Consider the following 44778-nt stretch of genomic DNA (forward strand, 5'->3'; position numbering starts at 1 on the left):
CTTGAACATCTTGATGGGGCTCTCTGCTGTACGCCCATTGGTCTGGCAATACTTCTCCAAAAGTTCCTCATGTATAAAACTGAAATCGATAAGATCGTTGATTTTGCGAAGTAGATTGTCTTTTGGAACAATGATATCGTACAATCCCGAATAGGAACTGAACTGAATTTTTTGTTGGGTAGAAAGCATCCTGATGTCCGTTAAAGCCTACTTTAAGATACGAAAAAAGGAGCAGAAAACTGTTGTTTTCCACTCCTTTTTTTAGCCCATTCTAAAAGAGGACTTTTTCAGTGCCCTCATAATCTTTCTGCGCCTTTTTTTTGAATGATACCTATCAATCAATATTTGCGGTTTCATCAGAGGGAACATCCTTTACTTTAAGGCTCAATTTGTCGATTCTATGTCCATCCATGTCTAATACTTCAAACTCAAGATTCTTGTAGACAACTTTTTCTCCTTCTTCTGGTATATGATCTAGCAGAAGAAATACCAATCCCGCTACGGTTGTTAGGTTTCCGATTTCATCTTCATCGTCTTCCGTAAGATCAAGATTGAACATTTCGATGAAATCATCCAATTGGAAACTGCCATCAATAACAAAAGTTCCATCTTCACGCTTACGGATTGTTTTCTTTTCTTCCGTTTCGGGTGAATCAAATCCTCCGACTAAGGATGCTACGATATCTGTCATGGTAATAATCCCTTGCGGGCTGCCATACTCGTCAACCACCACTGCCTGTAATACTTTAGCAGATTTTAAAGTCTGCAAAACATTATAAGCATAGGTGTTTTCATTTACAAATGGAATTGGAGTCACTAATTTTGTTAAATCCATTTCTCGTGTTGTCAAGTACTCCTTAAACAAGGTTTTCACATGGACAACTCCAATCACATGGTCAAAATTTCCATTACAAACCGGATATTCAGTATGTTCATCTTTTATAATACAAGCTTTGTTTTCTTCAAAGCTATCTTGAATATCCAAATAAGTGATTTTACTTCTGTGGACCATCAGATTGATAGCTTTTTTATCTCCCAAGCTAAGTACGCGATCCACCATATCATGTTCTATGCCTTCAATAGCTCCACTGTCTACCCCTTCATCCACCAAGGCTTTGATTTCTTCTTCTGTCACCGCATTTTGGTTGACCTTGATATTAAAGAGTTTGACAATGAATTCGGTTGACACACTCAATAACCAAACAAAGGGTTTCACAATCTTGCTCAACACATTCATTGGTAATGCTATAAATGAAGCATATTTTTCAGGAATTGCCATTCCAATTCTTTTGGGAACTAATTCCCCGATGACTAATGAGAGGTAAGTGATCATCAAAACCACCAATATAACTGATATTTGACTGCTGTAAGGAGCCAAGGTTTCTATTTTATTAAGTTTTTCTGCAATATAAGTTGAAATGGAACCGCCTGAGAAAAAACCTGTCAAAATACCAATCAACGTAATTCCAATTTGTACAGTTGATAGGAAGTTATTTGGATTTTCTTTAAGTTCTAATGCTGTTTTTGCACCGTTGTTTTTCGCACTAGCAGCCTGCAAACGTGCTTTTCGGCTAGATACAATGGCAATTTCAGATGCGGAGAGGATTCCGTTTAATACAATTAGTATGAGAATTATTATTATTTCCGTGACCATATAGGGTGTTAATCGCTAAAGATGTTCCAAATTACGAAATATTCTTGTCAAAACTTGATTTAAATTGTTTTTAAAGCAATGTTATATCTTGAATTAATAAAACTGTTGGCATGTTGAATAGTTTTAAATCATGCAACCGTTTGATTAAAAATAATATTTTATTTATTGATTTTGATTATAGATATTGCATTACTTACATAGTATTTTTGAATGAAAAGTGAAGTAATGTCAACCAAGAAAACTGAAAACAGCATCAGATCGGCGCAAAATTTTAAACTAGAAGGGCAAATTTTAGACTCTATTCCATTTGGTTCAGGGCATATCAATGATACTTTCAAGATTACTACGGACAGCACCAATTATAATCTATACCTACTCCAAAGGATCAATCACCATATTTTTCAAGATGTTCACGGATTGATGAACAATATTGAAATGGTTTGCAACCATTTAAAGGAAAAATTGGCACACCTTGGAGATAAAGAAGTGCAGAAAAGAACCATGACCATTGTACAAACGCACGATAATAAAAACTATTATCAAGATGATCATGGTGATTATTGGCGTGTATTTCATTTAATTCCAGATACCAGGAGCTATGATATCCTGGAAACTCAAGAACAAGCATTTTCAGGAGGAATGGCTTTCGGTCAGTTTCAAAAGCAATTAAGTGACCTTGACCCCAAGAAAATCGTGGAGATTCTTCCTAACTTCCATAATATTGAGTTCAGATTGAATAATTTGCGTGATGCCATCACAAAAGATCCAGTTAACCGTGTAATTGAAGTTCAGGATTTGTTGGACTATATTTTTGAAAGAGAAGATAAGATGCGGACCATATTGGAATTGGGCAGAGCAAACAAATTACCACTGAGAATTACCCATAATGACACTAAATTCAACAATGTTCTGTTAGACAAAGATGATAATGTACAATGCGTTATTGATTTAGATACTGTAATGCCAGGATATGTTGCCTACGATTTTGGTGATGCAATTCGCACGATTATCAATTCTGCCGCTGAAGATGAAGCTGATGTTTCCAAAATAGTCCTGAATATTCCATTGTTCCAATCGTTTACAGCTGGCTATTTATCAGAGGCTAAAGATTTCCTTACAGAAACTGAAGTTGAATCATTGATACCTGCTGTACACCTTTTGCCTTATATGCAAGCAGTTAGATTTTTGACAGACTATATCAATGGCGATACTTATTACAAAGTAGCCTATCCCGAACACAATCTAGTTAGAACTAAAGCACAATTAAAATTAGTTCATGAATTAGAAGTAAATAATGAAAAATTAACTGATATATTAGCAGAGAACTTGATGTCTAACTAATATGAAAAGACGAACTGTTAAGAAATTAGACTTTACCGGCATTGAATTGGACTATTCGAATTTAGCCAATGAATTAAATGAGTTGGATTGGAATGCAATTGACGAAGCTCCCTGGAAAGCGGAATACCCATACACTCCGCAAGCCAAATTTCAAATTGCCTATGATCAAAATGGTATTTATCTGCATTATGATATTGATGAAGAATTCGTAAAAGGAGAATTTATCCGTCCTAATGAAAACATTTGGGAAGATAGTTGCGTTGAGTTTTTTGTTTCTTTTGATGGTCGAAAAACTTATTATAACTTGGAATTCAATGTATTGGGCACCGGTTTGATTGGATATGGCACTGCTGAAAAATCTAGTCGTAATAGATTAAGTGCTGAGGAGATTTTGACCGTTGATGCAATTTCACAAATAAAAACGGTGAATGGCAGAAAAAATTGGAAACAAATATTGATCATTCCTTTCTCCTTGTTTGGATTGACAATTGCAGATATTGAAGGAAAAACCATTGCAGCAAATTTCTATAAATGTGGAGATGGGCTTCCAAACCCTCATTTCCTTGCTTGGAATAATATTGAAAATTCAAAACCGAATTTCCATTTGCCGGAATTTTTTGGTGAAATAATTTTTTAAAAATATCGTCAGGATGATTTGAGGATCATCCTGCCGAAATACATACATTTACCCATTACTATAAGGGGCAATTACAATGATTTTTCTACCCAGCTTTGAAAAGCTTTGATAAAATCTTTTAGAAACTTCTGAGTATCTTCTTTAGTTAATTTTCCAGAATCATCGAAGTTAGCGGCTACATTGCCAATATATGCTTCAGGTTGAGCCATTGCTGGTACATTGATAAAAACTAGAGACTGCCTTAAAATATGATTTGCTCCAAATCCACCAATTGCACCGATAGATGAACTGATAACAGCACCTGGTTTTCCATTCCAAACATTTTTACCGTATGGCCTAGAAGCGACATCCACAGCATTCTTTAATACTGCAGGTACACTTCTGTTATATTCAGGTGTGACAAATAATACTGCGTCCAATCCTGAAACTGTCTTTCTGAAATCTACAAACTCTGCAGGAGGGTTCCCGTTGTCCAAATCCTCATTATAAAAGGGAAGTTGTCCAATCTCTATGATTTCAAAATCGTACCCTTCCGGAGCAATTGAAACTAGGTAGTTGGCTATTTTACGGTTAAAAGATTCTTTCCTTAAGCTTCCTACAAATATTCCTACTTTTTTATTTGCCATAATTATACTTTCTTTTTTTGGATAACAATTTACTTCACAAAAAGTTATTTAGATATTGATAATTGTTTAATTTCATATTCTATCGGTGGCACTATGAAAAACGAATTTGCAGAGGTATGGTTTTATAATCAAGGATGGCAAGCACATGAGTTCCAACAGAAATGTTGGGAAGCTTTGGCGAATGGTGAATCTGGAATATTGAATGCACCTACAGGTTATGGTAAAACCTTTGCTATTTGGTTTGGTGTTTTAGCACAATATTATGCCAAGGAAGCTATGCAAGAGAAAAAAAACAAAAAGAAAACCTTGCATACACTCTGGATAACACCTTTAAGAGCGTTATCAAAAGAGATTTATAAAGCAACTTCTCAAGTTTCCCAAGACTTGGACCTGGATTATGAAATAGAGTTAAGAACAGGTGACACAACCGTAGCCAACAGACAAAGACAAAGAAAGAACCCTCCACAAGCTTTGATTACCACCCCCGAGAGTGTCCATCTTATTTTAGCAACAAAAGAAGGTCAAGATTATTTCAAAAATCTTGAATTTATCATCATAGATGAATGGCACGAGTTATTAGGATCGAAACGTGGAGTATTAATTGAATTGGCATTGAGCCGACTAAAAGCGATTAACCCTAACCTCAAGATTTGGGGAATTTCTGCAACCATTGGAAACTTAGAAGAAGCGAAAGATATTCTTTTAGGACCAGGCACCAAAGGATCTTTGATAAAGGCTGATATTCATAAAAAAATTGACATTCAAACAGTTTTTCCTGACAATTTGGAAAAATTCCCCTGGGCTGGACATTTGGGAATCAGACTTTTAGATAAAGTCGTTGACATCGTCAACCAATATAAAACAACCCTTATTTTTACAAATACACGATCACAAGCTGAAATCTGGTACCAACAGATAATCACATATTACCCTGAATTTGCTGGGTTATTGGCTATTCATCATGGTTCATTGAGTGATGAAGTTAGGACTTGGGTGGAGGAAGCTTTACATGAAGGAAGGTTAAAAGCAGTCGTATGTACCAGTAGCTTAGATTTAGGAGTCGATTTCAGACCTGTTGATTGTGTGCTTCAGGTAGGATCTCCCAAAGGGATTGCCAGATTTTTGCAACGAGCAGGAAGATCCGGTCATAGACCCGATGCTACATCCATAATCTATTATGTTCCTACAAATTCCTTGGAGATAATCGAGGGTGATTCCTTAAAATTTGCTGTCAAGGAAAAAATCGTAGAAAGCAGAATCCCTTATGTTCGTTCATTTGATGTTTTAATACAATACTTGATGACTTTAGCTGTCGGAGATGGTTTTTATGCAGACGATATATTACAGGAAGTAGCTCAAACGCATTGTTTTGAATCAATTACTCAAGAAGAATTTGATCAATGCATGGCGCTCTTGATTCATGGTGGTTCTACTTTACAAGCTTACGATGATTTTCATCGCCTAGTATTGATAGATGGCAAATATAAAGTTACTTCACGGAAATTGGCAATGCGGCATCGATTGTCCATCGGCGCAATTGTTTCCGACCTAATGATGCGTGTTAAATTCCGGTCTGGAAAGTATCTAGGTTCGATTGAGGAGTCATTTATTTCAAAGCTGAATATTGGGGATGTTTTTTGGTTTTCAGGCAGACAATTGGAGCTTGTCCAAATCATGGCTAACGATGCTATCGTAAAACCTTCGGAAAAGAAAAAAGGAGTCGTTCCGTCGTGGATGGGAGGTAGGTTTGCCATTTCTCCAGATTTGGGTATTGCAATTCGACATAGTTTCAAAAGCATCCATAAAACTCAAGGAATTTCTCCTGAAATCAAGTTTTTGAAACCCCTATTCAAAGAGCAGGAGTCACTTTCTGCATTACCTAAGGAAGATGAATTACTGGTTGAATATATTCAGACCAAATATGGCTATCATCTATTCCTATATCCATTTGAAGGGAAACTGGTTCACGAGGGCATGGCTCAAGTATTAGCCTATCGATTGAGCTTAATTAAACCCACTACTTTTTCAATAGCAACCAATGAATATGGCATCGAATTGTTGTCGGAAACAGAATATCCAATCGACGAAAAATTGCTGAAACAATTATTCAGTCCGCAACACCTGCATCAGGATATCAATTCTGGAATCAATGTACAAGAAATGGCTCGACGAAGATTTCGTGATATCGCCGGAATTGCAGGTCTAATATTTCAGGGATTTCCAGGAAAACAAATGAAAAGCAAACATCTACAAGCAAATGCAGGTTTGTTTTTTTCGGTTTTCTCAGAATATGATCCAGGTAACTTACTACTTCGAGAAGCATATGATGAGGTCTTTGATTTTCAGTTAGAAGAGGGAAGGATGCAAATCGCATTTGAAAGAATCTCCAAGCATAAGATTATTTTTTCCAAACCCAATAAATTAACTCCCTTCGCATTCCCTATCTTTGCAGAATCTTTCCGCGAAAGATATTCAAATGAAGATTGGCAAAGTCGCCTCGAAAAATTAAAGATGCAATTGTTGGATGGCTAAAAGGATAGAATTAAATGGGTTGGAGCTTTATTTGTTGCCTCAAAAGGTAATTTATATTCCCAAGTATTTTATGCTGATTATTTCAGATTGGCATTTGGGAAAATTAACCCATTTCCGAAAGGAAGGTCTATTTGTTCCTGCACCAGATATTGAAGAAGAATTCCTCAGACTCAGCACGCTAATCAAGGAATTGGATGTTAAAGAAATCGTATTCCTAGGCGATCTTTTTCATTCGGAATGGAATTCCGATTGGGAAAAATTAAAGTCTTATGTCAATTCGATAGGGAATCAATCCATAAAATGTACCTTGACCAAAGGGAACCATGATATCCTTACAGAAAATCATTTCTACAATATGAACCTCCGTTTGATCGAAGAAGTAGTATTGTCTGAAGGTATCGTCCTTTCGCATGAACCAATTGTCGGATTACCTGATTATATGTACAATATCGTTGGACATATCCATCCAGGATGTTTAATTGATGCCGGAGCAAGACAATCTTTTAAATTGCCATGCTTTTATTTGAAAGATAAAGTGCTTACAATGCCAGCATTCGGTAAATTCACAGGCCTTTATTTAGTCAAAAAAGAATATAATTCGAATATTTATGTCGTTATAAATGATGCTGTTGTAAGCATTTAAATATTTATTTTTCCTGCTGTAGAAAAGAATTTTAGTTTTATATTAGAGTATTGAAAATGCTAAAGCGATTTATCATTTTTGATACTAACCAACTAAAACTTAAAAGAATGTCCATTAACTACAGTTTAATAGCCATATTTTTCCTGCTCACGAGTTGCATCTCTACAAAACCAGATACCGCCTCCAGCAAAGATTTTGTTTGGACCCTAGGTGGATTTGAAAGGCCAAAAGGGAAAAACCCAATTATAGAGCCGGAATCTACAAATACATTTATGGATCCTATGAATGATTCATTGGTTCGTTGGGAGGAGAATGATACCTTCAATCCAGGTGCTGTGGTTAAAGACGGTAAAGTATATGTTTTATATCGTGCTGAAGATAAATTCGGAATTGGAATCGGCTTTAGAACCTCGCGGTTGGGATTGGCAGAGAGTAAGGACGGTATCCATTTTACAAGAAGGAAAGAACCCGTTTTATTTCCTGGTGATGACTCACAGAAGGAATTTGAATGGCCAGGAGGAATTGAAGACCCTAGACTAGCAGTAACAGAAGATGGCACCTATGTTGTATTCTATACGCAGTGGAACCGAAAAATCCCCAGACTTGGCGTAGCGACTTCCAGAGATCTGGTCACATGGGAAAAGCATGGACCAATTTTCAGGAATGCAAAATTTCAAAAAGTTTTCAATGAACCCCATAAATCAGCCTCTATCGTTACGAAGTTGAAAGATGATAAGCTTGTAATTTCAAAAGTTGGCGGAAAATATTTTATGTATTGGGGTGAACACGGGGTATCAGGAGCAACCTCTACTGATTTAATCAACTGGGAACCAGTGTTAAATGAAAAGGGAGAATTAGCGAAATTTATTATTCCAAGGGAAGGCTATTTCGATTCTGCCTTAACTGAGTGCGGTCCTCCAGCAATTATCACTGATAAAGGAATTTTATTACTTTACAACGGGAAAAACCATGATGATAAATTAATCGCCGATCCAAGATTTAATATCGGAACCTATAGTGCTGGTCAAGTTTTATTTTCCAAAAATGACCCAACAGAAGTTCTTCAGCGATTGGATGTGCCATTCTTAAGACCCATGGAAGCATTTGAAAAATCCGGCCAATATAAGGATGGAACGGTTTTTATCCAAGGATTGACTTATTATCAAAAGAAATGGTTTTTATACTATGGCTGTGCCGATTCAAAAGTTGCAGTTGCGATTTATGATCCAACAAAATTAGTAGATTTCGACCCAATCCCTGAGGAGAAATAATTTAAAATTATCAATCAACCTACGAACTATGAGTAAGATTTGGAAATATGTTTTTATCGCCTCCTTGGGTGGCTTTTTATTCGGTTTTGAAACCGCTGTAATCTCTGGAGCAGAACGGATTATCCAGGAACTTTGGGATTTAAATTCCTTTTGGCATGGATTTACGGTTTCAATTTCCTTAATAGGAACCATTTTTGGCGCAATTGGAGCTGCTAAACCAGCCCAAAAATATGGCAGAAAACGTGTTCTCCAAGTTGTAGCAGTCATGTACCTACTGTCGGCTATTGGTTGTGGCCTTTCCTTTAATTGGTATATGTTTTTATTTTTCAGACTGTTGGGAGGTATTTCTGTAGGAGTGAGTTCAGTAGTTGGGCCATTGTATATCGCTGAAATCGCACCAGCCAAGGTTCGTGGCAGAATGACTGGCATGTTCCAGATTATGATTGTTAGTGGTATTTTCATTGCTTTTTTGACCAATTATCTATTCGCAAATTTTGGAGATGATGCTTGGCGCTATATGCTGGGGATAATGGCAATCCCTTCATTGCTGTTTTTAATCCTGTTAAATACAATCCCATTTTCCCCACGTTGGTTATGGTTGACCGGTAAAAAAGAAGAAGCCAAAGTTGTTTTTGAAAGCTTAGGACAATCAACCACTGAATTAAACTCATTGGATTCCCAAGATCAAAAAGAAGAACCATTATTCCAGTCAAAATATCGAAAACCGATTATTTATGCTGTTTTATTGGCAGTTTTTAATCAGTTGACAGGAATCAATGCTATTCTTTACTATGCACCAAGGATATTTGAAATGGCAGGTTTTAGCCGTGAACTGGCATTTCTGCAACCCATATTTATAGGAGGTACCAATCTATTGTTTACATTAATAGGAATGAGTATTATCGATAAATATGGGCGTAAGAAGCTATTGTTGAGCGGAGCGGTCGGAATGTTCATATTTTTGATCTTAGCGGCATTTGGCCTTAAATCAGGAGCTTCGGATTTCCTATTGTATTATATCATTGGTTTTATAGCCTGTTTTGCATTGTCGCAAGGAGCCGTTATCTGGGTATTTATTTCAGAGATATTCCCAAATGCTGTACGAGCACAAGGCACATCCTTGGGCAGTACGACCCATTGGGTCATGGCAGCCTTGGTGTCATGGGTGTTCCCAATAATCGTAGAGAATATCGCCGGTGGCGGATTTTATATCTTCTTGTTCTATGCGATTATGGTTGTCGTGTCATTCTTCTTTATCATGTCGATGCCAGAAACAAAAGGAAAATCATTGGAACAAATACAAGAGGAATTGAAGTAAATTAATTCTTCCCAGTCCTCATATATTTTTCACTTGCCTCAAGATCATTCATAATATGTTTGATCTTTCGGTTTTGATAATAAGCAATGTATTCATCCTTTGATTTAAATTTAGCGTCAGGATTATTTTCATAACTCAATATCGTATCTAACACCATTGGAGCAAGTTGGTTTTGCTCGTCAGATTTCAAAAAATCTTTCATTTCCTCTTTATCATGACCAAAAATCAGCTCAACATCGAGATGATAAACATTACCATAACTAAACTTGGCATCAAAAAGTTGATAGACATCCTCAAAATCCATGTATTTATAAAGCAAGAACGCATTGACATCTAATGCGTAGTAGGATAATTCGTATTCCTGTGTTTTGATTTCTTCATCCAACAGCCATTTGATCAGTGGTTTGTCGTTAATAGAGCTTTCATTGAAAAGTTCTAGAATCAACAATGCACGATTCCAAGCATTGACATCATAACTCCATTTTCCATCTGGAGTGGGTTTTATTTCTGTCTTAAAACTATCCAAAAGCGATGTATCTTGGGTATTTCTAAAATCCTCAATGATTTTTCGTAGTTCTTTATTTGGTAATTCAAGGTTACTCATATATGTTTTTCTTAATTCAGGTAAATTATTTTAATGCTACTGTTCATCCACAATAGATTTTCCTTTGGATAGATCTCCGGAAGTCCATTGCCAGGATTCATGCAATCTTATTTTTCCATTATCCAATATTTCAGGTATAGATTCACAGGTTCCAGTCATTATTTCACCTTGTATATTAACCTGATGATATTTCATATCAATGGTACCATACTCACTTACTAATCCTAAGAGGTGACCATACTTAATCGAACCGCCAAAATATTCAGCAAAAACTATATTACCAATCTGTTTGTAATGAAATTCAGTTTCAGAACTTGTTTCACCATTTTCAGAATTGCTCACTGTCCTAAAAATTCTATTGTGATAGTTGACCATTAACATATAATCAGATATTTAATAGCAAGTTAATCATTCTAATGCCAACTACCTATTTGGCATCAATATTGAATTAAAATAAATCAAATTATATAAACATTAATATATTCTATGAAAAATTTAATTTATGTACTTGTGTTATTTACGTTATCCTTTACTTCTTGTGCTAAAGATGAATTTGAAGGCGATAAAGAAGAAATCAATATTGTAGGTACGAAATGGGAGGGAAGCGGTATTGTTGGTGGTGCTGAAAACACTATAATTAGGTTCGAATTTCTTGAAGGTGGAAAAATGAAAGGTTTTTATGACCCTAATGATTGGGACGGTACTTACAACTTCAATGTAGAAACCAATAGAGGCGTAATCAATGAATTGGGTGAAATAGAAATGGATTTTGAGATTATTGGAAATACCCTGAAGTTTGAAATTGATCCTGGAAAATGGATTGAGTTAACTAAAAAATAGATCAGAATGGACCAGAATGGACCAGAATGGACCAGAATGGACCAGAATTAGAGAATTAACAGAATTATAGGGCAGACGAGAGATTGCCCTATTTTAATTACAATTTTTATAAGTATCCTTATAATTTTGACATTCACATTTACCCAGGCTTTGTCTGTGTACTTATTGCCCAATAATTTCCTGCATGGTCATAAAATGAACCTCTAGTATCTGAATCTCCTTCTTTGTTTATAGGTTTTTCGATCAACTCACATCCCAAATCAAGTGCTATATCCATGGTTTCAAAAACATTAGGTACATACATATGTAGCATCGTTTTTTGAGCAGGATAATCTTTAGTACTATCACTCAACATAATTATTGAATCGTCTAGCTTTAATTCAATATGCCCAATTTTTCCATCTCCGCGATCGTATCTCCGAAGAACTTTAGCATCGAAAATTTTAATTAAAATATCAACAAGTTTTTCAGCATTATCTGCAATTAGGTAGGGTGAAAGTGAATTATAGTTTTCTGGTTTATAAGAATTCATAATATTTTAAAATTTAGTTAGCTGATTCATGAATGGTGTTAAAAAACTTAAAATCAATAGGATATGATTATTTAAATTTAGATTCTTCAATTCGTTTTTTCATTTCTTTTCTGAATAAAACACTTTCTTGGAAATGTTTTTTTCTCAGGAATTCAAGGAAATAAGCTGTTAATGCTCCTCCAAATACAGCTATTCCGATTTCGGACAATACATCCAATATGATTCGGTCAACAAACTCGCCCAATTCATTGTCTTGGAATAAGTAACGCATAAGCCGAACACCAATTGTTAGTACCAATCCTAATACGAAGAAATATTGCAGGAACTTGGTTTGGAAGTATGATTGGTTTATGATTGCGTCGAGTTCATTGGGGTTATTTTTGTAATACTCTACCATTTCATCAGTAATTATAACTTTCCCATGTTTAAGTGCTGACTCAAGGATTTTATCTTCAATGTTCATATGACTAATTTTGATGTATTAGATTTATAAGGATTAAAGAATATTTAATACGAAAAGTTTTAATATATCTGCTTATTTAACCATTTATAATAAAAAAAACACCCTATTAAAAAATAATCATACTCATTTTCAGGCTAATAAAAATAAGGTTTTGGAAGGAGTTTAAAAATTTCTACTTTTGTCGCGGAGAGTTGGCAGAGTGGTCGAATGCGGCGGTCTTGAAAACCGTTAACTGTCACAGGTTCGGGGGTTCGAATCCCTCACTCTCCGCCAAACAAATCAAAGCCCGACGTCAGTCGGGTTTTGTTGTTTCTGGGGTTTTGCCAAACTTGTTTGAGCAAAACATCCAGAAACAACAAAACAGAGAGCGGAGCGAACGGCTTTGATTTGTTTGAAGCCAACCCCAAAAAGGGATGGTTCAGGGTAGGAGTGCGGGGATGGAGCGGCTGAACCAATCCCGTAGATCTTCATTTAGTATAAGGTATTGGGAATTTAGTATTTAGACTTCGTCCGCTTTTCAATACTTCCCTGATTTCATCCTTTTATTCCCATCGTCCATCTCATTTAGATATTTCTATCCTTTACATCCAGTAACAACAAAACAGAGAGCGGAGCGAACGGCTTTGATTTGTTTGAAGCCAACCCCAAAAAGGGATGGTTCAGGGTAGGAGTGCGGGGATGGAGCGGCTGAACCAATCCCGTAGATCTTCATTTAGTATAAGGTATTGGGAATTTAGTATTTAGACTTTGTCTGTGTTTCATTAGTCCCCTGATTTCATCCTTTTATTCATATCATCCATCTCATCTAGACATTTCTATCCTTTACATCCAGAAACAACAAAACAGAGAGCGGAGCGAACGGTTTTGATTTGTTTGAAGCCAACCTATTTCTTGAATTAAAAAAGAAACTTGCATTTACACCCAATACACAACTCTTTACCCTACCTTTTAGTTTTGTTAAAAAGCATTAAAAATCCTTTTCCATTTATTTATTCCTGATTTATTGTCGAATTTAGCATAAAGTGATCGAGCATGAAGAAATACCTTATTCTATTTATATCCATTATCAATATTGCCTTTGCACAGAAATTGTCTTTTGACACAAAATTTTATGATGCTGAGGACAAGTGGGTTGTATTTGACAAAAAAGATAAACAGAACACCTATGCTTTGGGATTTATATATTTTGACCCACAGTTTGGTTATACCTTTGATTATGCTGGTGAACTAGAATTTAAAAACAATAAATTCGAAAGGCTTCCAAGGTTGGATACTACTACGATTAAAAATAGGCTGGACATTAATACATTTCCAGTAGCAATCCTTCCTGACGAGAAGGTGAAAGAATTTAAGTTAGACCCACAACCTGAATGGCTCAAGAACTATAAGTTGGAAAACAGTGATTTTATAGAGAACAGGATTCGCAGGGCTTCCTTAATGAATGGTGCTGGGGCGAGTGAAAAAGCATTGAAGATTTTGCAACAGGCTTATATTGAAGATCCCCATTATCCTGGGCTGGAATTTGAATTAGGATATGCTTATAATGCAATTGGCAGTTTTTATAAAGCGGTAATCGTGTTGAATAAAGCGATTGAAAATGATCCTATAAATTTTTGGTATTATCGGGAATTGGGATTTTCCTTAAAACATCTCAACAACCTTCCTGAAGCAGAAAAAGCATATAGAAAAGCCATCAGTCTGACAGCTGACAAGGATCATATCGCTGAGGTTGCTATCAATATGGCCCAAAGTTATTTTCATACTAAGGATAAGGTCAATTTTGATGCTTGGCGCAAGATTGTAGTCGAGAATGCAGAACCTGACTCACAATTTATGGCCTATATTCAATATTTTGATGAAAATTGGCATAAACCTAAATAAAGAGAAAAGATTTTTATGAAAGATCAACTAGAAAAACTGAGGTATCCAATTGGGAAATTCTCAAAGCCTGAGATAATTACAGATGAAATTATTAAGTCATGGATAAATACCATTGCTAAATTTCCGGAGTATTTAAAAAATGAGGTCAATAAACTATCGGTGAAAGATCTTGAGTTAACTTATAGACCCGACGGTTGGACGATTCGGCAATTGATCCATCATTGCGCCGATAGTCACATGAACAGTTTTATTCGATTTAAATTAGCCTTGACCGAAGAGACTCCTATAATTAAGCCATATAAGGAAGACCTATGGTCTAATCTGGCAGATAGTGAGATGCCAATAGAAAGTTCGATCAAGATTCTAGAGGGGTTGCATGCGAGATGGGCTTTTTTACTTTCTAATTTAAAGGGAGAGGAACTTAAAAGAGAATTTATCAATCCAGAATCGAATAAAAGGTTAGATATAGAAACTGCCATAGGTATTTATGCTTGGCATTGTAACCATCATCTAGCGCATGTGATTAATGCAAAGAAGGTTTAGTCGGGTTTGCTGGCTCCGCCAGCCACTTGTGTTAGCGGCTAAAAATAATTAAATTTAAATAATCAAAATAAACAAATTAATGGAACAGATATCTCTATTTAAAAGTGCGAGTCAAGCGATTGATTCATTGGATAATGGTGCGGAGTATTACAATATTTTCACAAAAGCGGATGATGATTTGATATCTCAGTCTGAGGTTTCCAAAGTGGCAGGAGTGAGGCTTCCAAAACAAAAAGCTGTTCTATTTTTAAAATTGGCAATGTCCGGATTGACCGAACGTGAGCAGCAGGAAATAGAAGGTAGATTTGATGACAGACTGTCTGAGAACTTTACCAAATATAATCCAGAATTTGTGGAATCTGTTCAAGCTGTAGAAGCATTAAATCCCGGTACCGGAGTAATTATCACTGGAACTCCGAGAAAAATTGAAGGGGAAGGAGTTGTTTCAGGTTATATTTCAATTCCTGTTATTGATGTTTTTACCCTCATTCCAATCAGCGAAACATATATTGTTTACGAAATTAAGGATGAAGCCACTGGAAACAGGGTTTTGGTAGCACATGATAAAGATGCTGGCTTATTACCTGAAACTAAAATGAAAATTGCAGGCGTTGTCAAACAATTTCAATTAGCACAGGAAGATGACAGCGAGTTTGAAAAATTTATTGAAGTAGATTATTTTGTTGAAACTTTATAATAATCAAAGGGCTGCAAAAAAATGCAGCCCTTCTTTTTTCATAGGTACTATATATTATGCAAGTTTGTTAATCTATTAAATCAAATTCTGCCTCCTGAACATCTCTAGAGTTTGTTCCAATAAATACTTTGAATTTTCCAGGTTCAGAAATAAATTCCAATTGCTGATTAAAAAATTTTAAATCTTCTTCAGATATAGTAAAAACTATGTCCTTAGATTTACCTTTTTCAATAAATACTTTCTGAAATCCTTTGAGTTCTTTAATTGGTCTGGTTTGAGAACCAACCAGATCTTGAAGATAAAGCTGGATAACTTCCTCACCATCATAATTTGCATTATTCCTTACATTCACGGATATTTTCAGTTTATCGGCTTTTGTTATGCTATTCTTATCTAGTGTCAAGTTCGAATAGGTAAAGTTTGTATAACTTAAACCATATCCAAAAGGATAAAGCGGTTCATTGCTCACATCGAGATAATTTGATCTGAACTTTTGGAACCAAGCATCTTTCGCTAATGGCCTACCTGTATTTTTCTGACTATAATAAATTGGTAATTGACCTACATTTTGCGGAAATGTTGCCGGTAATTTTCCAGAAGGGTTTACATCTCCAAATAATACATCAGCTACAGCTTTACCAGTTTCGGTTCCTCCAAACCATACATTAAGAATTGCTGGAACATTTTCATTTTCCCAAGTTAGGGTAAGTGGCCTTCCGGCAAAAAGTACTAATACAACAGGTTTTCCTGTTTTCAAAAGTGCTTGTAAAAGTTGTTTTTGACTTTCTGGAATATTCAAATCGGTGCGGCTAGAACTTTCACCACTCATTTCCGAACTTTCACCTAATGCAGCAATAATCACATCAGCATCTTTCGCTGTATTAATAGCTTCATCAATAATCTGCTGAGGGTCTCGGTCATCTCTAGGGATAGTGCGACCAAACATAGTTGAACGCTCTTGTAATGCAGCATCATCTGTCAAGTTAGATCCTAGGTGGGTAACAATTTTCACCTTATTTCCCAAAGCTGATTTCATGCCATCTACCAAAGACATAGTGTTTGCCAAATCAGCACTTACACTCCATGTTCCCGGCATATTGGCTCCTGTATTTGCCAATGGACCAATAACAGCTACTGTTCCCTGTTTTTTTAATGGTAAAGTTTGATTATCATTTTTTAAGAGAACAAATGATTTACCAGCAGCTTCCCTTGCTAATTTTAAGTGTTCTGGAGTTAAAATCTCATTTTTAGCGCGTTCGTCACTGCAATATTTAAATGGATCATCAAATAAACCAAGTCTGTATTTAGCCTCAAGAACATAACTACATGCTCTGTCTATTTCTTCTTGAGTTACCTTTCCTTCATCCAAGGATTTTTTTAATGTCGTCAGAAAGCCTTCACCAACCATATCCATATCGACACCCGCTTTTAAGGAAAGTTCAGATACTTTCTGAAGGTCACCTAGGCCATGATCAATCAATTCATTGACAGCAGTATAATCTGTTACAACTAAACCATTAAATTTCCAATCATCCCTTAAAAGATCTGTCAGAAGCCAATGATTTGCTGTGGCAGGGATGCCATTAATATCATTGAAAGAAGTCATTATGGACATTGCACCTGCATCTAAAGCTGCTTTATAAGGTGGAAGATATTCATTGTACATTCTATGTAGGCTCATATCCGTGGTATGATAATCCCTACCTGCTTCTGCAGCACCATATAAGGCAAAATGTTTTACGCATGCCATTAAGGTATTGTTCTTGCTCAAATCATCACCTTGATAACCAATAACCATTTCTCGAGCAATTCTGGAGCTTAAGTAAGTGTCTTCTCCCGAACCTTCAGATATTCTTCCCCACCTTGCATCTCTGGAGATGTCAACCATAGGAGAGAAGGTCCAGTTCAGTCCATCTGCAGATGCTTCAATTGCAGCTACCCTTGCTGTTTTCTGGATCAATGGCATATCCCAAGTAGCAGCCAGTCCTAATGGAATCGGAAAAATAGTTTTATATCCATGGATAACGTCCATCCCAAATATAATCGGAATCTTTAACCTTGAATTATTAACTGCTAATTCTTGAGCTTTTCTGATTTTGGAAGGCGTGGTCACACTGAATATCCCACCAATATTTCCAGCTTTTATTTTTGACTCAACATCTGTTGACACAACTGATCCTGTGGTAGCTTCACCCGCAGTGACCAGATTCAACTGACCAATTTTTTCTTCTACAGTCATTTTACTCATTAAGTCATTGATGAATTGATTCATCTTCTGATTTTCTTGAGCATGACCTAAATTACTGCTTATTACTGCTGCTATGCAGAGTATATTTTTTAATAATTTCATTTATGATCAATTTTAACCCTTATTTCAAATTGGGGCTTTGAAATCCTAATTTTTTGAGACCATCTTGAATTTCTGGAGCTTGCATAAAAAGGTTCCAAATCAACCCTGACCTGTAGTTTTCCATCATGACAACAATAGGACCTTGGTCTATTGCCAAATAACGTTGAGGATACCAATTTTCTGTTTCACTGAAAGCATCATAAAATCCATATTTTCCCCATACTTTGTCTCCCAAATGATTAAATAGATACCTTGCAAATGAAAGGCTTTCCTTTGGTGTATAAGGGATGGATGATAATGCAGCTGTAGGGCTAATTACTGATTTGTCATTGTCGGGGTGATGTGCATCATAACCCGTGATGGAATATGAAGCAGTAAGTCCCCAAGCTTTATCAGCTCCATAGCCTTTAAATTTCCTTGGGTTTTCCTCTGCATAGGCAATATTAATCCTCGCATGGTTTTCAACTACTTGACCATAATCAACATATTGATCTTTTAATCCTATAGGATTTAATCCCAAGAAGGAATAATGTGCCCAAAATAATGGACCAACTTGGCCTTCTTTGGCATTATGCTTTATCCCGATTGGGATTTCGAATTTTTTTAGATCTGATTTTATCTTACCATTTCTTGCCCATCCTTGATTGTATACTGCTGTATCAATAGGGTGAGTAGGAGAAGATGCAGCTAAAACATAGGTAATCAAACATTCATCATAACCTTGAATAGGGTGATTCATACCAAAATCATGGGTTGGACTCCAATGCCAAAGTAATACGTTCTTTCCATTGGTGTAATGATTCCAATCAATTCCTTTCCACAATTCATCTGCTTTTTTGGCAACTTCTTTCTGTGTTTCTGAACCATTTTTAAAATATTCTCTTACAACAATTAAAGACTGAGTAAGGAATGCTGTTTCTACTAAATCACCGCCATTGTCCTTGTCGCTGAATGCTTTTACCTTTCCAGTATCTCCAAAATACCAGTGTGACCAAGCCCCTTTAAATCGAGGTATTTTAGCTAAGTAGTCCATGATATGGTTCAGTCTCTCTTCACCTTCTTTCTTAGTAATATAGCCTCTCTCCATGCCAACTACCAATCCCATGATTCCGAATCCGCTACCACCAGTAGTCACGACATTTTGATCATTTTGTGGGTACTCTCCGTCAATATGGATTCTTTCCCTAGCAAGTCCCGATGTTGGTTCTGCGCCTTCCCAAAAATATTGGAAGGTTTGTTGCTGAATTTTATTCATCAAGGAGTCATTGGAAAGTGATATGCTATCAGCTGAGATACTGTCTTTCTTGTTTTCTGTTTTTTGGGTGTTCTGACAGGCTTGAAGACCTGCCACGCTTAATAATAAACCGATAGTTAGTGTACGTATTTTCATTTTGTATTATATATGGGGTGAAGTAAAGCCGAGTTTTTTTAATCCATTTTTAATTTCTGGGCTTTTCATTAGCAGATTCCAAATCAATTGGCTTCTATGATTTTCAATGGCAATAATTATTGGTCCTTGATCAATTGCAATATAGCTTTCTGCAAACCATGGTTCATGTAAGGAAAAGCCATCTTTGAATCCATATTTCCCCCAAAGTTTGTCTCCTAATTTATAATAGAAAAATTCCAGTGCTTCTTTTGATTGTTTAGGAGTAAAAGCCATGGATGATAATGCAGCAGTTGGCGCAATAACGCCTATGTCATTATTCGGAGATTGAGCACCATATCCATTTGGTATATCACCTGCAGTAAGTCCCCAATTATTATTGCCATATCCATAGTACCCTTTTGGATTTGATATACAATAAGCTCTATTGATAAGTGTCTGGTTCTTTACTTGCAATTCATAATCTGCATAAGCATCTTTTAATCCTGTAGGATTTATTCCCAAGAAACTATATTGTGCGGTAAACAAAGGACCACCATTATCAGGTCCCAATGGTAGAACATAATTAAAGAAGCTCTTTCCATTTTTTATGCTACCATTTTTGGCCCAACCTTCATCATATACTGATTTTTCAATAGCATGATTTGTTGCACCTGCCGCCAGAACATAAGTTATCAATGATTCATTCCAACCTTGGATTTTAAGATTCATATCCCACGCATGGCTAGGGCTCCAATGCCAATAAAGTGCTTTTTGGCCATTTTGGAAGAAACTCCATTCGACGGCATTGAAAAGATTATTGATATCAGTACTTAGATTCGGGTCTTGATAATATTCCCTTGCGGCAATTAATCCTTGGAACAAAAGTGAAGTTTCCACTAGGTCGGCACCATTGTCCTTTTCACTGAATGGCTGTGTTTTACCAGTTCCACCATTATACCAATGTGAAAAAGCACCATGATACTTGTCTGCGGATTTCAGAAAGGCGACTATTTTTTTTGTTCGCTCCAAGCCTTCATTTTTGCTGATAAAATTTCGATTTGCACCAACAATTATTGCCATTATCCCGAATCCCGTTCCTCCAATAGTTACGGTTTCATTAGAAGTGCTTCTTTCCCGGATCATTCCGGAAGTGGGATGAGCAAAATCCCAGAAATAGGCAAATGTCTGTTTTTGAACTAGGGTTAAAAGCTCATCTTCAGATATCCTCTTGAATTTGTCAGATTGGTCAATTGCGGTATTAAAAGAGAAATTATATTGCATTTTTAAAGTACTATTAGAAGTACTTTTTAAGGTGTTTTTTACTAATATCTCATATTTTGATAAGGGAGATAAATTAGCATTCGGTTTGATTGTTACTTTCTTTCCAGCATCAATTAATTTTATTGTAGCAGGAATTGTAGATTTATCAGCATTCAATATTTGAATGTTGTTAGCAAGATCTTGATCTGCAATCGTTTCATCAAAAGTTATTATAAATTCAGGTGCCAACTCTATTCCTTTGGGATTAGCTGTAAGTGCATTATTTCCAATTGCAACTGAATTTACAGCAAATCCATCATTAGGAGTAGGAGAAGGGTCATTGGATTTGGAACATCCCAAAAACAGTAAACTAATAATAAAAATGAAAGAGATCTTCATGTGTTCAAATTTTCTTATTGAAAAGGGAAGACCAGAAGATCTTCCCTCTAATTGTATGAAAAATTACCAGCCAGTATTTTGAATCATATCAGGCGTTTGAATAATCTGATTATCTGGAATTGGGAACAGATAATGTTTTGCTTGAAACGGTTTTCCTGCGGCTTTCATTGCAGCTTCAGCCTGCTTTGTTCTTACCAGGTCAAACCAACGGTCATGCTCCATAGCTAATTCCAATCGACGTTCTTTCCAGATCGCTTGTCTGATTGCTGCTTGTCCTGATGCTGTTGAATTTGGCAATTTCACCCTCGATCTAATTGCATTCAGCGCTGTAAGTGCTTCAGCGGTATTCCCGAGTTCATTCGCAGCCTCTGCTTTGATCAGATAAACCTCTCCTAAGCGTAGGTACCTAAGGTTTTTATCTGTATCCCCAGCTCCACCATTCGCAGATGAATAGGCCTTTTCATTGTACATTTCATTTTCTGTATTTCCAATTTCTCGGCCATCATACATGGTTTCATTTCTGAAAATAATGGTTGCATCTCTTCTGATAGCATCATTTTCTGAATTAAAAGCATCTAATAGATTTTTTGAAGGGGTATTGAATCCCCAACCAATACCAGCGGCACCTCCACGAGGTCCTTGGGTTTGAGAATATTGCTGAATACCATGTGCAATAGACGAACCTCTTGCTTGTACCTCAAAGATTGATTCAGATCCATTTTCACCTGCCAATCTCCATATTTTCTCATAATTTGGTTCAAGTGCATATTCACCAGAACTAATTACTGCCTGCGCCATATCATAGGCTTGTTGCCATTCACCTTGATAAAGATGAACTTTTGCCAATAAACCTTGTGCCGAACCTTTTGTAGCTCGACCTAGATCCTTTGCGGCGTATTTGGATTTTTCAGGCAGATTATCAATCGCGAATTTAAGGTCGGCTTCAATGTAATCATATACCTCACTTGCCGGAACTCTTTTGATTAAATCTTGTTCTTGAATAGGAATATCACCCCAACCTCTTACTAACCAAAAATAATTGAGAGCTCTCAGAAATCTTGCTTCTGCTATATATCTGTTCTTTAAATTCTCATCAGTCAAACCATATTCTTCAGTAAATTGAATTGAATTGGTTGCACGTCCGATTGATTTATACCATTGTTCCCACAATGCAGCAAAAGAACCAGCTGTTGATGTAAAGGTTAAATTGTCAAGAATGTCTTTATCACCACCAGTATCAGTAGGTGAGGACCCTTTATCCGAATTGTCAGAAATGATTTCTGTAATTCCCAAAAAAGAAAATCCATAATTCCAATCAGTAAACATTCCGTATACCCCGTTCACCAACACCTCTGGTGAAAAATTTTCTTCACTATCTCCTGCTTCAATAATTTCTCTAGATGGAACATCTAAAAAATCTTTTGAACAACCAGTTATCATAAAACCAGCTGCCATAAGAAGTGCTATATTTATATTTTTAAATTTCATGTTATTTCGTAATTAAAGATTAAAACTGCACATTGATACCAAATAGGAAATTTCTTGTTGTTGGATAAGCGGAAAGCTCGATTCCTGAAGTCAAGGCTGGATCTCCATCACTTGCTATCTCAGGGGAGAACCCAGTGTATTTGGTGAACATAAATGGATTTTGAGCAGTAACATATAATCGCATATTAGAAGTAGAGTTATACAGTTTTTTAAAGGTATATCCTAATGTGATATTATTGATCCTGAAATAATTACCAGACTCTAGATAATAACTAGATGCATAAGAATCTCTGTCTGCACCTGGATTTGTATTAGATTTATTTTCTTTTGTCCAGCGGTTGTTAAATGTATCCTCGGTAATGTTTTCACCACCATTAATCCTAGTTCCTTTTAACGCATTATAGATTTTATTGCCCGCAACACCATAACCTGATAAAGAGAAGTCAATCGCTTTATAATTGATTCCAATATTCACCCCATAAGTAGAGGTCGGCATATACGATCCAAAGAATACTTTATCTCTATTGTCGATCACACCATCGCCATTTTGATCTTTATATTTTAAATGACCTGGCCTTGGTGAGCCATATTTTACTCCTGATTCAATTTCTGCTGTATTTTGCCATACACCATCAGCTTCCCACATCCACCAACCATAGATAGGCTGTCCAGCTTTGATTTGTTTTGTAATTTGTCCATTAGATAAACTACCACCGATAGCTCCATCGTAGGCTGGTTGCACATCGATTAACTCATTGTGATTATAGGCATAATTAACACCAATATTGTAGTTGAAATCCTCAGAAATAGAATTTTTCCAACTCAAAACTGCTTCAAATCCATTGTTTCTAACTTTTCCGCCATGATCGTAAAAATTGTTGGCAAAAGCAGAGTTTAAAATAGGCTGTACATTCATTAATACATTGGTATTTAATTTATTGTAATAATCGAATGAACCAGATAATTTTCTGTCAAACATCTCAAAATCTAATCCTACACCTGTTTCATGAGTTTTTTCCCATTTCAATGGTATGGCTGGGCTACCAAATGCAGCACCTAATACTAGGTCTTGGCCAGGTCCAAATACGTAATTGTAGTTTGAACTTCCATCAGCAGTCAATAATTGAGAAACATTTAATGGGATGTCTTGATTACCTAAAATACCCCAATTGGCTCTTAATTTCAAGAAATTCAAAACGGTGTTATCTTTCAAGAAATCTTCATTAGAGATTGTCCAACCAGCACCAAATGACGGGAACATATCGAAATAATCACCAGCTGCTTTAAATACGCTTGAACCGTCCCTACGAAGAGTAGCCGTTAAATAATACGTACTGTTATAGTTGTATTGAACTCTACCAAAAACAGAAGAAAGAGCGGTTGGCGTATTATAAGTTTGATTTAAAACTTTGTTATAATCAGCCGATGCCATGTTTAGATTCCAATATTGTTCTTGTACAGGCACATCATAGCCTGTTCCTGAAATATTATTTGAAATATTGAATTTTTCCATGGAGAATCCAGCCACTGCATTGATTTGATGACCATTAAAATTTTTGTCAAAAGTCAAGAATGTTTCCCATTGCCATCTAAAGTTTTCCGATTTGCTGTAAGTCAAACTATTGTTAGCATAAGAAACAGCGTCTGGGTTGTCAGTTTTTAATTTTTGGAATTCTTGTTCAGTACGTAGGGGATTTCCATTCAACCATGAATCTCTGATGTCTGAAAAGGTTCTACCGTTTGTAAATATCTTTGTTGCACCAATCCTAGAATTAATTTTTAAGTAATCCAAAATTTGGTATTCACCTTCCATACCTCCCTGTAAACGAGTTGAATTTTGCAATTCGTTTGCTCTTTGAATAGCATACACTGGGTTTCCAATAGAATTTAAATTTCCTGAGGCTTCATTCGGGCCAGTTTGGTATCCCGCAATACCAGTGGTAGTGTTGTAAATTGAAGTTCCATATCTTCCATTATCGAACATTACCGGTGCCAAAGGCGTTTGGCGGTATGCATCATTAAAAGAACTAAACGGCTTTGGAGTTGATTTATTAAAGGATAAGTTTAAGGTTTGTGTAAACTTCAATTTGTTATCCAAAAATTTATAGGTATTGTTGTTTCTGATTGTATTTCTAACAAATTTAGAACCATCTATAATACCATTTTCAGTAAAATTATTCGCACTTAAGAAATAATCAACTACTTCGGACCCACCTGAAATATTAATGGTATTGTTATAAACAGTTCCATTTTGCAAAATTTCATCAAACCAATTCGTATTATAATTTTGTTGAGGTTTTAATTGAGTTCCTTGTCCAATACCAGTTATATTTTCGTTGTAATATTGAATATATTGAGAGGCATCAGCCATTTTAACCTTATTGAGCATATTTTTCATACCAGCATATGCTTCATAGCTGATTTTTACAGATCCAGCTTTACCTTTTTTGGTAGTAACCATAATTACCCCATTTGCGGCACGGATACCATAAATAGATGCTGAAGATGCATCTTTTAATACGTCGATGGACTCAATGTCAGAAGGGTTAATACTATTTAAGTTTTCCATTGGGAAACCGTCTACGATATACAATGGATTTCTACCCCCTAGAGCAGTTCCAAGACCACGAATATTTACTTGTGGTGTAGAGCCGGGAGCTTCAGAAGCAGTGATGTTTAATCCAGCTACTTTACCTTGGATAGACTGCATCGCAGACATAGCTGGTTGTTTAACAATTTCAGCCGCTTTCACACTACCAATTGCTCCGGTAAGATCGACTTTCTTCGCAGTACCATACCCGACCACAACTACTTCTTCAAGTGCTAAGTTTTCATCGTCTAAGAAAATATTGATTTGAGCTTTCTCACCAACGACGACAGATTGGGATACATATCCTACAAAAGAGAATACGAGCGAATCAGTAGGAGCAGCCTCTAGGCTAAAACGGCCTGCCTCATCCGTTTGTGTTCCTGCTGATTGACCGCTGATCGTAACGGAAACGCCAGGCAATGCCATCATGCTCTGACTATCCTTTACCGTACCAGTGATGGTCTTGTTTTGTCCATAAAGCCAGGTCAAGCTTAGTAGGAAAACAAAGGTCAGTGTAAATAACTTCCTCATATAACAAATGGTTTAATTGAGTAAAAATGTTTAGTTAAGTAAAAAAAAGTGTTTATTCACTTAACAAATATGTGATGTATTGGTTTGGAATCGAAATTTTTCATATCTACATTACTACTACATGAAAATTTTACTTGCTCAATGTGATATTAATTAAATGTTAAAGTATTGAATATTAAATTATTAAAAAATTTATATTCCTTACAACTTCAAATACTAAGTGTATGATTTACACATATTATATTTCGATGGATTGATGTAGTTTTGTAGTAGTAAGAAGTAAAAAAATATATGAATTTTTTGAATTTACTTTCAGTAAGAAGGAGGATTTTTAGCAAAAAACAACACAAAAAGCTTAAAATTTTTAGCAAAGTAAGTAACTGGTCATATTACTTGACTGACCATATCTTCATGCATAGAATATCTATAGCTTATACTTCGAGGAGAAATTCTGTTAGATTTTTTGTAGTAGGTAGGTTCAATTTTTTTCTTAACCTATACCTTCTGATTTCTACACCACGAGTACTGATATTTAATAAGGAGGCTATTTCTTTACTAGACATGTTCAACCTTAAATAAGCACAAAGTTTTAAATCATTAGGGACAAGTTCAGGATATTCAGCCTTCAGTTTTTTAAAGAAGTTCTCATGAGCTTCATTAAAACTCTTTTCAAACAGATCCCAATCTCTGTCATCATTATGAGCATCATCAATAAGCTTACTTACTTTTCGGATTTGATCATTACTTAATTTATTCCCATTTGAATCATTAAGGTTAGTTAGCTCATGGTGTAAATTATTGAGCATTTCATTTTTGTAGACGATATTCATTGCAGCATTTGCCAATTCTCTATTTTTACTTTCAAGTTCTTGCTCCAATTGAATGTTTTTCAAGGATATAAGTTTTTTTTCATTGGCGGCTGCTTCTCTGGCCATTCGTTCTTCTTGTTCCTCAAGGAGCTTTTTCTTTAATTTTCTTTGGTGAGCCATTAATCTGTTTTCATACCATTTCTTGCCGAAGTAAACAATCAAAAATATGAGTATGATATAGCATATTATGGCTGGCCAACTCAAATACCAAGGCGGCAAAATTTTGAAATTGACAGAAGTAATTTCAGATTGAGTTCCATTTGGCGTTATTGATCTAACTTGGAACACATAATTTCCGAATGGCAGGTTTGTGAAGTCTTTAAAAGCTAATTCTTCCCAATTAGACCAATTTTCTGAGTATCCCTCTAAATAGAACTGATATTTTAATGGGGCAGAAGAATACCATGGCGAAGCAAAAGAAAACCGGATATTGTTTTTATTGTTAGGTATTTCAAGGTTTTCATAAAGTGAAATCGGTTCATCTGTTGTATTCCAAATACTTGTAATAATTGGTTTTGGCAAATTTTGTTGAACTGGATATTGGTTAAAATAGAGTACAAAACCATTGTCAAGACCAATAAGAGATAATCTTTCATCAACGTTCAAGACCTGTTCATAATCATTCATCATCCTACCTTTTAATGAATTCCATGAACTGGAATCGATTTTAAGTTTTCCATCAGAAAGGAACTGTATTTTAGCAATATGTGATTTTTTAATAAACCAATATGCATTTGCATTGATTGGAATTACCTTGTTTGCATTTTTAAAAGTTGATAATTGCACATTCAGCTCCTCGTAAGGCTTAAATACTTTTAAGATATTATCGAACAAATAAAAACCTGAATCACTTGCAAAGACTACATTGTTTGACAAATTATAGATACCATGCAACTTTGTATCCTTTGGCAACCCGTTATTTTCAATTTTGAACTCCGTTGCATTTTGGTAATCTTGGCTAAGTTTAAAACTAAAAATGTTCTGATTGTTGCTAAGCCAAAAATCCCGAGGTCCAATTTGCATGATATTTCGAATTGGATCTTTTTTAAAGGAAAATTGCTTCAAGGATGTTATACCGTTACCGGCTTGCATTAGACCTATACCTGTATAATTCGCTTGCAACCAATAATTGGAATTTAATATGGAGGAGAAATTCCAAGCGCCAGTGACTGATGAAATTTTCCTCAATCCCGAACCTTCAACAATAAAAGTTCCATTGTTGTGTCCACACACCAGCTGTCCTGAAATATTTTCCAGTTTCCAAACTTGACCTTCTGAGTTGGGAACAATTTTGAAACTCAATGATTTATATTTGTTAACTCCTTGCCAGTCACTGACAAACAATCCTTGATTGGTACCGAGATAGATTTTCTCATTAAAAATAATTGAGCTGTAAACAGTTCCGATGTTTCCTGTTAAATCAGAATAATAATACAAGGGACTATTAATATCTATTCGATCAATTCCATTGTCAAGACCCACCCATAAATTCGATTGTTTATCTGTAGCTAAACTTAGGACGGTATTGTTCTGTAGTCCATTGTTTTTGTTAATATGCTGAACTATTTCTCCGTTTTGATTCAGGATAATGATTCCATTTTGTATCGTTCCAAAAGCGTACTGATTTCCGAAGAGTTTGACCCCATTGTTTATTTGGTATTTTTTCAATAAATCCTGAGCTTCATTTGGCCATGGTTCAATACTGCCATCTGATCTCATTTTAAAGATTCCGTTTTTATCAGTTCCGATCAAAACTTCAGTGGAGGTGAAAGAAAGCATAGTTAAGATATTAACATCCATTATTTTATGCTTATCTTTTATTTGAACTAGACCATTCTGTTTGAATTCGTGTAGTCCTGAGGGGATTTGTTCGAAAAAGATTTTCCCATTTACATTGAATCCGAAAAGAAATGGCTCCCCATCTGCCGTTACAGTTTGGATTTGGTTATTGTGGTATAGGTAGCTCTTGGAAAATGTATGAAAATATACTTTTTGACCATCTAATATAATTCTCCAGATCTCGTCGTTTTTTAATGCTTGTTTATCTTTGACAAGGCCAGTCAGGCTGGTGTAGGTCATCTTACCATAGTCTGACCTAGTCCAATAGCCAAATTCCCCAGCTCCACCAACAAAGATTCTGCCACTTGGATCTATATTTACGCTTCTTAAGCCAGCATTGTTTTTCATCCTATGCAATTGCCATTCCTGGCCATCATAAGATAACAACCCTTCAGTATTCGCTGAATAAATAATTCCGGCATCACTTACTGCGAGTCCCCAATTTTGGTTCCCAGCTTTATATTCAGTTTTATTATACTGCTCGACAAATGGAGTTCCTACGCGTGGAATGCTCTGCCCAAAGGAATAGTTCCCAGCGAACAGTGATAGTATTATCAATAATAAAGATATGTATTGCTTGATCATCCGACATCAAATATAATAAAAGGTTGTTAGGAACATTAAATAGTGATTGGCTACATTGAAGAAAATCATTTAATTTGTATATGCTCAAGTTCGCAAACGCAAAAATTAATATAGGATTGCATATTCGCAAGAAAAGACCTGATGGCTATCATGATTTGGAGACCATTTTTTATCCTGTCAAGATTTATGATGTGGTTGAGATTCTGCCTCATTCTAAACTTGAATTGCATATTTGGAATTCAGACCTGCCTGCGGACACAGATAACCTCTGTTTAAAAGCGTTCAGATTACTTGAAAAAGACTTTGATATTAACCCTGTAAAGATCCATCTCCTTAAAAACATTCCTATTGGTGCTGGCTTAGGTGGCGGTTCTTCGGATGCTAGCAGTACGCTCGAACTTTTGAACGACTATTACGAACTCAATATTGAGAAGGATAGATTAAAGGAATATGCTGCCCAATTGGGTGCAGATTGCCCGTTCTTCATAGACAATAAATCTATGTACGCTGAAGGTATTGGAACTGAACTGAGTGAGATTAGTCTAGACTTGAGTGCATATAAAATTGTCGTAATCAAACCCGATATTCATATTTCCACTGCTGAAGCTTATAGTAATGTGAGTCCTATGATTCCTGAAGTAGACCTGAGAAAAGCAATAGAATTACCGATTCAAGAATGGAAATTTCATATCAAAAATGACTTTGAAATTTCCTTATTTGAGAAATATCCACTTATTGGAGATATTAAAGCAAAGCTTTATGAACATGGAGCTATCTATGCTTCTATGAGCGGGTCAGGATCTTCCGTGTTCGGGATTTTTAACGATTTGAAAGGATTGGAAGAACTGAATAAATACGGGAAAGTATATTTTCCTGCAGAACTTTAGATATTCGGCCTTTCGGCTCGACCGCTCCGTTGGTTGAGCGTAGGCGAAACCAGGAGTCGAAGCCCAGGAATTATTAAACAAAATTTAACAACCCTCAAAAGCAATTCTAATATTATATAATTAAATTTATTAATCATAAATTATATGATTAATAATGGGCTATATGTACATTTTACGTTGTTCTAATGGAAGCTATTATACTGGAAGTACGGTGAATTTAGAAATCCGAATATTACAGCATAATCATGGAGAAGGATCGAATTATACTAAAAAGCATTTACCTGTGGAATTAGTTTACTTTGAATTATTCCAAAGAATTGAAGATGCTTTCCACAGAGAAAAACAGGTACAGGGATGGAGTAGAAAAAAGAAAGAATTGCTTATTAGTGGGTTTTACGATGATTTAATAAAAGTTTCTGAATGTAAAAATCATTCTCATTTTAAGAATTATTTGCCTAAAGAAGTATGAAAAAATAATTGGCCCTTCGTCTCAGTGGCTGCGTTGGTTTAGCGGAGCCGAAGCCCAGGGACTGCCCTTCGGCCCGGTGGTTGAGCGGAGTCGAAACCAGGAGCCGAAGCTCAGGGACCAGATCGGTTTGTCTAGTCTGTGATTGTTCGGGCCCTTCGGCTACGCTCAGGGACCGAACATCCAACTTCGTCAAATCGCTTTTTTCTCTCCCAATATCCAGCTTGGTTTCGGGTCTTGAAGTTTTATGATCTTATTGGTGTCGGCATATTTAAGGATATGTGCAGCTGCTTCTTGGATATCATCGGTAAAGAGCAATAGATCCTGGTCTTCAGGGCTGATCGTCTTTTCAATGATCATCCTGTCGACATGTTCTTTAATGTTTTGATGGAAATCCATACCCATTACGACGATTGGGAATTGGGATATTTTTTTGGTTTGGATCAAGGTTAATGTTTCGAAAAACTCATCCAAAGTTCCGAAACCGCCTGGCATAATAACAAATGCAAAGGAATACTTTCGCAGCAATTCTTTACGGACAAAGAAATAATCAATGTTTACAAATTTGTCCATGTAAGGATTATGCTTTTGTTCATGCGGGAGCACGATATTACATCCGACCGAAGCTCCATTAACATCTTTTGCGCCTCTATTTGCTGCTTCCATTATTCCTGGACCACCGCCGGTCATGATGGTAAATCCTTGTTCGGCTAGTTTTGCAGAGATCTCTCGGGCTTGAATATAATATGGATGGTCTTCACCGAATCGAGCAGAACCAAATACCGTAACGCATGGGCCAACAAAATGCAAAGTTCTAAAGCCTTTCATAAACTGAAAGACTACACCAAATGCATATTTTAGTTCATTCCAGCGTCCGCGGGCACCTTTAAGGAAGTTAATTTCTTCACGTACAAATTTATTACTCATGTTCTAAAGGACTGTTAATTAATTCATTTGCCTCTTTTAATATAAGTGATTGTTTATTTTTAGGGATCTGTATTCTATCCATAACCTGTGGAGTTTTTACTAGATCCTTGACCAATATAATCTGGCTTTTTAGTAACATCGCTTTATCTTGCTCAGTAATATTAGTTAAGCAGGTCACTGGGTATTCTGCATTGCTGTCAACTCTAGTTTTTAAGCAACTACCTTTAGGATAATCCCAAGACAGAAGATTTACTTTATAATAATTTCCAAATGATATAGAGTCAGTAGTTAAGTAAGCATTTGTGACGAGCCATCCATCCGTAAATTGACGATTTTGATTAAAGAAATTATAGGATATTCCTGTTATATCTTCTTTTCTAGATTTGAAATACATTGGAGTCGTAACCGAAATCTTGGCATCTGCATCATTTCTGAATTTGCATTCAACTGCGAGCATTTCATTTCCTCTGACCGCAACTACATCAATTTCATGACTTACTGCATGTCCTTGAACAGTCTGGCCAGTTATTGCTTCATATCCATCTTCTTGAAACAATCTTGCAATCCATTTTTCAAAATAAAACCCTTCAGGACCAAGTTCTCGGATTGCTTTCTTTAGACTATATCTAGCTGCGTAGGAGTTTTTTTTACCCCTTAGGGCATTAAATGCCATTTCATAAAGTTCTTTGGTAGATATCCCATCATATACTGATGTTTTAATGGATTCATATACCATATTAACCTCATTTTCAGTTGCACCAGATCTAGTAAGGGAGCGTCGAAGAGCTGTTTCATCAAACGGCACGAGCTCACCAGAATATTTTTTTACGCGCATAGACTTATTTTAAATACAGAAAGTTTGAATTTACGAATTATACGGGGCTTAACACAAAATTTATACCTAAGTAGAAACATTTTAATATTTCAATCGTTATATTGTAAAGGAATAAATTTCGAAAATTATGAGCGGTATTTTAAATTTTGCAATCGACAAAGTAAAGACAAAGCTAGATGAGTCCTGTGAATTAGGAAATGTTGGGACCTCGGAGCGTATTTTATCAGTTATAGCTGGTGGTTTTATATTAGGTATGGGAGCTAGAAAGCTATTCAAAAATCCCATTACGGCATTTTCGGGTATCACATTGGGTGGAGCATTAATTTTCAGAGGAGTAACTGGAAGCTGCCCAGTAAAGGAAGCTATTGAAGGCAAACAGCCTGAAGCAACAGTTATTGAACATAGATATTTTGTGAAGTAACATTCACAGTAACATCATAAAATCGGTTTCATTGACGAATGAAGCCGATTTTTTTTTTAAAATTACATATGAAAAAAGTAGTTGTATTTACAGGAGCAGGAATTTCGGTAGAGAGCGGTCTTCCGACTTTCCGTGGTTCAGATGGTCTTTGGGAAGGGCATAGAGTTGAAGATGTTGCCACTCCTGAAGCTTGGTTGAAAGATCCAGAATTGGTACAGGCATTCTATAATAAGAGAAGGGCGGATTGTCTTTCAGCGCGACCAAATCATGCTCATCTGAAACTCGCAGAACTCGAAAAAGATTATGACATCCATATCATCACACAAAATATAGATGATCTGCACGAGCGGGCAGGTAGTTCTAAGGTACTGCACTTACATGGTCAGATTACAAAATCCCAATCATCAATTAATCCAACACTTATTTACGATATTGAAGGAGCAGAAATAAAAAGAGGAGAACAATGTGAATTAGGATCGCAATTGCGTCCACACGTTGTTTGGTTTGGTGAAGCAGTCCCGAATATGGAGCAGGCATATAAGTTGGCGAGAGAAGCAGAGGTATTTGTGACTATTGGAACATCATTGCAAGTTTACCCTGCTGCAAACTTAATTTATGAAACAAAACCAAACTGCAAATTGATTCTTATAGACCCTAATGCAGAAAATTATAATGTACCTCCAGTCCATAAAATATCAGAAAAAGCAAGTGTAGGAGTGGATTATTTGGCAGAATTATTAGCCAAATAAAATTTTTTATGAATTATTCATAATTGGAAATCAATTATTTAAGAATATTATTTAAAATATTTATTTAACTTAAATAAAAACTTCAACATAAAAAAAACCTGAATTGCCAAATATAATTTTGAATTCAGGTTTTTTATTATATAAACACTTAATTATCAAGTGTAAATATGATTTACATATATTAATTATTGATATTTGTTATAAGTTTCAATTATTGCACTTCTCATTTGTGCGAAAAGGTCCAAAACTTTTTTCATAAAGTCTTCATCCAGCAATTCAAATATTCCATTCACTCCACCAACCACATCAGCTTCCGCTAACTTATACGATTGTTCTAAACTTCCTTGTTCAAATTTTATAATAAATTTCTGGTTCATTCCGAAGATTGTGATTTTACAATCTGGATGAGGTAACTCAGCTAATACACGCATGATTAAATATTTTTTTGGCAAGATACATCAAAGTTTAGATTGAACAAAAAGCACTAAAGGTTTTAGCAGAGTCAAAATTTCTTTAATGTAAATTTGATATTAATTGTTATATAATAATTAATTAAATTAATAAAATGATTGTGATTATTTATTCTGATTTATTATTTTAGGGGATATATCTAACCAACAAAAAACTTGCTATGAAAAAAGACATCAGACTTTATATGTTTCAAACTGGCATTTTGAAATGTAAAGAGAACAACATCAAAATGAACGCATCATTAGACCCTTATGAGATTCCTGTTCCATGGTATTTAATTACTCACCCCAAAGGAAATATCATAATAGATGGAGGCAACTCTGTACATTGTGCTCAAAACGCTTTGGAACATTGGGGTGGAATAACACAAGTTTATTGGCCTGTTATGGATGAATCGGAAGGATGTGTTGAAGTCATTAAAAATTTAGGAATAGATATATCTTCCATAAAATTCGTTCTGCAATCTCATCTTCATTTAGATCACACGGGAGCAATTGGAAACTTTCCGAATGCAACACATGTTGTGCAAAGAAAGGAATATGAATATGCATTTACTCCAGATTGGTTTGCTGCAGGTGGATATATCCGTAAGGATTTCGACAAACCCAACTTAAAATGGCAATTCCTAGAGTTGAATTATAATGATGAGTTTGATGTTTACGGGGACGGAGTTATTAAAATCATTCCAACACCGGGACATTCTCCTGGTCACTGCAGCTTTTTAATCACACTGCCCAATTCAGGTTCCATTCTATTAACAGTTGATGCTGCCTACACGACAGACCATTGGGAGGAAAAGGCTTTGCCTGGTTTTTTAGCTTCAACGGTTGACACTGTAAGATCAGTAAAGAAACTCCATGAATATGCAGATAAATATGATGCATTGGTAGTCACAGGTCATGATCCTATTAAGTGGGGTGAGTTCAAAAAAGGTCCGGAAGAATATTATAACTAATTTATACTTATGAAAATCAAAGCAGCGGTTCTCCATCAATCAGGAGGGCATTCACGTCCTTATACTGAATCGAGACCATTAACTATAGAGGAGGTTGAGGTTGAAAAACCTGGGAAGGAAGAAGTTCTAATAAAGATAAAGGCTGCAGGTCTCTGTCATTCAGACCTTTCGGTGATAGACGGTAACCGTCCTCGTCCAATGCCTATGGTGCTTGGCCACGAAGCCTCAGGGATAATTACTGAATTAGGTGAGGATGTCAAAGATTTTGAGGTAGGTGACCATGTTGTTTTTGCGTTTCTGCCATCCTGTGGACGCTGTGAATATTGTATGTCTGGAAGGGCTGCATTATGCAATCCAGGGGCAAAAGCTAATAACGAAGGAGTTTTACTCAATGGTGATAAGAAAATCAAAAACAATAAAGGAGAGATCTACCACCATCACTTGGGCGTTTCAGGTTTTGCTGAATATGCAGTTGCATCAGTCTATTCCTTGGTAAAGATTGACAAATCAGTTCCATTCGAAATAGCTGCTCTATTTGGCTGTGCTGTGATGACGGGTGTTGGTGCGGTGGTTCATACTGCGGGAGTGCAACCCGGTGAATCTGTTTTGGTCGTCGGGCTTGGTGGGGTTGGTTTATCGGCTATATTAGGTGCAATTGCCGCTGGAGCGTCGAAAATAATCGCCGCAGACATAAGCGATGCTAAGCTGAAGGTAGCAAAAGAGTATGGTGCGACTCATTCTTTAGATTCTAGCTCAGAAAGCGCATTAGAGGACCTCAAGCAAGAAATGACGCTAGGAGGGGTGGATAAATCAGTGGAGTTTGCAGGCGCGATGCCAGCTTTAGATTTTGCTTTCAATGCTACAAAGAAAGGTGGAGTAACGGTCACCGGTGCATTACCGCATCCTGACGCACGCTTGAGTTTGAATCCCTTAACCTTGGTAGGGCAGGAAAAAACATTGAAGGGTTGTTATTTAGGAAGCTGTGTTCCGACGATTGACATTCCGAGATTTATAGAACTTTATAAAATGGGACGTTTGCCAGTTGATAAATTAATAACTCACACCTTAAAACTAGAAGATATTAATTTGGGCTTTGAGCGTTTAGCAAATGGCGACGCGATCCGTCAAATAATTTTGTTCGATTAAGAATGGTACAAGCTATATGGTTTTTTATGTAGCTATATGAATTGTCATTAATTAAAAAAGTTCTGACCCTTTCGGGGCAGAACTTTAAAAATATAAATTATTACTATTCTAAACTACTCCTTGGGCTTTCATTGCTTCTGCAACTTTAATAAAGCCACCAATATTTGCGCCTTTTAAATAATTGACATAACCATTAGGTTCTTTTCCAAACCTGACACAGGTTTTATGGATATTCTCCATGATCAGTTTCAATCTATGGTCTACTTTTTCATGTGACCATTGTTGTCCGATTGCATTTTGAGACATTTCCAAGCCTGATACCGCTACACCACCAGCATTTGCTGCCTTCCCAGGTCCGAAATGCAATTTCGCTTGATGAAAGATTTTGATTGCAGCTGCTGTAGAAGGCATATTTGCACCTTCAGCAACAATTGTACAGCCATTTTTCACCAATTTTTTAGCATCAGATTCATTGATTTCATTTTGAGTAGCACAAGGTAGAGCGATATCACATTTAAATTGCCAAGGATTCTCTTTAGCATGATAGGTTGCGGAATTGTATTTTTTCGCATACTTAGCCAAATCTCTTCCTAATGTCCCAATATATGTTAATTTTTCTAATGTAAAGCCATCCTTATCATAAATTGTTCCTTGACTATTTGAAAGAGTTATAACTTTAGCTCCCAATTGTATTGCTTTTTCCGCAGCATAGTATGCCACATTTCCAGCACCCGAAATACTTATTGTTTTACCCTCTATAGATTCGTTGTTATAATCCAGCACACATTGCACAAAATATAATAATCCATATCCTGTAGCTTCTGGTCGAATATAAGAACCACCCCATTGAGTACCTTTACCAGTCAATACACCTGAGAAATTGTTCTGTAGTCTTTTATATTGGCCGAATAAGTATCCGATTTCTCTGGTTCCCACACCAATGTCTCCTGCAGGGACATCCGTTTCAGAACCAATATGTCTTTGCAATTCTGTCATAAAACTTTGGCAGAAACGCATAATTTCATTATCTGATTTTCCCTTAGGGTCAAAGTCAGAGCCTCCTTTACCGCCACCAATTGGCAAACCGGTCAAACTATTTTTGAAGACTTGTTCAAATGCCAAAAATTTTAAGATACTCAAATTGACATCTGGAGCAAACCGTAGACCTCCTTTATATGGACCAATTGCAGAATTCATTTGCACTCTATATCCTCTATTTACTTGAATCTGGTTTTTGTCATCTAACCAAGCAACACGAAATGAAACTACACGTTCAGGTTCCACCATACGCTCCAAGATTCTCAGATCAATAAAATCAGCTCTGTTTTCAATAATATAAGGGATTAAATCCTCCACAACCTCCGTAACAGCTTGTAGAAACTCAGGCTCGTTAGGATTGCGCTGATCTACTAGCTTAATGAAATTCTTAAAATTAAGGGACATTTATTGATAAATATTTATTTGATTTATCGCAATATTAACAAAAATATGCTAAAAATGCCAATATTTTAGCTTTTTAATCACAAGATTTTTATTGTTAATTTTAAAATATGAAAGAAGTTTACAGATTTGATTCACATCTATTGGTAAGTGGAATTAACAGGTTAAAACTGCTTAGTTTTCCCAGTCCACTTCTCTATTTACAAGGATTGAGCAACGAATTGAAAACACCAATTTATATAAAAAGAGATGATCTTACTGAGTTAGGTTGTGGCGGTAATAAGTTGAGGAAATTAGAATATCTTTTGGCGGAAGCCAAACAGAACGAGGCCACTCGCATTATCACAATAGGAGCCAGGCAATCAAATCACGCACGCTTAACTGCTGTTACCGCAAAAATGATGGGATTTGATGTAGATTTGGTCCTAAAGAATTCCGTACCGCTCGATACTGAGAGTTACCAACTAAATGGCAACTTAGTTTTAGATAATATCGTGGATGCAAACATCCACGAAATAGCAAATGATGGATCAGCGACCAACTTCATCAATAATTTAACGAAACATTATGAAACAGTTGGAGACAAGGTATATTTTATCCCTGTTGGGGGTTCCAATACCATTGGAGGTTTAGGTTATTCAAGAGCTGTTTACGAAATTGAGGATCAATCCAAGGATCTAGGTGTTGATTTTAAACATATCACTTTGGCAAGTGGGTCTGGTGGTACTCATGCAGGATTAATTGCCGGGTATGAGATTTTGGGTAAAAAAACATTCATTCAAGCTTATAATGTCCAGCCAGATAGAGAGGTTATATTGGATGAAACCAAAAATATCACTGAAGGAATTTTAAACTTGTTTGATTTATCAAAGCAATCTCAAGGAATTGAATATAGATTGAGCAATGATTATGTGGGAGAGGCTTACGGAATTCCAAATGAGCAAACACTACAGACTATTAAACATTTAGCAAAAACCGAAGGTGTATTTCTGGATCCTGTGTATACTGGAAAAGCATTTACAGGAATGGTTGAAGATATCAAGAAAGGTCGGTTTCCGAAAGGAGAGCCCATTCTTTTCATCCATACCGGGGGGATTCCGGGCATATTTGGCTACCAGAATTGGTTTTAAATCCCTATATTTAGCATTCTCAACCACAGATTTTTTAATTTCAACCTATGCATCGTAAAGATTTCATTAAATCAATGGGTATCCTTGGAGCAACAATTGTTGGATCTAATGCCATAGCAAATACAGTAACATTATCTTCTAATCCTTTGAAAATAAAAAAAGGTTTAGGTTATTACATGATCAAGGAAGATCTGTCCGTTCTTGATAAATTCAAACTGGTAAAAGACCTTGGTTTTGACGGAATTGAATTCAATACTCCATTAGATATTCCCATTAAAGAACTTTTAGATGCTCGAGACAAAACAGGTATAGAGATACCAAGTACTGTTAACAAGGATCATTGGGGCAAACCTTTATCTGATCCTGATCCTGCTGTTAGGAAATATACGATAGAATCTGTTGCAAAATCATTGGAAGAAACGAAAGAGCTTGGTGGAGACACAGTTTTAGTAGTCCCTGGTGTAGTTAGTGATTCCGTTTCCTATAAAACAGCCTATGATAATGCACTGGATTCCATTAGAAAGTTGATTCCTTATGCTGAAAAGACCGGCATTCAAATCGGGATTGAAAACGTTTGGAATAATTTGATACTAAGTCCTATTGAAGCAAAAGATTTTCTAGACAAAATAAACCATCCATTAGTTGGGTGGTATTTTGACTTAGGCAATATTTTGAGGTATGGTTGGCCAGAGCATTGGCTTGAAGTATTGGGTAATAAAGTGTTCAAGCTCCATGTTAAAGAGTTCAGTAAAAAAGTGATGAATGAGCAGGGGATGGGTAAGGGTTTTTCTGTGGAATTGACGGAGGGAGATGTGAATTGGGCTAAGGTAATGCAGACAATTAAATCAATCAATTATCAAGGTCAATATATGACCCTTGAAGTTGGTTCTGGGGACCGCACTTTTCTTAATAAGGTTTCAGAACAATTAGATAAAATTATAAAATCATAATTATCTATAGAATTGTAATTACTATTGCTTCATTTGCCCAGCTGGCATGTTGATAGAAACTTTGGATTTTAACAAAATATTCCTGTAGATATTCGAATGATCTTTGGTCTTCCCATATATCTGGATAGACATCTTGTTCTATCATTTGGCCAGCATTAAATCTAAATTTTAAATCATCAACATTTAGAATTTTGATTTTATTGTTTATGGATTTCACTTCCTCTGGGAGTAGATACCTTGGAGCACCATAACCAAGATTCAGAGATTCATCAAAAGAAGCGGTGCCTAATATTGTTGATGCTAATATATTTTGTCCAACATTGTTATGGGACTTTCCAGTCAGAAGAAAAATAATTCCATCCCATGATTTATCTATATCCAACTGAGGTATTTCGGACACTTCATTAGAATAAAAATCTTCCTTCAACAAGTTACTGTTTTCGAGGTAGGATTCTAATTTTCCCATTGGAATCCTACGCAAAGTACAATACATTCCCATATCATTAAATTTATCCTAAAGATAAAGAAAATTGCCTAGAATTAGAGTTTGATCAAACCTCTAAATCCACGGGCTGCATAATAGGATTCAGCTCCATTATGGTAAAAAAACACCCTGTTGTACCTTAAGTCTCCGAATACTGCACCACCGAGTTTCCGAACTTCTGGGGATGTTTTTAACCAGCTTGATGTTTTATTGTCAAATTTTCCTAAAGATTGTAATGCACTATATTCTTCTTCAGACAACAACTCTATTCCCATCTCATGAGCCATATTCATTGCTGAATCTTTTGGTTTATGTTCTTTTCTGGATTCCAATGCAGCTTGATCATAACATAGGCTACGTCTGCCTTTTGGACTTTCCGCTGAGCAATCTACATATATAATTTCCTCATTGTCAAAAAGAGAAACAACATCAGGTTCACCTTCTGTTTCTTCCATTTCATTGATTGACCATAATTTTTCTTTTGAAGACATTAATCGTTTTTCTACATTATCCCATTTAATACTTGGATGACGATGCATATTTTTTTCAAATCTCTTTTTTAAAACAGTAATCAATTCTTCGATTCGTTGAGGTTCTAAGGTTTTCATGGTATTTTTTTTTATAGGATGATATAACTTCTTCACTCAAAAGTAACAGTAATTTATAAAAGATATCAATGAATCAAATATTTTCCTTTTACACTTTCGTTATACTCTTGTTCCTTTCTCGTTCTACTCTCGTTCGTCTCTTGTTCGGACTTCCTTCGGACCTTGTTCGGAGCTGCTTCGGAATACACCCGAACAAGGTCCGAACAAGGTCCGAACGAAAGAAGACTGAGAGTGGAAGGAGAGTGGAACAAGACTATAAAAAGCATATAAAAAATAATAGGGTGGTGATTGTTTTCAAAATCAGCTTAAATTTCCTTATTCATAAAGTAATTTTTTCATTACTCAATCGGTTGCATACTTTCAAGAAATAAAACTGCCAATTATTTAATGATGATATGTTTACTTCTCTAAAAAATAGATGTAATTTAGAAAAGAAATCAATGAATGAATCAATTATTATTTTATGAAAAAAGGCCTATTGACTATTGCCGGTGCTATTTTGTTAACGAGTTCAGTATTTTCCCAAAGTGCAGATGACCTTCATGCTGTTTATTCAGACCTAACTGTTTTTAGTGATGGATTGGCAAGTAGCTTGAAGAAAGGGGTTGGTAAAAAACAGATTAATCTGATCAAAAATGAAAAAATCAAAGCTTTAGCCTTTGATTTATTACGTGGCGAAAAAGTAAATGATTATAAATATTCTACTTACCGTGCACTTTTGTCGCCAAAGACCTTGGGTCAAGAATTGAGTATTGGAGATGGATATAGTAAATATGAGAATATTACTGGTGTATATCTTCCGATAGGACAACATATAGTTATTGCAGATGGTATTGAAGAAGACAAAGACATTCATTTAGTAATTCCCAATTGGATGCGTAAAGCTCCGAATCCGGATGACCCTACAAAGGACCCAAAAGGCTGGGGAATTGAAAAGAAGGAATTCAAACTTCGTAATGGGGTAAATATAATAGACTTGAAAGAATTTGGCAGTTTGGCCTATGTAAACTATTTTTCCGATAGTCCTGAAAATGAAAAGCCAGTTACGATTCATTTCCTTTCCGGCCAAGTAAACGGTTATTTTGATATTGATAAGCATTCTGATCAAGATTGGAATTCGTTTATTGATAAAGCTGTATTCCCAATATTGGATGCTAAAGGAAAACATATCCAGATAGCCTATCCAGTAGAGTCTTTAAAGAAATATGCGTATGGCAGAGGCAAAGAATTGATCAGCAATTATGACTCTTTGGTTTATAGGCAACATCGATTAATGGGATTGGTGAAGTATAATAAAGTTCCTAAAAACAGGATTCTAGCAAGAGTAAATTACAACTATTATATGTTCAGGGATCGAGATGGAGTTGCCTACATGGGTGATAAAAAAGGTTATGCCATGAAAATGGTTGCAGATCCAAGTTCTGTTATCAAAGGGGATCCATGTTGGGGATTTAGCCATGAGGTTGGTCATGTGCATCAAACCAGCCCAATGCTGAGTTGGGGCGGTTTAGGTGAGGTTAGCAATAATATTTATTCATTATATGTGATGAGGTCCTTCGGTAATGAGTCGAGGATTTTGGACCAAGATAATTTTAAATTAGCTAGAACAAATATCATTGACAAGAAAATATCCTACCTTCAAGATCCTGATGTTTTCAATAGACTTGTGCCGTTCTGGCAGTTACAACTATACTTTGAAGGTATTGGAGAGAATCCGGATTTTTATCCTGATTTATTTGAAAGATTGAGAAATCAAAATTCTAACAATAGACCATCGAGGCAGAAAATAAGAGAGAAATGGGGCAGGGAAGGAACAGTAATAGAGCGGAATCCTGCAGTACATCAATTGAACTTCGTTAAAACTGCCTGTGAGGTATCTAAGACCGATCTTACAGATTTCTTTGATCAATATGGTTTTTTCCATGTTGGCGAAATGGAATATGATGATTATGGCAATTATAAATATGCTATGACACAAGAAATGGTTGATGCATGCAAGAAAGCGATCAAAGCTATGAATTTATCTAAACCTAAGGTTGATATCAGCACATTAGTAGATAAAATCTAAGTTAAATATTAAAAAGAATAAAATAGAGGTGGGTATATATCTACCTCTATTTTTGTTTTATTGATTAGGCATTACTTTGTAGGTTGGATCGTCCTCAATGTCAATTTCTATAAATCCTTTAGCATTATCCAATAATCGCACACAATCTGGACTCAAATGTCTAAGAATAATTTTTTTGTTTTGGTCTTGGTATTTTTGGGTCAGCTTTTTCAGCACTTCTATAGCAGACATATCCACCACTCTTGATTCTTTAAAATCAATAATTACGCGATCTGGATCTTCGGATATATCGAATTTATCTAAAAAATTACTAGTTGAGCCAAAGAATAAAGGGCCATAAATCTCGTAGATTTTGTCTCCATTCTCAGCTATCGATTTTCTTGCACGGATTCTTTTTGCATTATCCCAAGCAAAAACGAGAGCAGATATAATTACTCCTACAAAAACAGCTAAGGCTAGATTATGTAAGATAACCGTTATTGTTGCGACTAAAATTCCGACGAGTACATCTGACTTAGGCATTTTATTCAACAACCTTAAGAACCCCCATTGAAATGTTGAGATTGCTACCATCATCATGACCCCGACCAAGGCAGCCATTGGTATTTGTTCAATAACGCTTCCCCCAACCAGAATTACAAATAGGATTCCCAAAGCACCCACTATTGCTGAGATCTTGGTTCGAGCACCAGCATTGATATTTACCAAGGTTTGCGCAACCATAGCACATCCACCCATTCCTGCAAAAAAACCATTCACTATATTTGCAGAGCCCTGTGCAATAGCCTCTTGATTTGAACTTCCTTTCGTATTTGTGATTTCATCAACCATATTCAAAGTCAATAAGGATTCAATTAAGCCTACTGCAGACATAACTGCTGCATAGGGGAAAATTATTTTCAGGGTTTCAAGATTGAAAGGTACTTGAGGCAAATGAAAAGTTGGAAATGAGCCGCTGACTGTAGCAATATCGATCACTTTTTTAGTGTCAATATTAAAAAAGTAAACTATTGCAAAGGTTACTATTATCGCAATTAGAGATGAAGGTATAGCTTTTGACAATTTTGGAAAGAATTGTACCGTAATTATGGTCAATAATGTTAACCCAACCATTGTAAAAAGTGAAGTTCCTGTCATCCAAGTTTCAATTCCATTTTGGACGATTTTGAACTGTTTCACTTGAGCGAGGAATATAATTATTGCCAGCCCGTTTAGAAATCCATACATTACTGGTTGGGGGATTAACCTAACGAATTTTCCGAGCTTAAATACACCTACCAGAATTTGAATGACACCTGCTAACGCTACTGCTGCAAAAAGATATTCCACTCCATGTGTTGCTGCCAGTGCAATCAACACTACCACCGTAGCGCCAGCGCCCCCTGAGACCATTCCTGGTCTTCCTCCAAGGATCGCAGTTACAATTCCCATTAAAAATGCTGCATATAATCCTGTCAAAGGGCTCAATCCAGCTAAGATAGCAAAGGAAAGTGACTCAGGAATCATGGTCATAGAAACCGTCAATCCTGCAAGGATTTCATTTTTAAGGTTGATTTTTTCTTTTGTTAATAAATTAATCGCCTGAAGCTTCATCGAAAACTATTTGGATTGCAAATATGGCGTTTTTAATAGAATTGTGAATGAATATCTTCAAATTACCCAAACTGCTCATTTCTCAAACTCCAATAAACTTCTGTGTTGGCATTAGCATAGAATCCTTCAAGATTTGCATGCTGTACAATTTTTTCAACTATTTCACAAGAAGAACAAATATAGGTCTGAAAACTGTCCCAATGACAGGTTATTAATATTTTTCGATCATAGGTATATAAATTTGTTTGTAAGGTCAATTCCTTTACATCATTAATCAGATCATCGATCCAAACTAATTCCATATAATCTCCAAACTCTGATCCTATGCATATCCACTCGTAATTCAAGGATTTAATGGCCTTCAGGATAAAATTGATGTTGCCATGTGGAATTCTACCTTCAACAGGAGATATAATCTGGGACTTTTCCAGCGTACTCTCTAGTAAGCTTTCTAACTCATAATTTTGTTTATCAAGATTTAATCCCAAAATCAGTACTGTCCTAAATAAATATTTTGGCATAAAAAATCCATCTCCATTCGTGTTCAATTGAAGAATTCGGTTAATTACTGGAAAGGTATCCTATGTGTGTTACTAAAAGAGCACATATTGTCCTTTTTTATCAGGTGGTTTTCCTGAAATGAACGGATCATCAGCCCATTTCCACAGATCAATTTTCACGAATATGTTCATCCTGATAAAGTTGACCAGATTCGAGAGGTTCCAATTGTATTTTGCCTTCTTCTGGATGTACTTAAAGAGCAGGATCCCGATAAGTGCAGTCCAT

Annotated in this window: 39 protein-coding genes, 1 tRNA gene and 2 pseudogenes; 20 read left to right on the plus strand and 22 right to left on the minus strand. The window is 36.0% G+C overall.

Annotated features, from left to right (window positions below; all coding sequences use genetic code 11):
* Both CRT24_RS09695 and CRT24_RS09700 read right to left on the minus strand, forming a co-directional pair.
* Positions 1–189 (minus strand): annotated as a pseudogene (locus CRT24_RS09695) (IS5/IS1182 family transposase); the annotation flags it as partial.
* A 145-nt stretch (positions 190–334) separates the two neighbouring features.
* Positions 335–1654 (minus strand): hemolysin family protein, encoded by a 1320-nt coding sequence (locus CRT24_RS09700; RefSeq protein ID WP_099371042.1) that lies wholly within the window; start codon positions 1652–1654, stop codon positions 335–337.
* A 210-nt stretch (positions 1655–1864) separates the two neighbouring features.
* Here CRT24_RS09700 and CRT24_RS09705 point away from each other — a divergent pair, with 210 nt between their 5' ends.
* Both CRT24_RS09705 and CRT24_RS09710 read left to right on the plus strand, forming a co-directional pair.
* The gene (locus CRT24_RS09705) at positions 1865–2995 is read left to right on the plus strand and encodes a phosphotransferase enzyme family protein (protein WP_257214013.1); all 1131 of its coding nucleotides are present in this window, start codon (positions 1865–1867) and stop codon (positions 2993–2995) included.
* Between the two features lies 1 nt (position 2996).
* Positions 2997–3632, plus strand: a complete 636-nt coding sequence (locus CRT24_RS09710; RefSeq protein WP_099371043.1) for a carbohydrate-binding family 9-like protein — start codon at positions 2997–2999, stop codon at positions 3630–3632.
* 71 nt (positions 3633–3703) lie between these two features.
* Here CRT24_RS09710 and CRT24_RS09715 read toward each other — a convergent pair whose 3' ends face one another.
* Positions 3704–4258, minus strand: coding sequence for an NADPH-dependent FMN reductase (locus tag CRT24_RS09715; RefSeq protein ID WP_099371044.1), 555 nt, complete (start codon positions 4256–4258; stop codon positions 3704–3706).
* A gap of 93 nt (positions 4259–4351) precedes the next feature.
* Between CRT24_RS09715 and CRT24_RS09720 the strand changes: the two genes are divergently transcribed.
* The 4 genes from CRT24_RS09720 (at position 4352) to CRT24_RS09735 (ending at position 10022) form a co-directional block, all read left to right on the plus strand.
* Entirely contained in the window at positions 4352–6790 is a 2439-nt protein-coding gene (locus CRT24_RS09720; RefSeq protein WP_099371045.1) for a ligase-associated DNA damage response DEXH box helicase, read from the plus strand.
* Positions 6783–7433: a ligase-associated DNA damage response endonuclease PdeM gene (gene pdeM, locus CRT24_RS09725; protein WP_099371046.1), complete on the plus strand. Its 651-nt coding sequence runs from the start codon at positions 6783–6785 to the stop codon at positions 7431–7433. The genes CRT24_RS09720 and pdeM overlap by 8 nt, the downstream gene beginning before the upstream one ends.
* Positions 7434–7540: 107 nt before the next feature.
* Positions 7541–8704, plus strand: coding sequence for a glycoside hydrolase family 130 protein (locus tag CRT24_RS09730; RefSeq protein ID WP_099371047.1), 1164 nt, complete (start codon positions 7541–7543; stop codon positions 8702–8704).
* A gap of 28 nt (positions 8705–8732) precedes the next feature.
* The gene (locus tag CRT24_RS09735) at positions 8733–10022 is read left to right on the plus strand and encodes a sugar porter family MFS transporter (RefSeq protein WP_099371048.1); all 1290 of its coding nucleotides are present in this window, start codon (positions 8733–8735) and stop codon (positions 10020–10022) included.
* 1 nt (position 10023) lies between these two features.
* Here CRT24_RS09735 and CRT24_RS09740 read toward each other — a convergent pair whose 3' ends face one another.
* Both CRT24_RS09740 and CRT24_RS09745 read right to left on the minus strand, forming a co-directional pair.
* A complete protein-coding gene (locus CRT24_RS09740) occupies positions 10024–10626 on the minus strand; it encodes a hypothetical protein (RefSeq protein WP_099371049.1) in 603 nt (200 codons plus the stop codon).
* Between the two features lie 36 nt (positions 10627–10662).
* Positions 10663–11001 (minus strand): n-acetylglutamate synthase, encoded by a 339-nt coding sequence (locus tag CRT24_RS09745; RefSeq protein ID WP_099371077.1) that lies wholly within the window; start codon positions 10999–11001, stop codon positions 10663–10665.
* A gap of 111 nt (positions 11002–11112) precedes the next feature.
* Between CRT24_RS09745 and CRT24_RS09750 the strand changes: the two genes are divergently transcribed.
* Complete coding sequence (locus CRT24_RS09750) at positions 11113–11466, plus strand: hypothetical protein (protein ID WP_099371050.1); 354 nt, start codon at positions 11113–11115, stop codon at positions 11464–11466.
* A gap of 139 nt (positions 11467–11605) precedes the next feature.
* On the opposite strand, the gene CRT24_RS09755 is transcribed toward CRT24_RS09750, so the two are convergent.
* Positions 11606–11998 (minus strand): glyoxalase/bleomycin resistance/extradiol dioxygenase family protein, encoded by a 393-nt coding sequence (locus CRT24_RS09755; protein WP_099371051.1) that lies wholly within the window; start codon positions 11996–11998, stop codon positions 11606–11608.
* 67 nt (positions 11999–12065) lie between these two features.
* Entirely contained in the window at positions 12066–12461 is a 396-nt protein-coding gene (locus CRT24_RS09760; protein WP_099371052.1) for a hypothetical protein, read from the minus strand.
* 185 nt (positions 12462–12646) lie between these two features.
* Between CRT24_RS09760 and CRT24_RS09765 the strand changes: the two genes are divergently transcribed.
* The 4 genes from CRT24_RS09765 (at position 12647) to CRT24_RS09780 (ending at position 15582) form a co-directional block, all read left to right on the plus strand.
* Positions 12647–12734, plus strand: a tRNA-Ser gene (locus CRT24_RS09765).
* Between the two features lie 759 nt (positions 12735–13493).
* On the plus strand, positions 13494–14342 hold the full coding sequence (locus CRT24_RS09770) for a hypothetical protein (protein WP_099371053.1): 849 nt from the start codon (positions 13494–13496) through the stop codon (positions 14340–14342).
* Between the two features lie 15 nt (positions 14343–14357).
* Positions 14358–14885 carry a YfiT family bacillithiol transferase gene (locus CRT24_RS09775; protein ID WP_099371054.1) on the plus strand — a complete coding sequence of 176 codons (528 nt, stop codon included), beginning with the start codon at positions 14358–14360 and terminating at the stop codon, positions 14883–14885.
* A gap of 79 nt (positions 14886–14964) precedes the next feature.
* On the plus strand, positions 14965–15582 hold the full coding sequence (locus CRT24_RS09780) for a hypothetical protein (protein WP_099371055.1): 618 nt from the start codon (positions 14965–14967) through the stop codon (positions 15580–15582).
* A gap of 67 nt (positions 15583–15649) precedes the next feature.
* On the opposite strand, the gene bglX is transcribed toward CRT24_RS09780, so the two are convergent.
* From bglX to CRT24_RS09810, 6 genes are all read right to left on the minus strand, one after another.
* On the minus strand, positions 15650–17932 hold the full coding sequence (gene bglX, locus CRT24_RS09785; protein ID WP_099371056.1) for a beta-glucosidase BglX: 2283 nt from the start codon (positions 17930–17932) through the stop codon (positions 15650–15652).
* 19 nt (positions 17933–17951) lie between these two features.
* The gene (locus CRT24_RS09790; RefSeq protein WP_099371057.1) at positions 17952–19322 is read right to left on the minus strand and encodes a glucoamylase family protein; all 1371 of its coding nucleotides are present in this window, start codon (positions 19320–19322) and stop codon (positions 17952–17954) included.
* Positions 19323–19328: 6 nt separating this feature from the next.
* Complete coding sequence (locus CRT24_RS09795) at positions 19329–20960, minus strand: glucoamylase family protein (protein WP_099371058.1); 1632 nt, start codon at positions 20958–20960, stop codon at positions 19329–19331.
* Positions 20961–21023: 63 nt separating this feature from the next.
* Positions 21024–22448, minus strand: a complete 1425-nt coding sequence (locus CRT24_RS09800; protein WP_099371059.1) for a RagB/SusD family nutrient uptake outer membrane protein — start codon at positions 22446–22448, stop codon at positions 21024–21026.
* A gap of 19 nt (positions 22449–22467) precedes the next feature.
* Positions 22468–25569: a TonB-dependent receptor gene (locus CRT24_RS09805; RefSeq protein ID WP_099371060.1), complete on the minus strand. Its 3102-nt coding sequence runs from the start codon at positions 25567–25569 to the stop codon at positions 22468–22470.
* 431 nt (positions 25570–26000) lie between these two features.
* Positions 26001–28862, minus strand: a complete 2862-nt coding sequence (locus CRT24_RS09810; protein ID WP_099371061.1) for a triple tyrosine motif-containing protein — start codon at positions 28860–28862, stop codon at positions 26001–26003.
* 80 nt (positions 28863–28942) lie between these two features.
* Here CRT24_RS09810 and ispE point away from each other — a divergent pair, with 80 nt between their 5' ends.
* Both ispE and CRT24_RS09820 read left to right on the plus strand, forming a co-directional pair.
* Positions 28943–29749 (plus strand): 4-(cytidine 5'-diphospho)-2-C-methyl-D-erythritol kinase, encoded by an 807-nt coding sequence (gene ispE, locus CRT24_RS09815; RefSeq protein WP_099371062.1) that lies wholly within the window; start codon positions 28943–28945, stop codon positions 29747–29749.
* 163 nt (positions 29750–29912) lie between these two features.
* Positions 29913–30218: a GIY-YIG nuclease family protein gene (locus CRT24_RS09820; protein ID WP_218962603.1), complete on the plus strand. Its 306-nt coding sequence runs from the start codon at positions 29913–29915 to the stop codon at positions 30216–30218.
* Positions 30219–30407: 189 nt separating this feature from the next.
* Here CRT24_RS09820 and CRT24_RS09825 read toward each other — a convergent pair whose 3' ends face one another.
* Both CRT24_RS09825 and CRT24_RS09830 read right to left on the minus strand, forming a co-directional pair.
* Positions 30408–31142 carry a TIGR00730 family Rossman fold protein gene (locus CRT24_RS09825; protein WP_099371064.1) on the minus strand — a complete coding sequence of 245 codons (735 nt, stop codon included), beginning with the start codon at positions 31140–31142 and terminating at the stop codon, positions 30408–30410.
* On the minus strand, positions 31135–31977 hold the full coding sequence (locus CRT24_RS09830) for an ATP cone domain-containing protein (RefSeq protein ID WP_099371065.1): 843 nt from the start codon (positions 31975–31977) through the stop codon (positions 31135–31137). Before CRT24_RS09830 ends, CRT24_RS09825 begins: the two co-directional genes overlap by 8 nt.
* Positions 31978–32104: 127 nt before the next feature.
* Here CRT24_RS09830 and CRT24_RS09835 point away from each other — a divergent pair, with 127 nt between their 5' ends.
* Both CRT24_RS09835 and CRT24_RS09840 read left to right on the plus strand, forming a co-directional pair.
* The gene (locus CRT24_RS09835; protein WP_099371066.1) at positions 32105–32398 is read left to right on the plus strand and encodes a DUF2892 domain-containing protein; all 294 of its coding nucleotides are present in this window, start codon (positions 32105–32107) and stop codon (positions 32396–32398) included.
* Positions 32399–32466: 68 nt separating this feature from the next.
* Positions 32467–33147 (plus strand): NAD-dependent deacylase, encoded by a 681-nt coding sequence (locus CRT24_RS09840; RefSeq protein ID WP_099371078.1) that lies wholly within the window; start codon positions 32467–32469, stop codon positions 33145–33147.
* Positions 33148–33332: 185 nt separating this feature from the next.
* On the opposite strand, the gene CRT24_RS09845 is transcribed toward CRT24_RS09840, so the two are convergent.
* Entirely contained in the window at positions 33333–33578 is a 246-nt protein-coding gene (locus CRT24_RS09845) for a hypothetical protein (RefSeq protein WP_099371067.1), read from the minus strand.
* Between the two features lie 200 nt (positions 33579–33778).
* Here CRT24_RS09845 and attM point away from each other — a divergent pair, with 200 nt between their 5' ends.
* Positions 33779–34573: an N-acyl homoserine lactonase AttM gene (gene attM / locus CRT24_RS09850; RefSeq protein WP_218962604.1), complete on the plus strand. Its 795-nt coding sequence runs from the start codon at positions 33779–33781 to the stop codon at positions 34571–34573.
* 9 nt (positions 34574–34582) lie between these two features.
* Entirely contained in the window at positions 34583–35719 is a 1137-nt protein-coding gene (locus CRT24_RS09855; RefSeq protein ID WP_099371068.1) for a zinc-dependent alcohol dehydrogenase family protein, read from the plus strand.
* Between the two features lie 108 nt (positions 35720–35827).
* On the opposite strand, the gene gdhA is transcribed toward CRT24_RS09855, so the two are convergent.
* Positions 35828–37162 (minus strand): NADP-specific glutamate dehydrogenase, encoded by a 1335-nt coding sequence (gene gdhA, locus CRT24_RS09860; RefSeq protein WP_099371069.1) that lies wholly within the window; start codon positions 37160–37162, stop codon positions 35828–35830.
* Positions 37163–37269: 107 nt separating this feature from the next.
* Here gdhA and CRT24_RS09865 point away from each other — a divergent pair, with 107 nt between their 5' ends.
* Both CRT24_RS09865 and CRT24_RS09870 read left to right on the plus strand, forming a co-directional pair.
* Positions 37270–38289, plus strand: a complete 1020-nt coding sequence (locus CRT24_RS09865) for a D-cysteine desulfhydrase family protein (RefSeq protein WP_099371070.1) — start codon at positions 37270–37272, stop codon at positions 38287–38289.
* Positions 38290–38336: 47 nt separating this feature from the next.
* Positions 38337–39239, plus strand: coding sequence for a sugar phosphate isomerase/epimerase (locus CRT24_RS09870; protein ID WP_099371071.1), 903 nt, complete (start codon positions 38337–38339; stop codon positions 39237–39239).
* 4 nt (positions 39240–39243) lie between these two features.
* On the opposite strand, the gene CRT24_RS09875 is transcribed toward CRT24_RS09870, so the two are convergent.
* Together CRT24_RS09875 and CRT24_RS09880 are read right to left on the minus strand one after the other, a co-directional pair.
* Positions 39244–39732 carry a YfbM family protein gene (locus CRT24_RS09875; protein WP_218962605.1) on the minus strand — a complete coding sequence of 163 codons (489 nt, stop codon included), beginning with the start codon at positions 39730–39732 and terminating at the stop codon, positions 39244–39246.
* Positions 39733–39779: 47 nt separating this feature from the next.
* Positions 39780–40331: a DUF4256 domain-containing protein gene (locus CRT24_RS09880; RefSeq protein WP_099371080.1), complete on the minus strand. Its 552-nt coding sequence runs from the start codon at positions 40329–40331 to the stop codon at positions 39780–39782.
* Between the two features lie 463 nt (positions 40332–40794).
* Here CRT24_RS09880 and CRT24_RS09885 point away from each other — a divergent pair, with 463 nt between their 5' ends.
* On the plus strand, positions 40795–42399 hold the full coding sequence (locus CRT24_RS09885) for a M60 family metallopeptidase (protein ID WP_099371073.1): 1605 nt from the start codon (positions 40795–40797) through the stop codon (positions 42397–42399).
* A gap of 57 nt (positions 42400–42456) precedes the next feature.
* Here CRT24_RS09885 and CRT24_RS09890 read toward each other — a convergent pair whose 3' ends face one another.
* The 3 genes and pseudogenes from CRT24_RS09890 to CRT24_RS20885 all read right to left on the minus strand — a co-directional run.
* Entirely contained in the window at positions 42457–43992 is a 1536-nt protein-coding gene (locus CRT24_RS09890) for a SulP family inorganic anion transporter (protein WP_099371074.1), read from the minus strand.
* A gap of 62 nt (positions 43993–44054) precedes the next feature.
* A complete protein-coding gene (locus CRT24_RS09895) occupies positions 44055–44513 on the minus strand; it encodes a hypothetical protein (protein WP_099371075.1) in 459 nt (152 codons plus the stop codon).
* Between the two features lie 72 nt (positions 44514–44585).
* Positions 44586–44778: pseudogene (locus CRT24_RS20885) on the minus strand (IS4 family transposase); the annotation flags it as partial.

It is taken from the genome of Sphingobacterium sp. 1.A.5, from assembly GCF_002734235.1.
Classification (GTDB): Bacteria; Bacteroidota; Bacteroidia; order Sphingobacteriales; family Sphingobacteriaceae; genus Sphingobacterium; species Sphingobacterium daejeonense.

Coding starts and splice junctions, on each gene's coding strand:
- CRT24_RS09700 (WP_099371042.1), bottom strand. CDS start 1,654: ATGGTCACGGAAATAATAATAATTCTCATACTAATTGTATTAAACGGA.
- CRT24_RS09705 (WP_257214013.1), top strand. CDS start 1,865: ATGAAAAGTGAAGTAATGTCAACCAAGAAAACTGAAAACAGCATCAGA.
- CRT24_RS09710 (WP_099371043.1), top strand. CDS start 2,997: ATGAAAAGACGAACTGTTAAGAAATTAGACTTTACCGGCATTGAATTG.
- CRT24_RS09715 (WP_099371044.1), bottom strand. CDS start 4,258: ATGGCAAATAAAAAAGTAGGAATATTTGTAGGAAGCTTAAGGAAAGAA.
- CRT24_RS09720 (WP_099371045.1), top strand. CDS start 4,352: ATGAAAAACGAATTTGCAGAGGTATGGTTTTATAATCAAGGATGGCAA.
- pdeM (WP_099371046.1), top strand. CDS start 6,783: ATGGCTAAAAGGATAGAATTAAATGGGTTGGAGCTTTATTTGTTGCCT.
- CRT24_RS09730 (WP_099371047.1), top strand. CDS start 7,541: ATGTCCATTAACTACAGTTTAATAGCCATATTTTTCCTGCTCACGAGT.
- CRT24_RS09735 (WP_099371048.1), top strand. CDS start 8,733: ATGAGTAAGATTTGGAAATATGTTTTTATCGCCTCCTTGGGTGGCTTT.
- CRT24_RS09740 (WP_099371049.1), bottom strand. CDS start 10,626: ATGAGTAACCTTGAATTACCAAATAAAGAACTACGAAAAATCATTGAG.
- CRT24_RS09745 (WP_099371077.1), bottom strand. CDS start 11,001: ATGGTCAACTATCACAATAGAATTTTTAGGACAGTGAGCAATTCTGAA.
- CRT24_RS09750 (WP_099371050.1), top strand. CDS start 11,113: ATGAAAAATTTAATTTATGTACTTGTGTTATTTACGTTATCCTTTACT.
- CRT24_RS09755 (WP_099371051.1), bottom strand. CDS start 11,998: ATGAATTCTTATAAACCAGAAAACTATAATTCACTTTCACCCTACCTA.
- CRT24_RS09760 (WP_099371052.1), bottom strand. CDS start 12,461: ATGAACATTGAAGATAAAATCCTTGAGTCAGCACTTAAACATGGGAAA.
- CRT24_RS09770 (WP_099371053.1), top strand. CDS start 13,494: ATGAAGAAATACCTTATTCTATTTATATCCATTATCAATATTGCCTTT.
- CRT24_RS09775 (WP_099371054.1), top strand. CDS start 14,358: ATGAAAGATCAACTAGAAAAACTGAGGTATCCAATTGGGAAATTCTCA.
- CRT24_RS09780 (WP_099371055.1), top strand. CDS start 14,965: ATGGAACAGATATCTCTATTTAAAAGTGCGAGTCAAGCGATTGATTCA.
- bglX (WP_099371056.1), bottom strand. CDS start 17,932: ATGAAATTATTAAAAAATATACTCTGCATAGCAGCAGTAATAAGCAGT.
- CRT24_RS09790 (WP_099371057.1), bottom strand. CDS start 19,322: ATGAAAATACGTACACTAACTATCGGTTTATTATTAAGCGTGGCAGGT.
- CRT24_RS09795 (WP_099371058.1), bottom strand. CDS start 20,960: ATGAAGATCTCTTTCATTTTTATTATTAGTTTACTGTTTTTGGGATGT.
- CRT24_RS09800 (WP_099371059.1), bottom strand. CDS start 22,448: ATGAAATTTAAAAATATAAATATAGCACTTCTTATGGCAGCTGGTTTT.
- CRT24_RS09805 (WP_099371060.1), bottom strand. CDS start 25,569: ATGAGGAAGTTATTTACACTGACCTTTGTTTTCCTACTAAGCTTGACC.
- CRT24_RS09810 (WP_099371061.1), bottom strand. CDS start 28,862: ATGATCAAGCAATACATATCTTTATTATTGATAATACTATCACTGTTC.
- ispE (WP_099371062.1), top strand. CDS start 28,943: ATGCTCAAGTTCGCAAACGCAAAAATTAATATAGGATTGCATATTCGC.
- CRT24_RS09820 (WP_218962603.1), top strand. CDS start 29,913: ATGTACATTTTACGTTGTTCTAATGGAAGCTATTATACTGGAAGTACG.
- CRT24_RS09825 (WP_099371064.1), bottom strand. CDS start 31,142: ATGAGTAATAAATTTGTACGTGAAGAAATTAACTTCCTTAAAGGTGCC.
- CRT24_RS09830 (WP_099371065.1), bottom strand. CDS start 31,977: ATGCGCGTAAAAAAATATTCTGGTGAGCTCGTGCCGTTTGATGAAACA.
- CRT24_RS09835 (WP_099371066.1), top strand. CDS start 32,105: ATGAGCGGTATTTTAAATTTTGCAATCGACAAAGTAAAGACAAAGCTA.
- CRT24_RS09840 (WP_099371078.1), top strand. CDS start 32,467: ATGAAAAAAGTAGTTGTATTTACAGGAGCAGGAATTTCGGTAGAGAGC.
- CRT24_RS09845 (WP_099371067.1), bottom strand. CDS start 33,578: ATGCGTGTATTAGCTGAGTTACCTCATCCAGATTGTAAAATCACAATC.
- attM (WP_218962604.1), top strand. CDS start 33,779: ATGAAAAAAGACATCAGACTTTATATGTTTCAAACTGGCATTTTGAAA.
- CRT24_RS09855 (WP_099371068.1), top strand. CDS start 34,583: ATGAAAATCAAAGCAGCGGTTCTCCATCAATCAGGAGGGCATTCACGT.
- gdhA (WP_099371069.1), bottom strand. CDS start 37,162: ATGTCCCTTAATTTTAAGAATTTCATTAAGCTAGTAGATCAGCGCAAT.
- CRT24_RS09865 (WP_099371070.1), top strand. CDS start 37,270: ATGAAAGAAGTTTACAGATTTGATTCACATCTATTGGTAAGTGGAATT.
- CRT24_RS09870 (WP_099371071.1), top strand. CDS start 38,337: ATGCATCGTAAAGATTTCATTAAATCAATGGGTATCCTTGGAGCAACA.
- CRT24_RS09875 (WP_218962605.1), bottom strand. CDS start 39,732: ATGTATTGTACTTTGCGTAGGATTCCAATGGGAAAATTAGAATCCTAC.
- CRT24_RS09880 (WP_099371080.1), bottom strand. CDS start 40,331: ATGAAAACCTTAGAACCTCAACGAATCGAAGAATTGATTACTGTTTTA.
- CRT24_RS09885 (WP_099371073.1), top strand. CDS start 40,795: ATGAAAAAAGGCCTATTGACTATTGCCGGTGCTATTTTGTTAACGAGT.
- CRT24_RS09890 (WP_099371074.1), bottom strand. CDS start 43,992: ATGAAGCTTCAGGCGATTAATTTATTAACAAAAGAAAAAATCAACCTT.
- CRT24_RS09895 (WP_099371075.1), bottom strand. CDS start 44,513: ATGCCAAAATATTTATTTAGGACAGTACTGATTTTGGGATTAAATCTT.